This window comes from Leptotrichia sp. (assembly GCF_057270615.1).
Genome location: NZ_DBHIXN010000011.1, coordinates 1 through 52,191, shown reverse-complemented (window position 1 = coordinate 52,191; position 52,191 = coordinate 1). Strand labels below are relative to the sequence as shown.

The window sequence follows — 52,191 nt, the reverse complement described above, 5'->3', positions numbered from 1 at the left end:
CCCTTGAACTGCCTCATAAACTTTATTTACAGTTCCTGTTCCAAAGATAATTTGAAACTGTCCTGAATTAAACATTGTTCCTTTTACTTTTTCAATGTTGTCGACTTTATCTTTGTCAATTTTATCCTTGTCAACAACCATAATTCTAAGTCTTGTTGCACAGTGAGCAAATGAACTTATGTTTTCTTTTCCTCCAATAGCTTCTACTACTTCTCTAGCTATTTCCTCATAACTTTTCGCCATATACATCTCCTTTACTATAATTTTTTAATAGTAAAATTATACCTTGCTTTTTAACAAAGTCAATACTACTTTATAGTAAAAAGATGAGAAAACAAAAAATTTTTTAACTTCTAGTTCATTTCAAATTCAATATAAACAGTTTTTGAAATATTTAGTTTTTTTGGAGAAATTACAATGTTTCTTCTTGATGACTCATCTAAAAGTTCTTTGTCTGACTTTTTTAAATCTTCTTCATCATAATCGGCACTCATATTATAACTATAGTTATAATCCCTGTAAGGATGAATTACTCCATTTGATTTATCAGTTATTGTAACTGGGTTTTTTAAGTTTAAGTCTGTTTTTCCCAAAATAATTTGTGCTTTCTTCAAGGCTTCCTTGTAGGCATTTTCATAAAGTTCATTTTCCAATTGCTGTTTATTGTCAATATCATATTCAATGCTTCCGTTTGTTCCAATACCAAGAGCATTTGCCACACTTATTATATTCCCAAGGTTTTTCAGATCTCTTGTTTCAACTTCAATGTCGTGTGAAACTACTTGAATATCTTTTCTCTTATCTGTCCGTTTTTCAAGGCTGATTTCCTTGTTGTCATAACCTGAGATTTTTACTGTATTTGCAGGAATTCCAGCTTTTCCTAATTTTTGCTGAATATCGTTAAATTTTGCCATTGCATTTTGATATGCCTGCTTATTTGTTGCATTTTGTGATTCAATGGTAAAAATGTATGTACCGTTTTTGCTTCTATTTAGAGAATAAATTTTTTCATTTGCAAGTACATTCATAAAGTTTTTCAATGTATCAAGCGAGATTCTATCAACTTCTACGGAAAGTTTAGTCTGATATTCTTTTTTCCCCTTATTTTCAATTACAGTATCCCAATTATAAGATTCATAAGTGGAATATCCTGTTGAATTAATCTTGCTGTACTTTGTCCCAGTCTGAGCAAGCAATCTTTTGTATCTTTCCAAAATTTGCGAATTTTCAGCACTCGCCTTATCCAAACTTTCATTTTCTGTCCGAATCGTAAGAACAATTTTTGCTGAATTTGGTGCAATTTCTTTTTTTGAAACACCTCTAACCTGTATTCTTTTTCCAGTAATTTCACTATCTGAAAATGATAATACTGAAAAAACTATCATAAGTAATGCTATTATTCTTTTCATTTTAAAATTCCTTTCTCAATTTCAATTTTTACAAAAATTAAAATATTATATTTACTGGCTTTATAATTATTCACATATAAAACTGTACATTTTTATTTTTACTTTAAATTATTTCATCTCATACATAACCGATATATTCTGCGTCAATTTTAACGGTTTTGGAGTATAATCAACCCTAGATTTACCAGCTCTCATTGCCATAGGTGCAGGCATTGCCACTTCCTTAGCCTCAAGTCTATCAAGTCCTAGTGTTGGTCCATCATAAGCCACACTCCAGTCCTGATCAATCCTGTCAATCATCTTTTGCTGAAATTCCACATCTTCACTCACAATAATAGGTTCTCCCAGTTTCATCTTGCTCGAACGTAAGATGCTTTCTGCTTTCTGTTTTGTCTGATTATAAGCATCTTTATACATTTCTGACTCAATTCTGTCTTTATCTGACAAGTCAAAATTAATTGAGCCGTTTATGTTTATTCCGTTGTCATCAGCAATTGAAATTATTGTATTAAGTTCCTTTATATTTTTTGTTGTAAGCACAAATTCATCCGTAACATAGTAAACATCTTTTTTTGTGCCTTTATTTTCTGTATAATTTTCCTTTATTTCATAATCACTCAAAATAATATCACTTTCAGGGATCCCGGCTGAAACTAGCTTTCTTCTAGAAGTATTAAGTTTGTTAAACACTTTATTTAAAGCCTGGTCAACTGTTGTTCCATTTTCATTTATATTAAATGCAAACGTATTTTCATCAAAATTTTTCTGAATACTTTGTAAATTATCTCCATCTTCCAAGTCAATTAATGCTGAAATCTTGTTAAAATCTGTATTTTTCACAAGCATCTCCATTTTCACATCATAAGAAGTTAGCCTTTTATCAGTCTTTTTGACAGTTTTTTTGGGAACAGTTTTCACATCCAGAATATCTTCATCATCTTGATATTCGCTTCCTTTTCTATTATAAAACGCTTTTGTCTCCAAATTCTCAAGCGATATTTTTTTTGCTCTCAATTCACTTTTAAATTTTTCTATCTTATTATTAACCTCATTTGTTGCCTGATTCAGATTATTCCCTTTTACCTCAACTTTAAAATTAATTTTCGCCAAATCTGGCATAACTTCTCTTTCCGCATTCCCTGTAACACTAATTTTTCTCACAATATTCTCATTAGCTCCAAATGAAAATACACTTATAAAAGAAAATAGTGCAATCGCTAATTTTTTCATTTTTCCTCCATAAATCTATTTATTATCTAAATTAAGTATATCATAAATACTTTAAAAGTAAATGAGAAATTCTGTTTTTATTTCAAAATCTTTTTCTTTCCTTAATCAAGAATATCATTTCCATACATCTGTACTTTAGCTTATTTGCGACATTTTTATGTATTAGCAAAAAAGCACTTATGTTCACTTTTATAAAAATCTATATAAAAAAATATACATTAAAATTTTTATTCTATCTTATAAAAAATAATATATATCATTTTTTTAATATTTATGGTATTATATAAAATAAAGAATTATAAAAATAACGAGGTGAAAAATGTCCAAAAAATATAAATTTAGTTATATCAAATTTTTTAAAACAGTTATTGTTGCGATTTGTCTAGTTACGTTACTAATATTTGGAAAAGAAGTTTTTGAACGTCATTTCTTTAACACTAGACTTACTGTTATTCCTGATGTTACAGGACTTGATAAGAAGGATGCAATAAAATATTTGAAAGAAGCGGGATTGAAGGTCAAAGTTATCAATTCCAAAACAGAAAAAGTTCCGCTAGATACTGTTCATAACCAGGATCCACGTCCTGGAAAAGAAGTAAAAGTAAACAGAGTCGTAAGAATCTGGGTAAATAATGGAGAAGATGTAAAAGTACCTAATATTATTGGTTTGGAACTGCTTGAGGCAAGATCTCGGCTGAAAGGATTAAACATTCAAATTGAAACAATTGATTATTATCCATCTAACCAAAAATATAACACTATTTTGGGGGTTTATCCAAAACCAGGTACAAAACTTGAAATTAACCAAAAAATTTCAATACTTGTTTCTTCACAGCAAATGATAGATCCATCCGTTATGCCAAATATAACAGGGCTTGATTTAAATGATGCAAAAGAAATGTTAAAGCAAATTGGAATTGAAATTGGTTCTGTATCCCAAACAAATGATCCAACATTGCCAATAAATACAATTATCTCTACAAACCCTGTAGCTGGAACAAAAATACAGCGTGGACAAAAAATATCTGTTGTAATAAACAATGGAGCAAGCATAAAAAAACGAGCAAGATCAAATGAAGAAATCATCAATCGTTCCCAACAAAACATAAATCAAAAAGAAATCGAAAAAACTATTGATGATACAATAAATCAAATAGATAATAATAATAATAATAATAATGCTCAAAAAAATTCTCAGCAAGATAATAAACAGCAAAATAGCAATCCATCTACTCCTCCATCTAATAATTCAAATAATAATGGAAATTCTAATGGATCAAATGGCGGTGGCGAAGACGATGAAAACTAAAAATATAAAAATTAGATTCATTATTCAACTATAAAAACAAAAAAACAGAAAGGAGATGGGAGTTGTTTTAAATTTTTATTAAACTTGCTTGATAGATATAGAACTTCAAGTGTTATTTAGCAAGGGGTCTTACGCCCCTTGTTACTATATAATTATTCTTTATAAATTATAAATTTTAGACTATTAAGCAGATTTATTTTAAAATTTCTCCCAAATATTTTTATAAAAGGAAAAGTTATCAGAAAAATAAAGGGATTTTATTATGTTTTAGATGAAAATTCCAAAAATTTAAATGAAGAAAATATTTATGAATGTAAGCTACGTGGAACATTAAAAGTGAAAAATAGCAAAATGAACTGTATTATTGGTGACTGTGTAGAATTTGACAAAAACGAAAAAGTTATTGAAAAAATTGATAAAAGAAAAAACTTTTTATATCGTCCACTTATTGCAAACATTGATTTTATTGGTATTTTATTTGCAATAAAAAGTCCAGACTTTGATTTTACAAATTTTCAGAAAATGCTTTTAAATGCAAATTCTCAAAATATTCCGGTTATACTAATCTTATCTAAAATTGACTTAATTTTACAAGAAGAACTGGAAAAATTTTTAAATAATTTTAAAAAAGTCTTTAAAAATACAATTTCTATTTTTCCAATTTCTACCAAAACAAATACTGGACTTTCAGAATTAAAGCAATATATAAATGAAAAATCTGTTGTAATTTCAGGACCATCTGGATCTGGAAAATCAACACTTATTAACACTTTAGTTGGAAAAGAAATATTAACTACAAATGATGTCAGCAAGAAAACTAGAAAAGGACGGCATACAACAATAGAAAGCCGATTTTTTATGCCATCTCCTCATTCTTATATAATAGACACACCTGGATTTTCAACGTTAGATTTTCCGAAACTTGAAAATGAAAAGGAACTGGAAAAATTATTTCCAGAATTTCTGCAATTTATCCCAAACTGTAAATTTCGTAACTGCATTCATGTAAACGAACCAAATTGTGCAATAAAAGAAAATGTAAAAAATGAAAATATTTCAAAGGAACGGTACGATTTTTACTTATATTCGCTAGAAAATATAAAATTTTTAAAATATAATTAAATAATTTTTATTTAAACAAAATATTACTAAAAGAAAAGAGTTGATTTTTTATGAATAAAAAAATTATAATATCACCCTCTCTACTTGCTGCAGATTTTAGCAAATTAAAAGAAGAAATCGAAGAAGTAGAGAAATTTGGAGCAGAATATTTGCATTTGGATGTTATGGATGGAAATTTTGTACCAAATATTAGCTATGGAGCTCCTGTTATTTCATCTTTAAGAAAACATAGCAACCTTGTATTTGATGTTCATTTAATGGTAACTGAACCTGACTACTTAATAAAGGACTTTGCACAGTTTTCAGATATTATAACGGTTCATGCAGAAGCTGTAAAACACTTAAACAGAACAATCCAGTTAATAAAATCTTTTGGAAAAAAAGTAGGAGTTGCACTAAACCCTTCAACTTCACTAGATACTATAAAATATGATTTAAAAAATATTGACATGGTTCTAATTATGACTGTAAATCCTGGTTTCGGCGGACAAAAATTTATTCCAGAAATGATTCAGAAAATAAAGGACTTGAGAGAAATTGACAAAAATATTGATATTGAAGTTGACGGGGGAATAAATAACGAAACTGCAAAACTTGCAAAAGAAGCTGGAGCAAATATTTTAGTTGCAGGTTCGTATATTTTCAGCGGAAATTATAAAGAAAAAATTGAATCTTTAAAATAAAAAATAAACAAAAAAATTAAGAAAGGGGAAAATCAAAATGTATGAGAAAATTGAAGCTCTATTAGACAATTTTTATAAAACATATTATAAAATTGAAGAAATCAACTTAAATCAAGTTATTAAATGCTTGACAACATCAGAACTGCACATTATTGAAGCAATCGGAGGAGATGAAATCACAATGAATGAACTTTCTGATAAATTAGGCATCACAATGGGAACAGCTTCTGTTGCAGTAAACAAACTAACTGAAAAACAATTTTTAGAACGTTCCCGGTCGAAAACCGATAGACGTAAAGTTTTTGTAAAATTAACTCAAAAAGGTGAAGTTGCTTTAAATTATCACGGTAATTTTCATTCAACTATTTTAGAAAAAATAACAGATGATATTCCTAAAGATAAACTAGATACATTTATTAAAGTTTTTGAATCAATTATGAAAAATCTTGATAAAGTAAAAAAAGATATTCAACCTGAGTCAATATTAAATTTTGAAAAGGGTGACCTAGTTCAAGTATCATCAATCAAAGGAAGTACAGCTATCAGAAAATACCTAAATGAAAAAGGTGTCGTAATAAAATCTTTAATAAAAATATTAAATATTGACAAATATTTAATAACTATGATTGTTGATGGCGATGAAAAAATACTAAATATTGAAGATGCTGAAAATATCATGGTTAGAAAAAATGCCCTTTAAAAAACTATAAAAATAAAAAGGAGGAAGAAAATATGCTCTATTTAGACGGAATTGGAATTTCATTTCTTGTAAAAGAAATAAAGGAAAAGATATTACGATACAAATTGACAAAGATTTTTCAATATGACAGAGTGTCATTTTCACTCTTTTTTGGAAAAAATAACCTGCTTTTTCAAGTGAAGGATAATTCAACGATTTTTTATTTAAAAGATGAAAAAGATCCAAATACTGATTTTCAGTCAAAATTTTTGCTTTCATTAAAAAAACATTTGCAAAATTCGATTTTAATTAACATTCGGCAAGAAGGTTTTGACAGAATTGTATATTTTGACTTTGAAAAATTAAATCAATTTGGAGATGTTGAAAAATATACACTTATTATTGAAATCATGGGAAAAGCAAGCAATATTTTCTTAACTAGCAAAGATAAGATTTTGTCTGCACTTTATTTTACTTCGATTGATGTTGGAAATCGTATTATTATGACTGGGGCAAAGTATACGCTTCCTTTTGAGGAAAAAAAGATTTCACCAATTTATTTGGAAGAAGAAAATTTTCCATTTGAAACAGAGATTTTTTTGGAAAAAATTGAAGGTGTAGGGCGTGCTTTTGCACTACAATGTTCACAAAATTATGATATTTTCAAAAAATATTTATCTAGTTACATGCCTGTAATGTATGAAATACTAAATCGTGGAAAAATTCAAAAAGTATTAACCTATAATGAATTTTCTGAATTTAGTCAAAAAGAAAATAATAATTCAGAAAATGGCAAAAATAAAAGAAAATATTTTAAAACTTTAAATGAAGCTTTAAATGCTTACTTTAAAACAACAATTACCTCTAATGTTATTAGCGAAAAAAAGAAAAACTTATTAAAATATGTTGATTCTCAAATAAAGAAATTTAAAAAAATATCAAAAAATATAAAAGTTGACTTGAAAAAAAATGAAAATTTTGAAAATTATAAAAATATTGGAGATATTTTAGCTGCAAATATGCACCAAATAAAATATGGAATGAAAAAAATTACAGTTTTTGATTTTTATAATAATCAGGAAATTACAGTAAATCTCAACCCACTTTTGTCTCCAAATGATAATTTAAATTTTTATTATAACAAGTACAACAAAGGAAAACGTACTATTTCAGCCTTAAATCTAAGATTCTGTGATATTCAGAATGAAATAAAATATTTTGAAGAAATAAAAATGTTTATTGAAAAAGAAAATGATTTCATTGGAATTGAAGAAATTGAAAATGAACTGAATTTATCAGATAATGGTAACAAAATAAAAAATAAGATTAAATTGAATAAAACAAAAAAACGTGAATTATTGTCATTTGACTACAAAGGTTTTCAAATCTTTGTTGGAAGAAATAATAAGGAAAATGAGGAAATATCCTTTTCTAAAGGGCAGCCAAATGACATCTGGATGCACGTAAAGGATATTCCTGGAAGCCATGTTCTTATTTTACGAAATAATCAAGAACTTCCTGAAGATGTTCTAATTCATGCTGCAAATCTTGCTTGCGAATACTCTAAAGCAAAAAAAGGTGATAAAGTTACAGTTGATTACTGTGAAAGAAAATTTGTCAAAAAAATAAAAAATAGTAAACCTGGAAATGTGATTTATAACAATTTCCATTCGTTATTAGTTAGTGTTTCAGAAAATTTTTTTTAAAAATGATCTTCAAAATTAGATTATTATGTATCTTTCCTTTAAATCAAAAAAATGTTTTCGCTACTTATTGACAAATGCAAAAAACTGTTGTAAAATTAAAGTAATGATATTTAAGGAGGACTAATAATGGCAAGTAAAACAGTTACTATGACAAATCCTACAGGATTACATACAAGACCAGGTGGAGTATTTGTTGCTAAAGCAAAAGAATTTGAAAGTAAAGTTGAAGTTGAAAATGATGGAAAAAAAGTAAACGGAAAATCTTTATTAAAATTATTATCAATTGGAATTAAAAATGGTTCAGAAGTTACAGTTTACGCTGAAGGACCTGATGCTGATCAAGCAGTTGAAGTATTAGGAGAATTATTAGCAACTATTAGAGATTAGTAAATTTCATTTAAATTACGCCAAGAAATCTATGTTTTTAAAAATTTCTTTTTTTAAACATTTGACGAATGGCGTTTTTTTATTTAGAAAAATAATAAAAAATAAGGAAATAGCTGAAATTTTACACTATTCCCTTTTACAGTAAAACTTATTTAAAACAGAACTCAAAAACTATAATTATTTTATTCAAACCCTAAATTTATTAGGATTTTTTATTTATTTAACTTATCATATCTTTTTGCCAACTGCAATGCTCTATCTTTTGTTATTGATAGTCTTTCACTAGCGGCAAGTTCTCCAGCCATTCTTGGTCCTTCTTCTGCCTTATATTTGTCGTATGCCTTCTGAACTTTAGTTTCTCTATCCTTTTTCCATTTTTGCTGTTCGGCTTTAAATTTTACTTTTTCCTTCACAGGTAACTTTTTCAAAATCAAATTATAAACATTGTTTAATTCCTTGTCCCATTCGCTATCCAAGTCAAGTGATGCATTAACCATTTCTGATCTCACACCTGTGTCCCATCCAGCTTCAGCTTTCTCTTCTGCCACTTTCATTCTTTCTGTCAATTCATTTTCATATTTCCCTGCAAATGTTGGTATTGCAACGAATACCATAATTAAAAATAATATTTTTTTCATTTTCGTTCCCTCTGCTTTTTATTTTTTCTTCTTTGTCTATTTTTTTACTTCTTCTTAAATGCACCAATTTTACCATTCAGGATAAATAACTCTCATATCTTCAGGATCTATAAATACTGCCTTTTTCAATTCCACATCATATCCAACACAGATAGTTTCATCACAAATAGAATTTTTTTTCACTGTTGCTTTTTCAACAGATACTTCACCGTCAAGTTCCTCAGAAGAACGTACGATTTCATACTCCCCATTTCCTGCTTTTCTTATTTCTAACTCTGTATCTTCCGAAACTATACTTCTATTTAGCAGTTTTTCCTCATGTAATTTCCCATCCGTATTAAACTTTAAATCAAGTCCTGCTGCTCCATAACTTATTACTCCTATTAGCAGTATTGCCATTAATAACATTTTTTTCATATAAATCTTCCTCCTTGTTTATTTTAATACTAAATCCTATTTGAATAACGAATATATTATAAATCTTTTTAGTGGATTAAATCTAATATTCACTTTCAAATAATTAAAATAAATATTCGCTTTTTAAATGAGGAATAGTATTATTAATATTATACCTTATAATTTTTTAAAAAAATATAATTATAATAAAGTTATTATTTTTCTAACTATTCTTATTTCATTTGAAATTTCTTCTATTATTTTATCTAATTTTATAGAGCAGTATAAATTGAAATGATTGATTTGTTTTGAATTTTTTTGACAAGGGGAATTATCCCCCCTTGTTAATAATAAAATTAATTTTAAATTTATAAATTTAAACTGCTAAATTGATTTAACGCTATTTTTTGAATAAAAATCTGCGTTACTTAACTAAAAGACAAGAAGTGTTTTTTCCATTTTGTGTAAGTACCATACGATTTCCCTTTATATGAATCTCATTATTTTCATCACTATATCTTTCTCCGCTTGCAGATACAACTCTATCTAATAGCCATTTTTTATATGTCTTCATATCCAAAAGCTGAACCATATTACTTGTAATGTAATTTACTGTATATATTTTTTCATTGCAGTTAAATTTTTTAGAAACAATTTCTCTACGTCTGTCATTTATCACAGGATTTTTTCTTTTAACAGCTGCATTTAAAGTAAATCCTGTTATCAATATCCCAAATAATATTATAATTAATTTTTTTTCTATTTTCATAAAAATTCCTGCTTTCCATCTTTATAGTAAAACTGATTTAAAACTGAACTCAAAAGTTACGACCATCTACTCAAACCCTAAATTTGTATGATTTTTTAATTTTGAATGGGTTCGAGTTTCTAAATAAAGTTCTAAATTATTAAGCATTGTGAACTCTAACTCCATATTTGAAATATTTTCTCCAGTATGGACTCTTTAATGATGACATCACAACTCCTTTTGAAGAAGAAGCATTAATAAATAATGTGTTACCAACATAAACAGCTGTGTGACTTGTTCTGTTTTCTGGCTTGAAATAAACTATATCTCCTGATTGTAAATTTTTAGCCGAAACTCTTCTTCCTTGTTTTATTTGTTGTGTTGAAACTCTTGGAAGTTCCTTATTAAATACTTCACGGTAAACTCTACGTGTCAATGCTGAACAGTCTATACCTCTTCTAGAATCTCCTCCTAATGCATATCTTGTTCCACGCCACTTACTATAAGAAGCTAAAAGCTTTCTTTCTACTGCAGCTCTTTTTCGTTCCTGAGCTGATCCTGAAGCCAATGCTTTTCTATGTCTTTGTCTTAATTCTGCCATTTTTGTTTCAACTAAAGTACTTTTATTATTTGAAGAAACTCTGTAAATACCACTATTATTGCTTTGAGATGTTTTATCACTTACAGGTTTACGAGAAGTTTTTGCCTTGATAGTTTTTTTTCCTTTTGAGGTTTTTGCCTGAAGATTTGCTCCTATAAAAGTTGATAATACACATATTGCAGTCAAAAATTTATTTTTTTTCATATATTTTTTTATTCCTTTCAAAATTAGTTTTTATAATATTTTTATTATGTTGTACTAAACTCTATTTAAAAAATAGAAATTAAATTTTATAAAATTATATCTTTTTTTGATTTTGAATATATTTTTTATTAAGTAAATTATATCATAAAAATTTTATTTTTTCATTATTTTTTGATAAAAAAGGCAATTCATCTAACACCGGTAGAAAGTCTATGACTTTTTGCTATCTTTTGTTAAAAAAAGTATACTAAATAAATTTAATACTAGATATGTTCGATAACCTAAGTTTTTTTATCTATACAAGGGGTCAAGACCCCTTGCTTCAAGATATTTATTTTATTAAATTCTAAGTTTGTATAGTTATCGAACAGGTCTAATAATGAATTATGACCGCTTAACTTTTAAAAGTTTTATTTATTAACTTTTTCAAATGTCAAAGTCTTTCCTTTATCTGTTGTCAAAACTAAAGTCTTTTGATTAGATAGTTTAATCTTTTTAGAATTTCTTAAAAGTTCCAAAAATTCACTTTCAATTTTCATAAGATTTTCAGGTCCTGCCATTCTTGTTGAACCAAGAGAAGCAAATTTAATATCATCATTAGTTATTTCATAATTTCCAAAATAGTCATTTACTCCCGAATTACCATTTATTCTATTTTCATCAAAAGAAAGTGTAATATTATTCTCATTTTTTGAAATCAATTTGCTAATATCTTTTCCATCCATATTCAAAAGTTTCCAGCTTGTATCTTGCAACTGCTTATTCAATGTCAAGACTTTAAAAGTCCAGATTTCCTTTTTATTCTTGCTCAAAGTTAAAGTGCTGGCATTATAGCTGATTTTTGGAGAAGATTGTAAAATATCAAAGAAATTTTGTTCAATGCTCATTAATTCTTCTGGACCTGCCATCAAAGTTGTAGCTACACCAGCTGATAAAGTAGAATTATTTTTTATCATATAATCTCCAGAATAATTATTTATCCCTGAAAATCCATTAATTTTATTTTCTGAAAAATTAATTGTAATCTTAGTCCCCTTAGGAATTATAATATTCTTTCCTTTTCGACTAACTTGTATCAATTCCCATGATGTTCCATTTAAATTATATGCATTTTGCTTTTTTGAATATGCACTTAAAACAAAACAATTTAACAGAAAAACTGTAAAAATCCCAATTAATATAAACATTTTTTTCATTTTAAATACCTCTTTTCTATTTTTTGTCTTTCTTTACTAGATAATATCACATATTTGGTGAACTACTCCCGCTTTTAGAAGCGGGAGCTTCTTGGGAAGTACCTGCTTCTGTTAGCCAAGTATATTTACCAAGCTCTTCGGACAGTCCCTGCCCTGTTTTTTTATTTCCTAATATTTTAACATTTCTTTTCCAATGTTTTTTATATTCAGTGCCGCATTATAATCTCTATCAATCTCAATTCCACAGCACTCACATTTATAACTTCTTTCTGATAATTTCAGTTTCTCTTTAACATTTCCACATTTACTGCAAGTTTTCGATGACGGAAACCATTTATCTATCTTCAAAAATTGTTTCCCTAAAAACATCAACTTATACTCAAGCATCCTCAAAAACATTCCCCATCCATTATCTCCTACACTTTTACCAAAATTTAATGCCTGACTCATCCCTTTCATATTCAAATCCTCGACAATCACAGCATTATATTCTTCAGACAATTTTTTTGATAATTTATGTAGAAAATCTCTTCGACAATTTTTGATATACTCATGTAATTTCGATATTTTCACTTTTTGTTTATACCAATTTTTAGAAAATCTCACTTTTCTTGATAATGATTTCTGCAATTTTTTCAATTCTTCTTCCAACATCCTAAAATATTTTGGATAATCAGCCCTTTGGTTTTCAGAGCTGACAAATAATTCAGACATTGAAAAATCAAGTCCAATTACTTTATCATTACTAGCTACTTTTTGAATTTCTTTTTCAAATTCTGTCAAAACAGAAACATAGTAATTTCCATTACTGTTTGTCAATGTTACCGATTTTATTCTGTAATCCTTCGGTATTTCTCTATGATACTTTAATTTTATTCTTTTCAATTTTGGCAAAACCAAATATTTATTTTCCTCAATTCGTATCGAATTATTCACACAATTTGTCGTATAACTTTTAACACTAGTCTTTTTAGATTTGAACCTTGGAAATTTTGCCCTCTTCTGAAAGAAATTCGTAAACGATCGTTTTACATTCAATTGAGCATTTGAAAGTGCCAAACTGTCTACTTCTTTCAAAAATTGATTTTCACTTTTCAAACTGGCAGGTGTAATTATTTTATTTTTTCCAGTTTCTTCATAAATTTTATTAGCAATATATAAAATCGTATTGTAAACAAAACGAACACATCCAAAAGTCTTATTTATCAATAATTCTTGCTCCTTATTTGGATAAATTCTGTATTTGAATGCTAAATTACATTTCATAAAATTACACCTCCTTTTGATTTTGAATATTATTTTTTCCTTTAGAAATTTTATCATTAATGATTTCTTTTTGATATTTTATACAAAAAGTGTATCATAGGTGTATACTTTTTTCAATTTTTTTTTACAAAAAAAGCAATTCATCTTCCACTTATAGAAAGCCTACGACTTCTTGCTATCTTTTTGTTAAAAGAAAATGAGAAAATAGAAACTTTTATGAGATTTTTATTATATGTCTTTACTTATAACAAATTTGATGATACAATTAAACAAAAAAATACAAGGAGATGGACTATGAAGCAATATGTGGTAGATACTTTTACAGATAGAGTTTTTTCAGGAAATCCTGCAGCAATTTGTATACTAGATAAATGGATTTCTGATGAACTTATGATTTCAATTGCTATTGAAAATAATCTTTCAGAAACAGCATTTGCTGTAAAAAAAAATAAAAAAAATTATGATAATACATATAAAACTTATTATGAATTACGATGGTTTACACCAGGCGGAGAAATCGATCTTTGTGGACATGCTACCCTTGCTTGTGCTTTTGTAATTATGAATTATTATGAAAAAAATTTAAAGTCTATTATTTTTGACACACTAAGTGGTGATTTGACAGTAACTAGAAAAAATGGTGATTTATATGAGCTTGATTTTCCAATATATGATTTAAAAAAAGTCAAAGTAACTGATGAAATGATAGAATTATTTGGAAAAAGTCCATCTGAAGCATATTTAGGCAGAGATTTATTGTGTGTGTTTGATGACGAAAATTTTATTTTAAATGCAAAATTAAATACTGAAAAAATTAAAAAATTAGATGGATTGCTACTACATATTACTGCTAAACATAATGAAAGTTTTTTTGACCAAAATATTAAAAATTCATCTGATAAAATAGACTGCATCTCCCGTTCATATGCTCCAAAATTAGGAATTTATGAAGATCCAGTGTGCGGATCAGGACATTGTCATATTGCACCCTACTGGATAAAAAAATTAAAAAAAGAAAATTTAACTGCCTATCAAGCCTCACAACGAGGTGGAACATTATATTGCAACTTAACGCTAAACCAACGAATAAAATTAAGTGGAAAAGCCGTATTATTTGCAATTTCAAATTTATTTTATTGAATCACTCCCACTTTTAAAAGCGGGAGCTTTTTTAGAAATCATTTCCATAATATCAATTAATATATGAAAAAATATATTCAAACCTATTAAAAGTCATATAAACCTAGAGTTTGAGTAAAATAATCGCAGCTTTTAAGTTCAGTTTTAAATAAGTTTTACTGTACATGTATTTTTATTTTTACCTACATAATTTCAAAAGATCATTCTTTGTTTTTTTATTTTATAGGCTCACAACCTATAAACTCTCCTTTTGCTGTATATGTACATAAATTTCCTGCTTTTTTCCCATCACCTTTTGGAATTTTAAAATAAGAACAGCTTGTAATTGATAAAATTGTTAAAACTAATGTTAAAAGTATTGTTATCTTTTTCATAGGAAAATCCTCCTCTAAAATAATTTTTAATTCGTTATTTAAATAGGTTTTAGTATTAGTATAAAATTTTAAAAATAAAATGTAAAAAAAGATGCTTTCCCGAAAGAAAACATCTCTTTAATTTTTATATATCAAATACGATAGATTTAACTCTTGTCATGCTTTCTATACTGTATTTTATCCCTTGGACTCCTGCTCCTGAACCTTTGATTCCTAAGAATGGGAAGCTGTCAGGCCCTCTTTGAGTCTTATTATTTATATGTACTGTTCCTACTTCAAGTTTTTCAGCAATTTCAAATGCTAATGGGAAATTTTTTGTAAATACTGCTGATTGAAGTCCGTATTCTGATTTATTTGCAATTTCTACTGCTTCATCTACAGATTTTACTCTGATAATTGGCAATACTGGTCCAAATGGTTCTTCCCAGGCGATTCTCATATCAGTTGTTACATTGTCAAAAACTACTGGCCAGATTAGATTTTTTTCTCTTTTTACTGTTGTTAATGCTTTTGCACCTTTTTCTTGTGCATCTTTTATTAATCCTTCGATAAAGTCTGCTGATGGAGTATCAATTACTGTTGTAATGTCAGCATTGTCAAAAGGATCTCCAACAGTTAATTTTTCAACTTTTTCTTTTATCAAGTTTGCTAATTTGTCTGCAACTGAATCCATTACAAGTACTCTTTTAATGGCAGTACATCTTTGTCCAGAATAGCTAAATGCCCCTGCCACGATATTTTTAGCAGCATTTTCCAAGTCTGCATCTTCTAACACGATTCCTGCATCTTTTCCACCTAATTCAAGCATAATTGGACGCATTCCAGCAAGTTTTCCAATCTTTTTCCCAATTGGTGTACTTCCTGTAAAGTTTATAAAATTCACTTCTTTATGTTCAATTAAATAATCTCCAATTTCAGAACCTTTTCCAGTTACAGAGTTAAATACTCCTGCTGGAATTCCAGCTTCTGCAAATACTTGCGTCAATAATAATCCACTAATTGATCCTTGTGTAGGCGGTTTGAAAATTACTACGTTTCCTCCAATTAAAGCTGGTGCAATTTTAGATGCTGATAAGTTTACTGGATAATTAAACGGTGCAATTGCAAGTACAACTCCAACCGGCTCTCTTTTTACAGCTCCATATTTTCTCTTGCTTCCTGCTTCAAATCCACCACCATTTACAAATTCTCCAGTGATTCTAAGACCTTCTTCTGCAGCATATCTAATTAAATCAGCAGTTCTTACAACTTCTGAAATAGCGGCTTTAATTCCTTTAGCCACTTCTTTTGCCAAATTTTCTCCAATTTTATCTTTATCTCTTTCAAGAATATCTGCAGCTTTATTCAAATATTCAGCTCTTTCTACAGCTGATAACGCCCTCCAAGCAGGTAAAGCTTTTCTTGCAGATTCCATAGCATAATCAACATCTTCTCTTGACATAGCTGGTACAGTTCCAAGTTCTTCCCCATTTACAGGTGAATAAATAGTTATTGTATTTTTAGAGTCTTTCCATTCTCCATTCACTAAATTTTGATAATTCATCAAAATACCTCCTTGTTTTACATGTCCTTTATTTTGTTATACACTTTATTTTATCATATATTTCACATAATTAATATAGTTTTTTTCATATATTTTCTATTTTATTAATTATTACATCTAATTTTATAGTTTTTAAAACATAAATTTATAAACTAAACTCAAAAAAATATGACTATTTTACTCAAATCCTAAGTTTATGTAATTTTAATAGTTCAATTTTAAATGAATTTAAATATATTATTAAAAATCCTTTTTAAATATCCTTTTAATTTCAAGCTTTTTCCGTTCCAGCCTTTCTTGCAGCTCATTTATCCATACCAGTGGATCTTTAGGATTTACAAGTCTTTTTATATTATCCCGTTTTTTTTCTTTGTCAAACCAGATAAGTTTTGTAATCGCTCCTGCCCCGATTCCAATAATCGTCTTATTCTCCTCAATCATTTCAATATTATAAATCGACTCACATCCTTTTAATGAATATCCAAGATTTTCTCCCCATTGAAAGCTGTTTTTCTGGCGATACATATAATACGGAAAAAGCTCTTTATTTTTAGTAATATTTTCAATTTTTTTATAAATTTTCCCATAATCTAACACATCTTTATGAGTATAATTTTCCTTATTAAGACGGCTTGCATTTTTTAATGCCAAATTATGAATTGTCAAATTTTCCATATTATATTTTGAAATTTCATCCATCGTATGCAAAATATCATCTGTATTTTCACGTGGCAGTCCCAAAATCAAGTCCATATTTATTTCTAGTCCAAGAGTTTTAGCAATTTTGTAAACGTTGTCGAACTGCTCTCTATTATGATAGCGATTTACAAGTTTTAGTGTCTTTTCATTAAAAGATTGCGGATTTATACTGATTTTATTTACCCCGTAACTTTTAATAATTGACAATTTCTCCTCATCCATCGTATCAATTCTTCCAGCTTCAAATGTAAATTCCTTTAAATAATCTAAGTTATAATTTTCCTTTACTGTTTTTAAAAGTTTGTCAATTTCTTTTGCCGTTAAAATCGAAGGTGTTCCTCCACCAATATAAATTGTGTTAATTTTTAAATCCAGTTCCTGTGTTAATTGGCCAATTTCACGGATTTCATGATAAATTGAGCCTATATATTCATCATATCTTTCGGCATATTTTCCACGTAGCAAGTAGGCTGGAAATGAGCAGTATGAACATTTTGTAGGACAAAAGGCAATTCCAATATAAATTCCGATTGTTTCCTTGTCTAAATATGATTCTTGACATTTTACAATGTCTAATAAAAGTTTTCGCTTTTCATCACTTACAAAATATATTTTTTCCAATATTTCATCAATTTCATTATAATCCAGCCCCATTTTTAAAAACCGTCCCACAATCTTTGTAGGACGAACACCTATCAAAATTCCCCATTTATACTTATCCTTTTTGTCAAATAATTCCATTAATGAAGCTTTTGCCATAACTTGTGCCTGATCAAAATATTCATCATTTATCTTCTTATGTGAAAATATTACCTTTTTTAAGATTTTTCCATTTTTTTTGTCAATTAATGCTGTATTTACAATGATTATTTCAACATTTTTACCTTTATTATTTTCCAAACTTTTTAGTTTTCCACAATTTTCTAAAAAGTTTTCCACATTTTTATCCTTTTCAAAATTTACATTAATTTGTACATCATTTTCACTATTTTCAGAAATAATATCATAATTTTCTGGTAAAAGTACACGCACAAATTCTTCAAGTTTATTCTGATTAATCTCAATATTTGCTTTTATCATCTATTTTATAGCTCCTACAAAATAAAGTGCCAATACAATTATTCCAAGAATAATCCGATAATATCCAAATACTTTAAAATCATGCTTTTTAATATAATTCATAAAAATTTTAATAACAGCATAGGCAAATATAAACGAAAGCACAAAACCTAATGCAATTAAAAACCATTCATATCCACTCAATGCTGTCCCCAGTTTTACCAGCTTCAAAAGTGTCGCACCAAGCATTGTCGGAATCGCAAGGAAAAATGAAAATTCTGTTGCAAGAACTCTATTCAAACCAAGCAAAACTCCTCCAATAATAGTGGCTGCAGATCTCGAAGTACCTGGAATCATCGCAAGACATTGAAATAGCCCTACTCCAACTGCAGTTTTTATAGGCATTTGAGTAATTGAAGTAATTTTACCTTCTTTTTTTTCACCAGATTCCAGCCAAATAAGTATAATCCCATAAATAATTAGTGTTACTGCTACAACCAATGAATTAAACAGCACTTTATCGATAACATCATCAAACAATAAACCCAAAATAATTGCAGGAAGTACTGCAATTACTATTTTTATCCACATTTGAACAATATTCATTCGCTGACTTTTACTAAGCCCTTTTGCAAATGGAAAAATTCTTTTCCAGTAATATACAACTACTGATAAAATTGCCCCCAACTGTATAATTATCTTAAATGCATTTGCAAATTCCTCATTTTTTGATAATTGTAAAAATTGATCTACAAGTATCATATGACCTGTACTGCTGACAGGTATAAACTCTGTAAGTCCTTCTACTAGACTTAAAACAAATACTTTAATAATGTCTATAAACATAATAATTTCCTTTCCTAATATTATTTATACTAAATCCCATTTGAAAAATAAAAGATTTTATCTATTTCTTTCAAGAAATCAAGATCCCATTAAAAAGAATTTTCAACAAATCTATTATTCTAATGGAAAATAATATTATATTTCAAAAAATTTCTCAATTACTGTTTTTAATCCATGTTCCACATTTGAAGTTGAAATAAACTTAGAAATATTTTTAATTTCGGGAATTGCATTTTCCACAGCTACAGGCATTCCCGCAAATTCAAGCAGCGGCTTATCATTTGCACTATCTCCAACTGCTATCATTTCTTCAGGCTTTATATTTTCAATTTCTCCTAATTTTTTCAATGTCTTTCCTTTATCCACATTTTTATTGGCAATTTCTAAAAATATTGGTTTTGAAATGGCAATAAAATAATCGTTTCCGTGAACTTTATTCATATATTCTTGTGCCTTTAACACTTCTTTGGGATTTCCAACAATCATACATTTTGTTGTCATATTAATTCCTATTTTTTCCAAATCTTTAAGTGAATCAAATTTCTGGAACTTCATTTTGCATTGATCCGCTTCATACAACACTTCTTCTGATGCTTCACTCCCATAAACTGTGTCACCAGCATATAAAATCATCGGAATATTTATTTTCTTTGAAGCATTGTAAACGTTTTCAATATCCTTTTTTCCAAGCCCTTCATGAAAAATCACTTCATTTGTCTTTATATCAATTAACTCCCCGCCATTAAATGCTAAAACATAGCCTTCATACTTATCCATCTGAAGTTCTTTTGCATACTCAAGCATCGCATAACTAGGTCTACCGCTTGCAAGTACAAATTTAACACCTTTCTCCCTTTGCACTTTTATAATTGCCTCAACATTCTCCTTTGTTATTTTATGCTTTTCATCTAACAACGTTCCATCCATATCAGTCGCAATTAACTTATAATTCATAAAATCCTCCCACTCTCTTTATTTATAATAATTTTACTAACTCATTCAAATCTTCTTCCGTTGTTGCCCAGCTTGTCGCCAGTCTTATCACTGTGTGATTTTCATCATATTTTTCCCAAAATGAAAAACTTACGTTTTTTTCCAGTTCTTCCATTTTTGTATTTTCAATTATGATAAACTGCTGATTTGCAGGTGATTCAAGATAAAATCTGTAATTTTTTTCGTGAAGAATATTTTTTAATTTTTCAGCTAAATCTATTGCATGTTTTCCAATCCTGTCTTTTTTTATTTTCTTAATATTCCAACATCTTTTATATTCAATGCCACATTGTAATCTCTATCAATTTCAATTCTACGGCACTCATATTTATAACTTCTTTCTGATGATTTTAATTATTTTTTTATATTTACATATTTAATGCAAGTTTTCGACGATGAAAACCACCTGTTTATTTTCAAAAATTTATTTTTACTTTTCAAACTAGCAGGTGTAATTATTTTGTTTTTTCCAATCTCTTCATAAATTTTATTCATAGTGTACAAACTTGTTTATCAATAATTCCTGATCTTTATTTGGATAAAATCTGTACTTGAATGCTAAATTATATTTCATAAAATTACACCTCCTTTTGATTTTAAATATTATTTTCAACTATTCCTTTAGAAATTTTATCATTAATGACTTTTTTTCAATATTTATACAAAAATTGTATCATAGATATATCCTTTTTTCAATTTTTTTACAAAAAAAAGCAATTCATCTCCCTCTTATAAAAAACCTACGATTTCTTGCTATCTTTTTGTTAAATAAATAAAAAAGTCTAACTCAATAAATCCCCTTTATTAAATATCTATTATATTAAAATTTTTTTCTAAGCAAAAAAAAAAAAAAAATAAGGCTTCTGATATATAATATAAGCAAAACAATTTAAAGAACTAAAGGAGACAACTATGAAAAAATTATTTTTAATATCAATGCTATGTTTAACATTCACAATTCCAACCAAAGCAGATTTCTGGAAAAAATTAAAGAACGCTGTAATAGGAACAGATGCGACATCTTCATCAAATAGTTCTGGAAAAACTGGAGGAACTAGGGGGTATTTAGTAAAAGATGATTGGGAAAATAAAATTGTAAATCCTTTTGATAAAAATGATTATAAAAATGAAGATGATATATATGGTGCAGAAAGAAATTCTATATACACTTATAGAGATTTACAAGGAGTATCAGAAAAAGTAAATTATGTAGAATGTAGAATGAAACCAGGAGGATTCTTACATGAAATTGGACGTGAAACTTTTTATGGATATGTTAAATTTCCAGTATACTGGATTCAGAGTTCCAATATTTTAGGATGCTTTGAAAGAGATAAATCAGGAAAGGAACAAGAAATTGTAAGTGATATTTATTTTGATCACAATTTAGCAATGTATATTTGGGATAATCAATTAACAGTACAAACACTAGCTATGAAAAATGGAAAAGTTGCTAAAACTCAATTTCCTTACTACGATTCTCGACATCCTTATTTCGATTCACAAAATCCTGGAACTGAAATTTTTATTAATGGGCAAAAAGTTAATATTAAATAGGTATTTAAATCTTTTGTTATTTTAAAGTGATGGAAACTGGGAGAAATCTCAGTTTTCTTGCTTAAAATTATTTAATCAAGAAAGATAAAAAAATTGATTTTATAAAAATGGAGGAAATATGAAAAAAATTATAACTTTATTTATCATTTTAGCTATGTTTACTATATCATGTGGAAAAAAGGTAAAAGTAGATGAATCAAAATGTCTTACGCCAGAAGGATTAAATGAAATGTTAAAAGAATACTATAGTCATGCAGGTGGTCCTTATGGAAATACTGATTCCTTTGATGAAAATTATGAAAGATTTCTTCAAATACATGCTACTATCGGTTGTGAAATTAATAAAGGAAATGTAAAAGAAAAATTTGAAGGTTTTGAAGAATCTAGAAGAGCATCAGGAAAACAAAATTTAGTATCAACTGATAAAGCAACATATCCACTTGATATATTAAAAACTTATAAACTTAATCTTAAATATAAAACATTTGAAGAACAAAGAAAACATATAGATGAATATGCACAAATGCAAAAAGAATTAGAAAACTTAAATCCAAATAAATTAGAACAAGAAACAGTTAAAACATATAATGAAATTTCAAAACTTATTTCTAAAGAAAATCTAAAAAATTCTGATGTCTCATTAGTGGGTCCAAATGTAAATGTAGCACATATTTTACAAGGGGATTATGAATGGAATTACTAAAAAAAATAAATTAAAGAAAGGAAAGAAGAAATATGAGCCATTTTATAACAGTTATTAATGATTCTTCATTAATAATGAAATTTATATTTTTAGCAGCAATATTGCTGCATATATTTATTATATTTAAAGCAGCAAGACAAAAAGCTGACGAAGGGATAACAAAAGGAAGAATATGGATTACATACGCTGTAATTTACTGGTTAGTAGGATTTATTGGAGGTACAGTTATAAGTCTTTTGATAATACTTATTTTACAAGGCATTTTTGCCATTTTAAACTTTTTAAATTATGCTCATATAGAAGAATCAACTATTTTTATGATTGGATATTCTTTACATGCAGTAGCTAATGCAATTATTTTTACAGTATTAAATAAACGATATCTAACTTCGGAAAAAAATGTAGGTAGAGAAGAAGCTACAGATACAAAACAATATATACTTTTGCTTTTAAAACTAATTGGAATTGGAGTTTTAGCATTTTTTGGATTATTATTTGCTATACCATTAATTTTATTTGCCGTAACAGTTTATGTACTATTTAAATTACTAGGTATCACAAGTTTCGTAGCTGGAATGGCATCAAATAGAATTCAAGAAGTTCAAGATGATATTGATATGGCTGCTTATAAAAGACAACAATACGGAGTTCATAATAAAAACGAAAGAATTATTTCTGATTTAGAAGCACAACAAATTAAAGAAAGAATGGATAATAGAAATAAAAAATTTTAATATTAAGTCTTTTAAACAGAGGGTATACTTTATTAAATTAAAAGAAAATAATTTAAAAAAATAATAAAAAAAAGGAAGTGAAAATAATGAAAAAATTATTATTAGTCGGATTGTTATTAGGAAGTTTTGCGTTCGGACAAACAATCGTAACAAAAAAAGGAAGCTATTGCACAGGAATTACATCTGTTGGTGGAGATCATGGTTCTGGAGCGGGAGAATTTTTTAGATTTTATAAAGTTTGTAATATTAATGGCAAAGAATATAATGATGTGGCTCTTGGATATACTTGGGGAAGAAGTGATAATGTAGAACCATATAAATTTTTCAATAAAAAGTTAAAAGCTAATCATAAAACATACTTTAAAGCAGGTACGAAATTAAATTTTGAAAAAAATTATGATGTAGAAATGCGTGGAACAGGTTATTCAAAATCATCTGATCTTGGATTTGAAAATGTTGGATTTTTTGAAAGAACTGTAAAAAACTATTTTGGTTTTGAAGCCGCAGATTATAAAAAATTGCCATTTACTGATGAAATAAAATAATTTTGATAAAATTTTGAAAAGAAAATTTGGGATTGTAGAATAAAAATTATAAATATGAACAGTCCACAAACTACTAAAGAAAGGAAATTTTAAAATATGAGAAAAGTATCACTCACAATTCTTATTTTAGCATTTATGATATCTTGTTCAAACCAAAATAAGGATAATAATACAAATGACCATGAAAATCAATCTGTTACTTATACAAAACCACAAAATCCACAAGGAGCTACAGTCGCATTAAATTCAACTGACTTTAAAGTTGACAATGATTTTATTTATTATAAAGGGGCAATTTTTACAGGAAAAATTACATTTGATCTTCCGCAAAAAAGTGGATATTTCTTTGTAAGCAACGGAAAATTGCAAGGAGAAACTGAAATAGATTATAAATTGACTGGAACCAAAAAAGTGCAAGTTTATGAACAAGGAAAGCTTATGCAGCTCACTCAGACTGAAAATAATGTAACAACTGTGGTAGATTATTCTGATGATCCTGCTTCTATTGATAATAGAAAAATTGTAAAAGTAGCTACAAAATATGATAAAAACTCATATTCAATGGATTTTTCAAATTCAGATGGAGAAATTCAAAAAAATGGAAAAACTTTGAAAAATTTAGAAATAGGTGAAGATAATTATCAAAAATATGTAAGCGGAGTATTTGAAGAAAATGGTGGTGTTTATAAAATCTATTATAACTTTAACAATTCAACTGGAGAAGTTTCTGAAACACAGTACAAACTTGATTCTAAAAATGAAAAAAGTGAAATATTATCTGGTATTAGAAAATTAAATGAAATTAATATGGTTCTTGAAAATGGAATGACTTTATTCAACCGAGTAATGTCATCTACTGGGGAAAGTGCCGCTCCTGCTGCTCCAACTCCAGTCCCAGGACAACCTGCCACTCCAGCTGCTCCAAATGCAGCAGCTACTGCTAATCCAAATCCACCAGCACAACCTAATCAAGATGAAGATTTAGCAACATTAGATAGAGTTTATGATGAAGTAATGCATAAAAATAATGAAAATATATTAAAAACTTTTTCAAAACAAAAATTAGGATATATACGAAATACTTTATTTGCTAAAAAAGGATATATATTTACAAAAAATCTTGAATATGCTAATTATTTTTCTAAAAAAAGCTGGTATCAAGGAAGATATAATACAGATGATATTTTAAATCCAGAAGAACAAAAATTTGTTATTATAATAAAAAAATATGAAAAATAATAAATTATTTTATTTATATAAAAATAGGAGGGAAAATGGATAATAATAAAAATATAGAAAATAAAACAAATAATCAAAATACCAATAACTTGATAGAAATCGGAGAAATAAAATTATTATTTTGGTTAAGTGCTGTAATATTCGTAACATTAGCAATTATTCTTATAAAAGTAATCGGAATATTAGGACAGCTTATGAGCGGATTTGGTGGAATGATCGGAGGAGCTGTTAACGGGTTCAACTCCATGAAGTTATTGCTTTTTCTTTCAGTAATTTTTGGGATTGCAAGTATAATAAATATTGTTGTAATATTCAATATTCGTTCTAAAGCATTAAATTCAAATAATTTAGAAAAAATGAATCTTCCAAATTATGTAAATCCTTTTAGACTGGCAATATCAGGGATTATAATTCTTGCTATATCTCTTTTGTCTATGATGGGATTAATACCAGAATTCCTTGCAAAATTAGTTGCAATTTTAGGGTTAATCGCTTTAATCGCTTGTATTGTATTTTCTGTGCTTACACTACTAAAAAATTATCCTATTGTTTTTTCACAAAATAATAGCGGTAATGTTGATAATAACACAGTTCAAAATCCAAATCCAGAAAATAATCAAAGTCAGCTAGTTAATAGTTCAAATACAAGCAATAATTCTGGAAATATTTCACAATCAGGATTTTTAGACAACATTTTGCAAAAAGATAATGAAAGCAATAAACTTTTTTTGAAAATAATATTTTGGTTGTCTTCAGCGGGCCTTGCAATGCTTCTTTATGGTGGAATAAAGGCTTTAAATTTATATTTTAATGCAAAAAAAACTATTTCAGAAGCTAATTCAGGTTCTTTGGACAATTTGTTTAGCAGTGGAATAAATACTGCAGGAGAAGGAATGGGATTCATTTCAACAGCAAAAATGTTACAAAGTATTTTAAATTTAATAATAATTGCTGTGATTGCAGTTACCGTTTTAATTTATTTAAAAGCAAAAAAAGAAAATAAAATTGAAAAATTAAAAAATCTAAATTATTATTTTATTTATGCATTTGGAATATTTGGACTTATGGAAATGTATGCAGTAAATGGCATTATAAAAGTATTTACTTCCTTATCAGGAATGTTTGGAGCAGCAACAGGTTCAGCACCAAATTTTGATTTTGTAAAACTTTCTTTAATATTAACTTTAATAGCTTCATTAGGTTTGGTAATAACCAATTACTTTATTATTTTTAAAGGAAAAAATGTAGAAATTAAAGACATAAAATCAGAACTAAATAATGGAATGGAAAAAATTAACGCAATAAATCCTGAAAAGAAGAAAAAATATACTATTATTGGAATTGCTGTAATAGGGATTATTGCATTGTATTACATTTTCACAAATTTCATATTTTTACAAAATTTTGATTTTAGTAAATACTATACAGTTAGAATTGATGGAGCTTCTGGAAATGCAACGATAAAAGATTATCAAAATCCTAATTTCCCACTAGAAACTGCAAATGATAATGCAGAAAAACCAAATAACGAAGAAGAATTTGCAAAAGAAGCAGGAATTACATTTAATTTTTCAAAAACAGAAGGAATACAAAATGGAGATACAATAGATGTTGAAGTTTCTTACAATAAAGATGTAGCCAAAAAATTAAAAATCCGTCCTCAAAACAGTAAATTTAAAATAAAAGTTAATGGACTTCTTGAATATGCAAAAAATGCTAATCAAGCAAAAGATCTGAAAAATTACATTACAAAACTTGCACAACGAAAAATAGAATTACAAAAAGATGAAGATTCTTCTAATAATTCTAATTTAGCAGGAATTTACTATAAGCAGGATGAAAATGGAAATTTATCAGTTAAATATTTTATTCAAAAAGTATTTACTGGATTTTTGGGAAATACTGAATCTTTTGAGCCAGTAGAAATTGGACAAATAGTTTTAGATAAAAATAATAATATTACTTCTTCCGAAGAAATAGAACCTAACTCTTTTTCTTCAGAAAAATATAATAATGCAGGAGAAGTTCAGGCTGCAATGAGTTCACAAGGATATACCTTATTAAATTAGCACATAAAAAATACTTTAAAACACCCTAAAACGAAAAATCTTTTGTACTATGCTCACCCCTATTTAAAATTGAACTGTTAAAAATTGTATAAGCTTGAAGTTTATACTAAACCCTATTTGAATATAGTGTTAAACTGGGATTTCTCCCAGTTTTTTTATTTTCAATTTCCAAAAAAATTTTTCAAAATAAAAAACCATCCCAAGAAGTCCAAAAACTTCTCAAGACAGTTTTTTTAAAACAAATATTCTATTTCTATCCTCCTAGATAAGCCTTCTTAATTTCAGGATTTGTAAGCAGTTCCTTACCTGTTCCTTCTAATATAATTTTTCCAGTTTCCAGAACGTATCCTCTATCTGCGATTGAAAGTGCCATATTGGCATTTTGTTCTACTAACAGCACGGTTACATTTTCTTCCTTATTAATTTTTTCAATAATATCAAAGATTTCTTGTACTAATAATGGTGCTAATCCCATTGATGGCTCATCCAATAATAGTAACGACGGATTTGACATCAAAGCTCTTGCCATTGCTAGCATTTGCTGTTCTCCTCCACTCATTGTTCCTGCCAGCTGTTTTTTACGTTCAGCAAGTCTTGGAAATAGTGAGAACATATGTTCCATATCTTTTTTTATTTGATCTATATCATTTCTTGTGAATGCTCCCATTTCCAAGTTTTCTAATACAGTCAGCTCTGTAAAGATTCTACGTCCTTCTGGCACATGTGCCATTCCACGGCTGACTAGCTTATATGCATCAATATTTGTTGTATTTTCTCCATTTAGAGAAATTTCTCCTGATTTTATTGGTACAAGCCCTGAAATAGCATGAAGTGTGGATGTCTTGCCAGCTCCATTTGCACCAATTAAGGAAACAATTTCACCTTTTTTTATTTGAAATGAAATGTTTTTTATAGCATGAATTCCGCCATAGTAGACATTTAAGTCATTTACATTTAAAATATTCACATTTCCTCCTTTTTGCTAATTTTATTAATTTTATAACTTCAATTTTATTCTCCCAAATAAGCTGTGATAACTTCCTTATTATTTTGTATTTCATCTGGAAGTCCTGAAGCAATAATTCTTCCAAAATTTAGCACATATAATCTTTCACAAATTCCCATTACTAGATCCATATCATGTTCAATTAACAAAATCGAAATCTTAAATTTGTTTCTTATAAATCCAATCGTATTCATTAATTCCTTCGTTTCATTTGGATTCATTCCAGCTGCTGGCTCATCTAACAGCAATAATTTAGGATTTGTTGCCAAAGCCCTTGCTATTTCCAATTTTCTTTGTTGCCCATAAGACAAGTTTCCAGCTGTAATATTTGCCATTTCAGCCATGTCAAAAATATCTAGTAAATCAAGTGCCTTGTCTGTTACCTCTTTTTCTTCCTTCCAAAATCTAGGAAGTCTAAAAATTGCTTCAAAAGTATTATAGTTCATACTGCTGTTAAATGCCAATTTTACATTATCCAATACAGTCAATTCCTTAAATAATCTTATATTTTGAAATGTTCTAGCAACTCCCAAAGCAACTATTTGTGGAGTAGTTTTTTTGTTTATACTAATTTGATTTATAGAAATATCTCCATCTGTAGGCTTATAAACACCTGTAAGCAAATTAAATATTGTTGTTTTTCCAGCTCCGTTTGGACCAATCAATCCAATCAGTTCACCTTCCTTTATTTCAATATTTACATCATCAACTGCTCTTAGCCCTCCAAAAGATATTCCCAAACCTGTCGTTTTTAATAATGACATATTTATATCTCCTATTTTACTTCTTTTTTTATTTTTTTAAAAATATTTAATTTTCATCTTCTTTATTTTTACCATTTTTGTGATCTCTGATTCGCTTAATTCTTCTTTTTGTGCCTGCAAATGTAAATTCCTTCGTACCAAAAATTCCTTTTGGACGGAAAATCATTAACGAAATCAATATAATTGCATAAACTAAATATCTAAATTGTGAAACATCTCTTAACTTTTCGTTCAACAATGTCAAAATTGCTGCAGCAATAATTGCTCCTGTAATACTTCCAAGCCCTCCAAGCACTACCATAACAAGAATTTCTATTGAAAATAAAAATCCAAACTTATCAGGCGTCAAAATTCCTACATTATGTGCAAATAGTGAACCTCCAACTCCAGCAAAAAATGCTGAAAGTGCAAAGCCATAAAGTTTTACACGATTTAATTTAATTCCAATATTTTCAGCCGCAATTTCATCTTCTCTAATTGACAAAATTTCTTTTCCTTTTCGTGAAGTCATAGCCATTGCAATTATAATAACTGAAATAACTACAATGAAATATGTATTTGAAAAACTCAAAAGTGTCGGAATATTGCTAAGTCCAGTCGCTCCACCCAAAAAATCCAGATTTTGAATAATATATTTTACAATTTCTCCAAAAGCAAGCGTAATAATTGCAAGATAATCTCCTCTTAGCCTAAGTGTACTTCCACCAACCAAGAATCCAAACACAGCTGCAATTAACCCACCAAATAATGATACCAAAATTAATTGTAAAAATGGCGGTAAATTGTAGTGTACTAATATTTTTGAAATAAATGCCGCTGAATATCCTCCAATTGCAATAAATCCAGCTTGTCCCAAGTTAAGCTGTCCCATAAGTCCAACTGTTATATTTAAACTTACTGAAAATAATACATATATTAGGATATTTATATAGACTCCCTTTGTATAACTGAAAGGGTCATTTGGATTAAAAGTAAAACTTAGAACAAAATAAAATACAATTATCAAAAGAAATGTAGCAACATAATTTTTTACGTTTAATTTGTTAAAATAATTTAAGTCATTCCATTTGTAATTTTTTGTTTCTTTATCTTTTTTAGACTGTTCATTGTTATTCTTTTCTAAACTAACTAAATTTTCTGTCTTCATATCTTTGGTATTTTTTTCCATTTTTTTAATTTCCTCCCTTCTAAGTTATACTTTTTCCTTCATATTTTTACCAAATAATCCATTTGGTCTGAAAATCAATATTAATATAAGCACTCCAAATACAATTGGATTTGCCCAAGTTGTAAGTGATGAACCTTTTACATATGCTTCAAGCAATCCCAAAACATATCCACCAACCATGGCTCCAGGAATACTTCCAATTCCTCCAAATACAGCCGCAATAAATGCCTTCAGCCCTGGTAACATTCCCATATACGGTTCAATTTGCGGATAAACAATCGCATACAATGCTCCACCTAACGCACCAAGTCCAGAACCAATCGCAAATGTTATGGCAATAGTCTTATTTACATTAATTCCCATAAGTTGTGCCGCTCCTGTATCTTGCGAAACCGCTCTTGTAGCTTTTCCCAATTTTGTCTTTTTAATAAATAAATTTAGAGCTACCATACATATTATTGTAATCACAATTACAAATATTGTAAGTGTACTGATTTGTAAAAATCCTAGCTTCATTTTGTTATCATTTGATAAGAATGCTGGAATATATTTTGGATCAATAACTTTTGGATTTGCACCAAATATTATAAGTGCCAAACTTTCTAACAAAAAGCTCATTCCAATCGCTGTTATTAATGCTGAAATCTTAGGTGCATTTCTAATCGGTCGATACGCAAAAAAGTCGATTACAACTCCCAATATCGCACATAAAATGATTGATAAAATAATAGCCAATATTAGTGGCATTCCATTTGACACAGCGATAAGCGTAATATAAGCTCCTATCATAAGTATATCACCGTGTGCAAAATTTATAAGTTTAACGATTCCGTAAACCATTGTATATCCCAAAGCGATCAGGGCGTAAATACTTCCAGTTTGCAGTCCGTTAATAGTTTGTTCAATAAAACTCTTTAACATAATTTTAAACTCCTATACTTTCTACTTATACAGTTTATTTTTATTTTTATTTTATATTTCTTTTTATCTTAATACTTAGGCAACCTAAAAACTATAGTAAAACTGATTTAAAACTAAACTCAAAAGTTATGACTATTTTGCTCAAACCTTAATTTATATGATTTTTAATAGTTCAATTTTATAAAAATTTTTATATAGTCTTAAAGTTGCTTACGTATATTATCTCATTTGTTTTAACTAAATTTCACAAAACCAAAAATACATATCTAAAAAATAAAAACTCTTTTAGATAAAAAAAGTTCTAGATTTTGTTAAAAGAATGAAAAAATCCTTAACAACCGAACTTTATAATAATTATTATTTTTTATATGTTATATTAGATATATTCAATAATCTAATTTTTTTATTTCGGCAAGGGGAGCTAACCCCTTGCTTTAAAATATTTGTTTTATTAAATTTTGTATACTTCTAATTCATGGATAATTCTATTATTTTAGAATTTTTCTTTTAATTTAAGTTTTCCACCTTTTACTTGAATGAATGTAACTTTCTTTTCAGGGTTTCTTTCTGAATCATATTTTAATGAACCTGTAACAAGGTTTGTTCCAGTAAAGTTTTTAATTGCATTTTTAATTTCATCTTTTGAAGAAAGATCTTTTACATTTTTCAATGCAGTTTCTAAAATTGTTCCAGTATCATATCCTAAAGCTGCAAAAATAATTGGATCAGCTTTATATTCGTTTCTATATGATGCAATGAATTTTTGAACATGTTGATCAGGATCATCTGGTGCAAATTGACTTGCAAAAATTGCTCCTTCTGCAACTTTTCCAAAGTTAGTTTGGATTCCATCCCATCCATCTCCACCCATAAATTGAGCGTTTATTCCAAGTTCTTTTGATTGTGTCAAAATTAATCCAATAGTATTATAGTAATCAGGTACAAAAATTACTTCAGGATTATATCCTTTCACTTTTGTAAGTAATGCTCTAAAGTCTTTATCATCAGCAGTGTATTGTTCTTCTTTAACTTGGATTCCTTCTTTTTTAGCTTGTGTTTTAAATGCATTTGCAAGTCCAACAGAATAATCACTACCTGTATTTGTTAATACTGTAACATTTTTATAACCTTTTGATTTTGCATATTTTGCAACAACAACACCTTGATAAGGATCTGTAAATGTTGTTCTAAATACAAAATCTTTATCTTTTGTAATATCAAATGCAGTTCCAGTTGCTGTAATCATAGGAATTTTTGCTTCTTGTGCAAGTGGTGCAATTGCAAGAGATGGTCCAGATGTAACTTCTCCCATAAAAATATCAATTTTATCTTGTGAAACCATTTTTTTAAATGCATTAATTGCTTCTTGTGCATCTCCCTTACTATCTGCAACAACAAGTTCTATTTTTTTACCGTTAATTCCACCAGCGGCATTTATTTCTTTTACTTTTAATTTAAATCCATTAATTGCACTTGTTCCATATTGTGCCACATTTCCAGTTAATGCTCCAATAACACCAATTTTTATAACATTTTTATCTTTCCCAGTTTTAGCTCCACAGCTAAGTACAAATAATGCCAATAATGAAATTAAACATAATATCTTTTTCATAATTGTTCTCCTTTACAAAATTTATTTTTATACTTAAAAATAATTTACTTAGAATTTTTGTTTTCCAATTCTTATTTTTTAAATTTTTTTACTTTTAGAATTTTTCTTTTAATGTAAGTTTTCCACCTTTTACTTCTATAAATGTAACTGCTTTTTCAGGGTTTCTATTAGCATCAAATTTTAATTTACCAGTTACTAAATCAATACCACTTACATTATTCATGGCTTGTCTTATAGATGTTCCCGACATATCTTTTGTAGATTTTAGAGCTGTTTCTACAATTTCTACGGTATCATAACCAAGTGCCGCAAACATTATTGGATCTTTTTTAAATTTAGCTTGATAAGCCTTCATAAATTTTTGAACATTTTCAGATTTATCGTCTGGAGAAAATTGACTTGCAAAAATTGCTCCTTCTGCAACTTTTCCAAAGTTAGTTTGGATTCCATCCCATCCATCTCCACCAAAATACTGTGCATTAATTCCCAAATCTTTAGCTTGAGAAATAATAAGTCCAATAGTATTGTAATAATCAGGTATAAAAATAGCTTGCGGATTTTGTCCTTTTACTTTTGTCAAAATTGCTTTAAAGTCCTTATCATCATTTGTATATTTTTCTTCAGTAATAGTTATTCCATCTTTTGCAGCTTGTGCTTTAAATGCATTTGCAATTCCTACAGAATAATCATTTGAAGAATTTGTCAATATTGCAACTGATTTTACACCTTTTGATTTTGCATATTTTGCAGTAGCAGTTCCCTGATAAGGATCTGTAAATGTTGTTCTGAATACAAAATCTTTTCCTTTTGTAACATCAAGACTTGTAGCTGTTGCTGAAATTAAAGGTACTTTTGCTTCTTGTGCAAGTCCTGAAATAGCTTGTGATGTAGCTGACATAACTTCTCCAATTACAACATTTACTTTATCTTGCGAAACCATTTTCTTAAAAGCATTTACTGCTTCTTGAACATCTCCCTTACTATCTGAAATTATAAGTTCAATTTTTTTCCCATTAATTCCACCTGCGTTGTTAATTGCATCAACTTTCAGTTCAACACCTTCTTTTACTGCAATTCCATACTGTGCATAATTCCCAGTAAGAGGTGCAATAACTCCAATTTTTATGACATTGCTATCAGCAGCCTTTTTTCCACATCCAACAATAAATGCCGTGACTAACAGCATCATTAGCAATACTTTTTTCATACTGTCATCTTCCTTTCTACTTTAATGTTTACATATTTATGTTTAATATTATACCACAAAAGGATAAAGAATTGAAATGATTTTTAAAAATTTATACAAAAAAACTACTACTTTCGTAGTAGTAAAAAATATTTTTTTTATTATTCAAATATATCAAACTGTTATTAATTTCCTAAATTGAAATCATAACCTACACCAAGAGATACTCTTCTGTAGTTTGCATTATATTTAGAACTAATACCTAGAGGTCCTTCATATTTGTATTTACCTTGGTTTTCTTTATACATAAGTTCTACGTTTACGTTGTTGAAGTTAATTCCTCCACCTACTCCGTAATATAATCCATTTTGAGCTTTGAATCTTCCTAAAGAACCATAGTCATGATTTCCATTGTTGAATGAGAATCCTAAATCACCTTTAACATAAGGTTTTACAACTGTTTGTGTATCAAAAGTATATTTTGCTGTTGTATAAACTGGGAAAGAGTCAAAGTTCTTTTCATTTTGTCCTTTTATTTTATCTTTCAAATCTTTATGGAATTGGAAAGCTGTACCTCCACCAACTTCTAATCCAGGAACTACTTCATTTCTATATTCAACTCCGATTTCTCCTGAACTGTTTTTAACTTTTTGATCTTTATAATTTTTTCCGTAATGGTACTTTCCACCAAAATCTATTCCACCTTTAGCTTCAATTTTTCCAGTATCTGCAAATGAAGCTGCTCCTAAAACTAAAAACAAACCAATTAATGTTTTCTTCATAATTAATCACCTTTCTCTTTTTAAAGTTTTCTTCAATTTGTAATTCATATTCTGCTTATAAATGCAAAATACTCGCTACTAATTTTAGTTAAAACTTTTTTTAAAATTATAGCATTTATAATTTATCATTTTCACAAGTTCGCTAACTTAAATGATAACTTATTATACATTATAGCCCTTATAAACAAGTTTATATATATTTATTTTTTTCTTTGAAAAACAAAAAAACAACCAAACTTTTAAAATATAAGATAAAAGTATGATTGCTTTTTGATATTGAGATTTATTTATTTTGATTTCTAAGTTCTTCAGGTTTTTGTGATAATCCTGTTGAAGGTCCTGTTTCTGGTAATTCTGCTGGAGCTTGTTCTTCATTTTGTCCAAGATTTCCTAAATTTAATAATGTTGTATTAAGTTTTCCAAGTAACACATCAATATTTTCAGGTGTTACTACTATTTTTTCTCCTTGTGAAGTTTTTTTAACTACAAACTTAGTTACATTTTTTGCTTTTGGCTTATCTTTTGCTTCAAGCTCTTGCTTAAACATTTCTTCAACTGAAAGTGGTTTGGAATTTTTACTAGTAAAAACTTCCTGAGACATTTTTTTGAAAACTTGCGAAAATACTTTTTGCAAATCTAGATTTGTTACTTCTACAGTTACAATAGTAGTATCGTTATCTTGTTTTTCAGTTTTAATTATTTTATATTCAAGATTTTTTAACAATGTCTTAAAAAGTAGTTCCTGAATTTTATTAGCATAAGTTATTTCCAGATTTCCTTCAATATCATCATCAATAGCATATTTTGCTGCTTCTTTTGGTTTACCCGCCTTTATGTTGTTAATAAATTTTGAAACTGTGTAATTAGGCCCTGATCCACAGCTAACTAAACTTAAAAGCATAAGCATTCCTAATAATAATTTTTTCATCTATAACTCCCTTCTTTCTCTATTTATAGTACATTTCGATCTTTATTATTTATTCTACATCATTTAAATTAATAAGTCAAGGGAGTTTTAAAATTTTGATAAATAGTAGCAATTTATTTGATCACTATTTTTTATTTCCCCTAATTTTCCAATTTTTTTTCTAATTTTCTAACTCGTTTTACGAGTTCAGGAACTTTACCCATTGCCATTTTTACCCTCAAATCTTCAATATGTTCACGTAATGGGTACCCCGACATCTGTTTTCCATCTGGAACATTATTTGTAACACCTGATTTTGCTGCAATCACAACATTATTTCCAATTTTTAAATGCCCAGCTACTCCCACTTGTCCTGCAAGCGTTGAATTATCTCCCACTTCTACACTTCCAGAAATTCCAACTTGTGCAATAATAAAACAATTAGAACCAATTATATCATTATGAGCAATATGAACTAAATTATCAATTTTTGTACCTTTTTTTATAATCGTATCTCCAATTGCCCCTCTATCAACACAAGTATTTGCTCCAATTTCAACTTCATCTTCCAGGATAACATTTCCAATCTGCTCTATTTTTACATTGTTACCTTTTACCTTTATATAGCCAAATCCGTCAGAACCGATAACTGCTCCTGGTTGAAAAATACATTTTTTCCCAATTTTAGAAAACTCTCTAATAGTAACATTTGAATAGATAATTGTTCCATCTCCAATTTCAGTTCCTTCCAAAATTGAAACATTTGGATAAATTACAACATTTTTACCGATTTTTACATTATGTCCAATATAAGTATTAATTTTTGAAACATTTGCTGTTTCATCTATTACAGCCGAATCTTCTATTGCTTTTTCAAACGGTTTTGTTTTTGGCTTAAAATAATTTAATAAAATTGGCATCAATTCTCTCGGATTTTTTTCAACAACAATATACGTTCTATCTTTTGGTAAACTTTCCAACGGTGGAACAATTATTGCACCAGCATTACATTTATCAATACTTTTCAACATTTTTTCATCTGCCGCAAAAGTTAATTCATCTTTTGTCGCATAAAAAAATGGCGATAATCTTTTGAAATGCAAATTTTCATTTCCATTTATTTTTCCGCCAATTAATTTTGCAATTTCTTTTATATCATACATTTTGAACATCTCCTTATTTACTTTTTTATATCCACTTGCAAAAGTATAAGAATTAAGCACAATATTTTTTAATGCTTGACTTTCTTATTTTTCACCACTTTCTGGCAAAGTAGTTTAACTAATTATAAATACTGCCTTTAATTCACTTGCTTTTACAATCACCTATATTTTTTTATCTGCTTCCATTTAAACAGCAAATTTTTACTAAAAAATCAAAATTCCTTACTTTGCTTTTGAGTTTAGCATTAAATCATTTTTACTATAGTCTAATGCTTATCTTTTGTTTCAAAATAAATTTTATGGTTATAAAATTATAGGGATGAAATCAATCATCCCATATAATTTATAGTACTAAACTTAAAATTGTGAATACTTTGCTCAAGTTCTAGTTTTATTTAATTTTTATCAATTTTGTTTTAAGAAACATGAGCATGCTTTCAAATTTTTTATTTTGATTTATCCAAAAAAATTAGAATGATTGTCCAAAACTAAAGTAGAACTTACCTTTATCTTTTTTCTCACCCTTTTTCTCAGGATCCATAGGCCAACCATAATCAAATCTTAACGGTCCAATTGGCGTATCCAATCTTACTCCAACTCCATAACCTTTTTTAAGGTCTTTAAAGTCATGAGATGATTTTCTGTCTGGTTTATATATTTTTTTACCAGTAATTGGATCTCTCGATTCTTTTTGCCAAGCATTACCAATATCAAAGAATGCTACTAATTGTAATGTATCATTAATTTTTGTTCTATTTTCAACAGTTGCATGGAACTTATCATATCCATCAAATGCACCATAATCATATCCACGAACTGATTCTGCTCCACCAATGCTGAATTTTAATGCTTCTGGAGTTCCGCTTCCTGTTGATCCCCAAGCCACTCTATATGCCATTATATTTTTGTCGCCAAAGAATGTTTTATGATAAGCTCTTAAATCTGTTTCAAACTGATCATAACTTCTAGGATCATTTATAAGTTCTCCTCTTTCATAAGAAAGTGTAGCATAAATTCCTCTTGTAGGGCTGTACTGATTATTTCTTGTATCGTAAATTAACGATGGTCCTATTGCAAATAAATTATATTTGTCATTTACTGTTTTATTTCCAAGTAATTCTCTATAATGATCAAATCTTGCTGCCAATCTTACATAAAGATCACTATTAAGACCCTTACCGATTGTCCAACGAGTTCCGATTTTTTTAACTTTTTCTACTTCATCTGGATCTGCATTATCGTCTACTGACTGATTCCAATAAAATGTTCCTCCAGCTTGAACACGTTCGGTTCCTCTTAGCCATGGATCAAACCAGCTAACTTCAAATGTCTTGTCTCCTTTATTTGAAGCAGATAATGTAGCTGAAGCATCTTGCCCTCTTCCTAAAAAGTTTGAATCTGATAATTTAAGTTCTCCTACTAATCCAACAGAAGTTCCGTAAGAAATACTTCCATTAATTGTAGTAGTTGGACGTTCTTCCACAAGCAGTTTTACAACTCTTGCATTTGGATCGTCTTCTTTTCCTTCAAGAACTGGCTCTATTGAAGTAAACATTCCTGTTCTATAAAGTTCATCTACCGTATCCTTTATATTTTTAGTTTGAAAAATTTGTCCAGGTTTTATTTTTTGAACTCTTTCAAATATATAAGGTTTTGTTCTTAAAATAGAACGTTTTGCTGATAATCTTTCGTTATCTTTTCTAGTAGAAGCTTTTTCAAATTCTACTGAATCAACAACTCCTTCTGACAATCCTACTTTCACATCTCCTTCATTTGAAACATTTATTGATTCAATTCTTGCAACAGAATATCCATCTTTGTTGTATAATTTTATTACTCCATTTTCATCAGGATTCAATAAGTTACCATTTAAAATTTCTCCTCTTTTAACACCTAAAGCTTTTTCTAATTCTGCATCTTTATAAAGTGTATTACCTTCAAAAGTTATATTTTTGATAACTGGATTTTCTTTTACTTCATAAACTATTGAAACTGTATTATCAGCTTTTCTGTCAATTTTTGGCTCAACTGTTGAGAAATAACCAGCATCAAATATTTTTTGTCCTCCATCAACCGCTTTTTGCGGTATGAAAATATCTCCTGGCTTAATCGGCAAGCTCTTTAAGTATTTTTCCTTATCTTGACTGCGAGCTTGCAGCCCTTCAATATCAACACTTGTTACAGTATATTCTGTTTCCTTTTTCATTTCTTCCTGCATTTGTTTTTTTTGGATAAGTGCTGCGGCATTTTCAACTTCTGAAACTTCAACCGTTATATTTACAGTATTTCCTCGAATTTTCGGATAAACATTTGCATCTGCCACATATCCTGTTCTTTTTAATTCAAGATAAATATCACTAAGATCTTTATTAGTGTATGTATCTCCTGATTTTACAGTTATTTTTGACAACAGGAAGTCTGGAGATAATTCCTTTAAGTTTGAAAATTCAATTGAACCAACTTTTAAATCATCTCTTGTTTCTCTGTCAGCTTCAAAGATATTCTCTTTTCTTCCTTTTCCTTTTACTGCTCGACGTGCAGCATTTTTTCTATCTCTTTTAGCTCTCTTATCTCCTAATTCATTACCCATTTCCACTTCTTCAGCGTCATATTTGCTCTTTATATCTGAAATTTTATCGTTACTTTCTAACTCTTCCTTGGTAGATATTCTACCTGCATTATCTGCCAATTCCATTCCAGCTACTGTACTTTTTTCTTCAGCTTGCGACAAATTATTTACAGACATAAATAATGTTACAGTAATAATAAAAGCATAAATTTTATTTTTTACTTTTTGTTTCGACATTTTTCCTCCTATTTTTTTAATGTATCCAATTTTTTCTTCCTAAATATCTTTTTTAAAATATCTCCGAATGTATCGGCTCTTGTTGAAAAATCGACTCCAAAATAATAATTTATTCTTGAACTGTTATTTACATTCATACGAGAACTAGGTTTTTTTAAACTTTCTCCTCCAACTCTTAAATCCAGCCCATTTGAAACACTGTAACTCAACCATCCATTATATCCAATCGGATTTTTTTCATCATTTTTTGAAGTCTGGTACGGAAATTTAACTGCGGCATTCCAAAATAGTTTATCCTTATATAAATTGTCCTGCAATGTAAGTGTTGTTGCAGCACTATATTCTCCTGTCTTATTAGAACGATCAACATTTGTAGAAACATCAAATTTAGATATTCCTAATGCATCTTTGATCTTACTAGTTACCGATGAAAGAAATAGTTCATTTAATGCAGTATTAGCCAAAGATCCTGCTACTACTAATCCATCAGCTGAATTATCTCCACTTCCATTATGCTTACCACCATTATTTCCAACTACAGTGTTGAATGCAAGTAATGATATTATTTCTTCCTTTGTTTTTCCAGAAGAAGATGTGAATCTAATTTCAGGATTGCTTACATTTCCATTTACACTTATCTCTATTCTGTCACCATTTACTATCGTACTAGCATCTAAAATCACAAATGGATCTGATACAGAAGTCGTTACATTATTAATTGACGGAACAAATCTTATTTGTGCTCCTTCAATTTTAAAGTCATTCCCGTTTACAGAAAACGATCCTTTTGTAATACTGTATTCTCCATCTATTCCAACTTGACCATCAGCATAAGTAACTTCAGACGAACCCTTTACTGTACCCTTTATATTTCTTACGATACTTACATTTGGAATATTAATTTTTACATTGTTTCCAGCTTGTACACCTAGATTGACTGTATATTGTTTCATTATTTTATCAACCACTTCTTCTACAATTCCTTCCACAATTGTTTTATCTTGTGTTTTCTTAATTTTCTGCGTTGAATCTTCTGTACTAGAACTTACATTTTTCGATGAGTTAAAATTTGGAATTTCCCGTATTTGAGCATTATTTACAACAAGATCTCCAAATAATCGGTTTTCTGTAAACACAGCATTTCCACTAAGTGCAAAATCTATTCCTGTTCCATAATGAATCCCAACATTATCAAGATTTGCATTTAATTCAAATTTTCCAAGTTCCAATCGCTTTGTTTTCATAAAATCCTCAGGAATTGTTGGAACATCTAGATCTCCTGTTACTTTAAAAATTCCTCCGTTATATCCTCCATCCAGACGATTTACTATAAGCTTATTATTTTTTAAATCAATATTAGCATTTACATTATCTACGAGCGTTAATTTATCTTTTGTCTTATAATTAAAATTATTAAGTAAAACATGTCCTGTCGTAGCTTCATTTGAAAAAATTGCGTCTATATTTGCAATTCCGCTTGCTTGCTCTATATTTTTATCAATTCCTAGAAAATCCAAGTTAAAGTCTTTTGCCAACATAGAAACATTATATTTTATCGGCTTAAATTGAACATATCCATTTACAAGAAGTGGATTGTTTTCGTATTCCAGATAAAACTGTCCAATATTTAAAGATTTCTCATTAGCCTGCAAGTCAATATCCACATTTTTTACTGGAAATCCACTAAGTTTAATTGAATCCGCCTTAATTTTAAGTCCAGATATGAATTTTTCAAAGCTTCCACGATACATAAATCCCAAGTCTATATCTCCGCTATAGCCCTTATCCTTCAAATCCTGTATTGAATCAAGCGAAAACTTTTGTTTTTCTAGCTGATAATCAATGTTTACATTTGCCAAATCAAATTTAGTTTGTGTTTCAAATAAAGTTTCTTGATTATCTCCAATAAATCTTAATTTTTGCAAATCAAATGTTCCATATTTAAATAATTTATTTATATTCCCATTTGAATATTTTATATCAGCAACAATATGTGGTATTTTATAAGTCTTAAAACTCATATTCCCTAAAGCTACTTGTCCTTCCAGATTAAAATTATTTAGATTTCCTTTAAGCTTAAGATTTGATTTTGTTCCGAATGTCAGATCTTTCATCTCCAGAAGTTTTGGAATATCAGGCTCATTTAGACTAAGCCCAATATCCGAAATTCCTGTATTTAAGTTATAGGTTCCTTGCAATCTATTATCACGTAAAGTTACATCATCAAATCTCATAATTCCATCTTTTATGCTAATTGATGCATTTGTATCACCTATATAAGTTGATTTTATTGATGTGGGAGCAGATGGTATTGTTATACTTCCAGAGAGTTTATCTACTGTTCCCGTTAAATTTGCATTTAAGTTTTTAACTTTCAAATTTACTTTTGATGGAGAAGTGTCATAAAGCATATAATCTCTTAATCCTGCATTTATATCCATTTTACCAGTTTTAAGATTATATTTACCGCTTGCATCTAAATTTTCATTTTTAGCACTTAAAATATTAACAACATTGTCTTTTATTTTAAGATTAGCTGTTACATCCTTTAAACGCTGATAACCAAACCACAATTCATCCATCTTTGTATTAGCTGTCATATCTAAATTCAATAAATTATTAACTTTACCTCTGGCATGTAATTTTTCATATTCTCCTATATATTCTCCATAAGGACTGTAAAATTCATAATTTCCAGAAAGTTTATCTGGTGTTCCTGACAAATTAGCATTCAATGTCCCAATTTTTACATTTACTTTCGATGGTAAGTCATTACTAGATAACATATAATTTTTCAATCTTGTATTTATATCCATTTTACCGGTTTTAATATCATATCTACCGCTTGCATCTAAATTTTCATTTCTAATACTTGCAATATTTACAACATTGTTTTTTATTTCAAGATTACTTGTTACATTTCTTAGACGTTGATTTTCAAGCTGTAATTCACTTGCCTTTGCATTAACTGTCATATCCAAATTTGATAAGTCATTAATCTTACCGTTGGCATGTAACTTTTTATATTTTACTATATATTCTCCGTAAGGACTATAAAGTTCATAAGTACCATAAAACTTATCTTTTATGCCATTAATCCTGGCTACAGCACTTGCAGGCAGCTTTGCTTTATCCAGCCCATTGAAGTTATATCCATTAGCCCTTAGCAATTTTGCAGCATCAACATTTTTTAAATTGAGGGAGTATGAATGTTTCATATCAGAAGTTGTCACTCCGCTTATATTCACGACTCCCCCACCTTTTATTCCTGCTGATCCACTTATTTTGTAATTTCCGTTACGAATTTTTATATTAACGTTTATAGTTTTTACAAAAGGGACTGAAAGATCTTTTACCTTTGCCTTAATTCTTCCAGAACGAAGTACCTTTTTACTATTAAGTTTCATAATCAGATTATTGACGTTAGGACTAATTTTATAGGATTTTCCACCATAATTTACAGTAAAGTATCCATTGCTTCTTGCATTGACCACAACTGTCTGTGTTTTTGGATTTACTGTATAATTTCCCCTTAAAACATTAGATCTTACTGTACCTGTTATAATATTTTTAGGAGAAATTTTTGCACTTCCTGTAATCCTTTTAATATCAAAATCAGACCCAAGATTATTTAATACATAATCTCCTGATCCAGTTTTCTTTTTCAAGTCATATACAAATTTTCCAACCTTAACATCTTCATTTATTTTAAATCCTGAAAATTCTTGATTAAATATAAATGATGTATCACTTAAAGTTAACTTTTCATTTGTAATTTTCATATTAGTCTTTACATTTTGAAAATCAGAATTTGAAATTCTTATATTGTCTGAAGAAAACTTACCATCAAGCGTTCCCTTTTTACTCTTTGTATCGACATTTAATTCAAGATTTCCTGAAATTGCACCTTCAGCTTCAATTTTTGCATCTTTAATTATTTTGTAACGTGCAACTTGATCAAATGGAAGTTTATCTGCAACTAATTTCAAATTCATTTTTTGAGTCTGTATGAAATATGCCATTGTCAAAGTTACTGGACTTTCACTCAATTTAGTATTTGCATTAACTGTAATTTTGTCTTTTTTCATATCAACTACAGCATTAACGCCTTCAATATCACCGTCAAAATCAACATAAGACAATTTTCCGTTTTTAATTTTCAAACTTCCTAAAACTTGCATTGCTTTTTTGATTTTATCGTGTTTTAATTTTAGCACACCTGTAAGTATTCCGCCTTTTACTTTTATCATATCAAGCGGTACATATTGTCCCAGTTCTTCAGTTATTCCAACATTTTCAAAACCAAAATTCAGTCGAAATTCTTTTCTTCTTTCATCGCTGTTTTTTATTTTATCAAACATTGAATATATCGATTGCTTAGACTTCATAAGACTTTTTAATTCGATCTTTAACACTTCTGTTTTTCCATCTTCGCTTTTATTTCCAAAACCTTTTGCAACAAGTGAAAAACCACGAGATTTTGCTGTTTCCAATTTCCCATTCACTTTTTTCAACGTTTTTCTTATCTTTTTAGCATACGTTACATCTGTATAATTTAAAATTGTATTGTGAATATGAAGTTTTCCAATTCTACTTGTCGGGTCAAATGTTTTCGGTTTTTTAGGATCTTTTTTTATTACGTGAAAAATATTAAAATCATTATCTTTTCTACGCTCTAAATTTACAATTCCATTATACACATCAATCCTGTTAAGCCTTGTTGGCATAAGAAGACTTATTCCAGCTGTAGTCTTTTTAGCATCAATAACCACATTTCCTGAAAGATCTTTAACTTTTAAGTTGTCAATTTGAATTTTACTAAATCCGATTAACTTGACATCTCTAAATTCAACATTCATTCCGCTGCTCTTCAAAATCAAAGTCAGTACGCCTCTAAAGTTTTTTGTTGAAATATAAAACTTTAATACAAATAACGACATTAGAAGAAAAATAAATACAATCAAAGATCTCTTTATGTATTTCATCTCACGTTTTTTACCTCCTCTTCTATTTTTTTTTTGAAAAGGATAATTATTTTCATTGTCCTAATTTCCATTCTACTTTCTTTTTTTATTTTATGTACAAATTTTATGTTCAAAAGAAGGTACCTTTTTTATTTTATCATAAATTTTCATAAAAATCTATTATTATATATGTTTTTTTCACTTAGAAAAAATTAAACTTAATAATTTAACCTATTTTTTAAATTAAAAAAAAATTTTGTAATAAGAACAAATTTATTGACTTTTTATATAACACATGTTATATTATTTATAATTAAAATTTTAAAGAAAAAATATATTAATTTAAAAGATAATTGTAAAAATAAAAGCTATAAAAATTAAATAACAATATTTGAATTATAATTGAAAAATATAATTTATATTTTATTTGTTTTTTTATTAAAAAAAATCTTAAAATACTGTATTAATTAGATTTTACAGACTTTTATAACTGAAAAAAATCAACTAAATTTAAGGAGAAAAATTATGAAATTAAAAATAGCCATTATATCAATTTTAGCTACAATTTTCGCAAATGCGGCAAGTATTGACTATCTATCAAATAATTCAGCCTCATACTTTCAAAATCCATCACAAACAGGACAAATTTCTGTAGAAGGTGTATTTTATAATCCAGCAGGAACAGCATTTTTAGATGACGGAACTTATATCAATGCAAATTTACAAAATTCAATGATTGATGAATCAATGACATTAAAAGGAAAAAAATTAAAATCCCATAGATATGCAGGAGCACCGTCATTCAATCTTTTATATAAAAAAAATAATTACTCACTTTTTGGAAATCTAAGCGTTATTGCAGGTGGAGCTACTCTTCGCTATAATGATGGAGTTGCTGGAATTGAGCTAGCTGGACAAACTTTTAATAACATTACAGGTGGAAAACTTGGAGCAAAAGTTGTAAAAAACCGTTTCACAGGACAAAATCGTTATTATCAGCTAATGCTTGGAAGCGCTTATAAATTTAACGATACTTTCTCAATGTCAGGTGGTCTTAAATATGTTTATGCCCATAGAAAATTAGATGGAGAGGCACAATATGACTACAATCCACTCGTAGGAACAGCAATTGGACTTAAAAAAAATTATTTATCAATGAACTCAAAACGTAATGCTGAAGGTATCGGTGGAATCATTGGATTTGACTACAAACCTACTGATACTTTAAATTTTGCAGTAAAATATGAAACACCTGTAAAATTAAAATTTAAGTCAAAAGCTCAGGAAAATAATAAAATGCTTGTTGCAGGACGACCTTTAGGAATTTCATTCTTCTATCCAGAATACGCAGATGGAGTTAATTTAAGACGTGACTTGCCAGGAGTTTTGGCATTAGGAGTTTCAAAAGATGTAAACAAATGGACTTTTTCTGGCGGATATACGCATTATTTCAATAAATCTGCAAAAATAGACAGATTCAAGTATAATGATGGATATGAAGTAAACTTTGGGGCAGATTACAGAATTAATGACAAATTTACTTGGCACGCTGGATTCAACTACGCAGATACTGGAGCAAAAAAAGAATCATTCTCTGATGTGGAATATGCAATAAATTCCCAAATTTATGCAACTGGACTTACCTACAAGCCAACAGAATCTTCAGAATGGAAATTTGGACTAGCACACGTAAACTTTAATTCTTCCAACGGAAAACGTGAAAAAACTTCCCTTCCAGGAATTACTATTGATAAATCAAAAGTAAAATATGATAAAAACGTAAATGTGTTCACAGTTGGATACACACATAAATTTTAGAATTTAAACTTCTCTAATTTTTATGATAATAATCGCAAAAATCATAATCTATTATAAAATAAAAATTAGTCATTAGACTTGTTCAATTTAGAATTTAACAAAATAAATATTCTAAAGCAAGGGATCTTGATCTTTTGTTAAGTAAAAAAAATTAAGTTATTGAACAGATCTTTTTGGCTATTTTTTATTTTTACTTTAAATTATTTTCACAAATTCAGATAAATTATAAACTACTAAATCTCATTTAAAAAACAAAAATTATATTTTAGACTACTTGCTATTTTGAACTTTTTCCAAAAATTCATAATTAATTTACTATTTAAATGTGAATAAAAAAGAAAAAGTAAAAAAATAAATAGAAAAAACTTCTAATTTATGTTACACTTTAAAAGTAAAAAATTTTAATAAAAAAGAGGGAAAAACATGGAAAAAAGAACTGAAAAATTATCAAGAATCTTAAATGAACTGAATATTGACGGATTATTTATTACAGATTTGTATAATATTCGATATTTTACTGGATTTACAGGGACTACTGGAGTTGCTCTTGCGACAAAAAATGGAAATTTTTTCTTTTCAGATTTTAGATATAAAGCACAAGCCACTAAGCAAGTTACTGAAATGGGATTTGAATTTGTGGAAGTTTCTCGTGGTTCGCTTCAAACAGTTGGAGAATATATAAAGAAATTTGGACTAAAAAATGTCGGATTTGAAGATATTAATGTTTCATTTTCGCTTTATCAAACAATTAAAGATATTTTTAAAGTGGAATTAGTTCCTGTTGGAAATAAACTTGTGATGGAAAGAATGGTAAAATCTGACGAAGAAATTGCCCTTATTAAAAAAGCTGTAGAAATTAGTGACGTGGCATTTTCAGAAGCCTTAAAAATAATAAAAGAAGGTGTTTCTGAAAAGGAAGTCTCTTCATACATGGAATATATTCAAAGAAAATTAGGAGCTGATGACCGTTCATTTACAACAATTTTTGCCAGCGGTTATCGTTCAGCTATGCCACATGGAGTAGCTTCTGATAAAAAAATTCAAAAAGAAGAATTTATTACAATGGATTTTGGAGCATATTATGAAGGATATGTCTCAGATATAACAAGAACTGTTTATTATGGAAATAATATTACAGATAGACACAAGGAAATTTACAATACTGTTCTAGAAGCTCAATTACTGGGAATAGAAACAATAAAAGAAGGTGTAATGTCAGATGAAGTTGATAAAGTTGTCAGAAATTTCTTTAATGAAAAAGGATATGGCAAATATTTTGGACATGGATTAGGACATGGAATTGGTGCTGAAATTCACGAATTGCCTTACTTATCTTCTGCTTCTCAAATTGAATTAAAGGAAAATATGGTCGTTACTTCTGAACCTGGACTTTATTTTGATGGATGGGGCGGAGTCAGAATTGAAGATGATGTCGTAGTTAAAAAAGATGGAAGAGAAGTATTAAATAAGAGTAACAAAGAATTAATTATCCTATCTTAAAATATTTTTAAATTTTTTAAATCAAATCTTAAAAACAATATTTTTTTGAACCAAGGGGTCTTAACCCCTTGGTAAATAATATATAATTTAAATTATAATACTAAAACTAATTAATACTTCTTATCAAATAATTTTTAATAGTTCAATTTTAAATAAGTTCAATATAATTCAATATTTATAACAAATCTTTATATCACAATCTTTTTTCCAAAATAAAAATTGACATAAATACTAATATAAATCCAATTAATTCAATAACAGAAAACCTTAATCCAAAAATAATTACCGATAATATCGCTGCTAGAACAGGCTCAAAAGCTGTTAAAATTCCTGCAAGTGAAGAAGAAATACAGTTTAAACTTGCAATATAAATTAAATATGCAAGCGAAGTTCCTAAAATTACTACAATTATTACTTGAATAATAGATTTTAAATTTACGTCTCCTTGTATTTTCCAAATTGGGTGAACAATATTTGAAATTATGCTTCCTACAATCATTCCCCACCCAACTACAGTTATACTTCCATATTTTTTCAAAAGTTTTTTTGGATAAATTGAATAAAAAGCAATCATAATTGCAGAAACAAGTCCAAACAATAATGCCTCTGGTGAAACAGACAAACTTGAAATTCTTCCTTTAGTTGCTATAAATGCAACACCTAAAACTGTCATAATAAGTAAAATCAATGTCGAAACAGCTGGAATTTTTTTATTCTTTATAGATTCATAAATAAATATAAAAAATGGTGCTGTAAACTGCAAAATCGTTGCAAATGAAACATTGCTAATCTCAATTGTTTTAAAATACGTATATTGAACTAAATACATTCCTGCAGCTCCAAATAAAATTATTCCAATAAAATCTCTTCTATTTTTTAACGGTCTTAAAACAGATTTTTTTTCAATCAAAATGACTACTACAAAAAGTAATATTCCAGAAATTAATGTTCTTGTAGACACTAACCAATTTGATGAAAAATTATATTTTTTAAATAAAATTTCCCCAGATATTCCTGATATAGCCCATAAGCTAGAAGCCAGACTTGCTAGTAACATTCCTTGCATTTTCATTTTCTTTTTCATAGTAATTTCCTTCCAAAAAAAATTTTTTATACTAAAAAAAATGCCTTTCCAAATAATTTGTAAAAGCATCTTTTTTATATCAAATCCTGTTTACTATCTTAAAGATTTAATTAATTCAAAGTTGTTAATAACTTGTTGTTCTTTAGCAATTTCTTTTTCTAATTGACTTTTTAAATTTTTATATTCAGCAGCTTTAGCTTTGAATTCTTTTCCAAAAATACTTGTATCTTCGTTTGCTTCAATTTCAGCAAGTCTTTCGTCAATTTTAGCTTGCATTGCTGTATAGTTTTCTAATCTTTGAGATGCTGCATTTGCTTGAGCTTCTTGTTCTCTGTATTTTGCATCTTCCATTTGTTGTAATTTGTTTAATTGATTTTCTAAGTTGTTTAAACTGTTTTCAATTGATCCACCTGATTGTTTAACTACTTTTGCAGGTGCTGCAAATGAAACACTGCTTAATACTAATACTCCTAATAATACTGCTAATTTCTTTTTCATCTTCTATCTACGAGAATTAAACATAAATTATTTTAATTTATACCTTATATCTCGTATCTCCTTTCACTTTTTATTTTTATTAATTACCTTCTTTTAAAGATTGAATAGCTGCAAAATTTTCAACTGTTGTATTTAAAGATTTAATTTCTGCATCCAATGCTTTAACTACAGCTTTGTATTGTTTTGCTAAATCAGCATATTGAGCTTTAAATGCTTTTGAATCTGCTGCTGATTCAATTTTTGCAATTCTTTCTTCAATTTGAGATTTTTGAGCTTCTTTTTCAGCTAATTTAGCTGTTGCAGCATCAGCATTTGCTTTTAATTTGTTGTACTCTTGGTTTTCCATATTTACCAATCTTTCGTATTCTGCTTCTAATTGAGTAAATCTACCAGTTACAGTTTGAGCTGCTACTGTTTTTGTAGTTTTAACTTTTGTAGTTTTTGTAATTTTTGTAGAAGTAGCTGAAAATGATAAAGCACTCAAAAGTACAAATAAAATTCCAACTTTTTTCATTTTTTTGCCTCCTAATTATTTATCAGTTTTAATTATCTTTTATATTATATATCATTTAGCAATAATTGTCAATTTTTTCTGTAAATTAAATTGTATAAAAAAAATTATATTTAAAAGGGAACTTCTTGGAAAGTATGTATTATTATAAAATTACACATATTTACCAAGCTCTTCGGTATGTCCCTACCCTGAAAATTTATAACAACATTATTTTTATAATTTTATATTAATCTATTATTTAATGTTAATGTTATAGAATGCTTTTTTACCTTCGTAAACAGCTTCATCTGCTAAATCGTCTTCAATTCTTAATAATTGGTTATATTTAGCCATTCTATCTGTTCTTGAAGCAGATCCTGTTTTAATTTGTCCTGCATTTGTAGCAACTGCGATATCAGCAATTGTATCATCTTCAGTTTCTCCTGATCTGTGAGATACTACTGCAGTATATCCTGCTTTTTTAGCCATTTCGATAGCATCTAATGTTTCTGTTAAAGTACCAATTTGGTTTACTTTAATCAAAATTGAGTTAGCAACTCCTTTTTCAATTCCGTCTGCTAATCTCTTAGTGTTAGTAACGAATAAATCGTCTCCTACTAATTGAACATCTTTTCCTAAAACATCAGTTAATTTTTTGAATCCAGCCCAATCATCTTCAGCTAATCCATCTTCAATTGATACAATTGGATATTTAGAAGTTAAATGTTTGTACCATTCGATCATTTCATCAGAACTTCTTACAACTCCACCTTCTCTTTTGAATGTATAAGTGTAAGATCCGTCAGCGTTTTGAGTAGCAAATTCAGATGAAGCGGCATCCATTGCGAATGTAACGTCTTCTCCTAATTTGTATCCAGCAGCTTCAACAGCTTGAGAAATTACATCTAAAGCTCCTTCAGTACCGTTAATGTTAGATGGTGCGTATCCACCTTCGTTTCCTACGTTAGTAGAATCTCCATTTGCTTTTAAGATTTTTCCTAAGTGGTGGAAAATTTCAGATCCCATTCTTAAAGCTTCTTTGTAAGTTTTAGCTCCTACTGGTTGTACCATGAATTCTTGAACGTCAACAGCTGAATCAGCATGTGATCCACCATTTAAGATGTTCATCATTGGTACTGGTAATTCTTTAGCGTTTACTCCACCTAAATATCTGTATAAAGGTATACCTAATTGATTAGCTGCTGCTTTAGCTACTGCTAATGAAACTCCTAAGATTGCGTTAGCTCCTAATTTACCTTTGTTAGGTGTTCCGTCTAACTCGATCATAGCTTTATCAATAGCTACTTGGTCTAAAGCGTCAAATCCGATTAAGTGTTCAGCGATAACTTTGTTTACGTTTTCTACTGCTTGTAATACACCTTGTCCTAAATATCTAGATTTGTCACCATCTCTTAATTCAACTGCTTCGTGCACTCCAGTTGATGCTCCAGATGGTACAGAAGCTCTTCCCATTGCTCCACCTTCTAAGTAAACTTCAACTTCTACAGTTGGATTTCCTCTTGAATCAAGTATCTCTCTTGCATAGATATCTTCAATTCTAGTCATTTTTAATTACCTCCATAAATTTATTTAATTATATATTTCTTATGTTAATTATACCACAATGTTCATTTATTTCAAAACAAAATTTCTATTTTTTGAAAAAAATTAATATAATTTAGTGAACTGCTCCTTCTTTTAAAAGCATAAACTTCTTGATAAGTATCTACAATTTAGCAAGCTTTTCGATATATTCCTGCTCTATTTTTTATTTCTCTAATATTATCTTTCCTGATTTTCTTATATTCAGTACCGCATTATAACCTTTATAAATCTTAATTACACAACATTTATAGTAAAAATGATTTAAAACTAAACTCAAAAATTGCAACTATTTACTCAAACTCTAAATTTATACGATTTTTAATAGTTTAATTTTGAGTAGATTTAAGTATGTATTTATATTTTTTTACAAAAAAAGCAATTCATCTCCCACTTATAAAAAGCTTGTGACTTCTTGCTATCTTTTGTTAAAATTTTATTTACCTATCATATATTTCTGAACCTCCCACGACTAAAGTCGCAGGGTTCTAAAATCTTTAAAAATATTCAAAAATTTTCTAAGAAGTTTGATAGCTTTACACTACCCTTATTCTTTTAGGTGTGTTCAGTTCACCTCTATTGTATAGGACGCTTAAATCCACAACTTTTTTTACCTCATAAGTATATTGAATTTCAAAGTACCTAGAATGTTGTTTGGGTATTATTCTAATCTCTTTTATCTTCTTGTCTTTTAATACTGGTGGCAGCTTAATTTTAACTTCCTGATGAGTTTTCTTAAACGAATTTGAATAAGGAACTATCAGCATATCATCTTTTAATCTAACAAAACCTATAACAAGAGTAGTAAAACTATCTTTAGCAAGATATTTAGGTAATTTTAT

General features: G+C 28.3%; 46 protein-coding genes and 1 pseudogene. 15 read left to right on the top strand and 32 right to left on the bottom strand.

Annotated elements, in window-relative coordinates; genetic code table 11:
* The 3 genes from ACO409_RS03735 to ACO409_RS03725 form a co-directional block, all read right to left on the bottom strand.
* The coding region (locus ACO409_RS03735) for a PTS transporter subunit EIIB (protein WP_485554954.1) at positions 1 to 243 on the bottom strand (243 nt) is incomplete at its 3' end.
* Positions 244 to 353: 110 nt separating this feature from the next.
* Positions 354 to 1,409 (bottom strand): SIMPL domain-containing protein, encoded by a 1,056-nt coding sequence (locus ACO409_RS03730; RefSeq protein ID WP_485554952.1) that lies wholly within the window; start codon positions 1,407 to 1,409, stop codon positions 354 to 356.
* A 108-nt stretch (positions 1,410 to 1,517) separates the two neighbouring features.
* Positions 1,518 to 2,639: an SIMPL domain-containing protein gene (locus ACO409_RS03725; protein ID WP_485554950.1), complete on the bottom strand. Its 1,122-nt coding sequence runs from the start codon at positions 2,637 to 2,639 to the stop codon at positions 1,518 to 1,520.
* Positions 2,640 to 2,958: 319 nt separating this feature from the next.
* Here ACO409_RS03725 and ACO409_RS03720 point away from each other — a divergent pair, with 319 nt between their 5' ends.
* From ACO409_RS03720 to ACO409_RS03695, 6 genes are all read left to right on the top strand, one after another.
* A complete protein-coding gene (locus ACO409_RS03720) occupies positions 2,959 to 3,948 on the top strand; it encodes a PASTA domain-containing protein (RefSeq protein ID WP_485554948.1) in 990 nt (329 codons plus the stop codon).
* A 165-nt stretch (positions 3,949 to 4,113) separates the two neighbouring features.
* Positions 4,114 to 5,070, top strand: a complete 957-nt coding sequence (gene rsgA, locus ACO409_RS03715; protein ID WP_485554958.1) for a ribosome small subunit-dependent GTPase A — start codon at positions 4,114 to 4,116, stop codon at positions 5,068 to 5,070.
* Between the two features lie 50 nt (positions 5,071 to 5,120).
* Entirely contained in the window at positions 5,121 to 5,753 is a 633-nt protein-coding gene (rpe, locus tag ACO409_RS03710) for a ribulose-phosphate 3-epimerase (RefSeq protein WP_485554946.1), read from the top strand.
* A gap of 37 nt (positions 5,754 to 5,790) precedes the next feature.
* Positions 5,791 to 6,453 (top strand): MarR family transcriptional regulator, encoded by a 663-nt coding sequence (locus ACO409_RS03705; RefSeq protein ID WP_485554944.1) that lies wholly within the window; start codon positions 5,791 to 5,793, stop codon positions 6,451 to 6,453.
* Positions 6,454 to 6,485: 32 nt separating this feature from the next.
* The gene (locus ACO409_RS03700) at positions 6,486 to 8,138 is read left to right on the top strand and encodes an Rqc2 family fibronectin-binding protein (RefSeq protein WP_485554942.1); all 1,653 of its coding nucleotides are present in this window, start codon (positions 6,486 to 6,488) and stop codon (positions 8,136 to 8,138) included.
* A 126-nt stretch (positions 8,139 to 8,264) separates the two neighbouring features.
* The gene (locus ACO409_RS03695) at positions 8,265 to 8,525 is read left to right on the top strand and encodes an HPr family phosphocarrier protein (RefSeq protein WP_485554940.1); all 261 of its coding nucleotides are present in this window, start codon (positions 8,265 to 8,267) and stop codon (positions 8,523 to 8,525) included.
* A 212-nt stretch (positions 8,526 to 8,737) separates the two neighbouring features.
* Here the strand turns inward: ACO409_RS03695 and ACO409_RS03690 are convergent, their stop codons facing one another.
* The 6 genes from ACO409_RS03690 to ACO409_RS03665 all read right to left on the bottom strand — a co-directional run bounded on the left by ACO409_RS03690 (position 8,738) and on the right by ACO409_RS03665 (position 13,574).
* The gene (locus ACO409_RS03690; RefSeq protein ID WP_485554938.1) at positions 8,738 to 9,163 is read right to left on the bottom strand and encodes a lysozyme inhibitor LprI family protein; all 426 of its coding nucleotides are present in this window, start codon (positions 9,161 to 9,163) and stop codon (positions 8,738 to 8,740) included.
* 69 nt (positions 9,164 to 9,232) lie between these two features.
* Positions 9,233 to 9,580 (bottom strand): hypothetical protein, encoded by a 348-nt coding sequence (locus ACO409_RS03685; RefSeq protein ID WP_485554936.1) that lies wholly within the window; start codon positions 9,578 to 9,580, stop codon positions 9,233 to 9,235.
* A 403-nt stretch (positions 9,581 to 9,983) separates the two neighbouring features.
* Positions 9,984 to 10,328: an MliC family protein gene (locus tag ACO409_RS03680; protein ID WP_485554934.1), complete on the bottom strand. Its 345-nt coding sequence runs from the start codon at positions 10,326 to 10,328 to the stop codon at positions 9,984 to 9,986.
* Positions 10,329 to 10,467: 139 nt separating this feature from the next.
* Complete coding sequence (locus ACO409_RS03675; protein ID WP_485554932.1) at positions 10,468 to 11,112, bottom strand: C40 family peptidase; 645 nt, start codon at positions 11,110 to 11,112, stop codon at positions 10,468 to 10,470.
* 410 nt (positions 11,113 to 11,522) lie between these two features.
* Entirely contained in the window at positions 11,523 to 12,308 is a 786-nt protein-coding gene (locus ACO409_RS03670) for an META domain-containing protein (RefSeq protein WP_485554930.1), read from the bottom strand.
* Between the two features lie 168 nt (positions 12,309 to 12,476).
* Positions 12,477 to 13,574 (bottom strand): RNA-guided endonuclease TnpB family protein, encoded by a 1,098-nt coding sequence (locus ACO409_RS03665; RefSeq protein WP_485554928.1) that lies wholly within the window; start codon positions 13,572 to 13,574, stop codon positions 12,477 to 12,479.
* 294 nt (positions 13,575 to 13,868) lie between these two features.
* On the opposite strand from ACO409_RS03665, the gene ACO409_RS03660 reads away from it, so the two are divergent.
* Positions 13,869 to 14,714: a PhzF family phenazine biosynthesis protein gene (locus ACO409_RS03660; RefSeq protein WP_485554926.1), complete on the top strand. Its 846-nt coding sequence runs from the start codon at positions 13,869 to 13,871 to the stop codon at positions 14,712 to 14,714.
* A gap of 215 nt (positions 14,715 to 14,929) precedes the next feature.
* Here the strand turns inward: ACO409_RS03660 and ACO409_RS03655 are convergent, their stop codons facing one another.
* The 7 genes from ACO409_RS03655 to ACO409_RS03625 form a co-directional block, all read right to left on the bottom strand.
* The gene (locus tag ACO409_RS03655; protein WP_485554924.1) at positions 14,930 to 15,088 is read right to left on the bottom strand and encodes a hypothetical protein; all 159 of its coding nucleotides are present in this window, start codon (positions 15,086 to 15,088) and stop codon (positions 14,930 to 14,932) included.
* Positions 15,089 to 15,212: 124 nt separating this feature from the next.
* The gene (locus ACO409_RS03650; protein ID WP_485554922.1) at positions 15,213 to 16,631 is read right to left on the bottom strand and encodes an NADP-dependent glyceraldehyde-3-phosphate dehydrogenase; all 1,419 of its coding nucleotides are present in this window, start codon (positions 16,629 to 16,631) and stop codon (positions 15,213 to 15,215) included.
* A gap of 240 nt (positions 16,632 to 16,871) precedes the next feature.
* The gene (locus ACO409_RS03645; RefSeq protein ID WP_485554920.1) at positions 16,872 to 18,410 is read right to left on the bottom strand and encodes a coproporphyrinogen III oxidase; all 1,539 of its coding nucleotides are present in this window, start codon (positions 18,408 to 18,410) and stop codon (positions 16,872 to 16,874) included.
* Complete coding sequence (locus ACO409_RS03640; RefSeq protein WP_485554918.1) at positions 18,411 to 19,235, bottom strand: undecaprenyl-diphosphate phosphatase; 825 nt, start codon at positions 19,233 to 19,235, stop codon at positions 18,411 to 18,413. It lies immediately after the preceding gene.
* Positions 19,236 to 19,370: 135 nt separating this feature from the next.
* Positions 19,371 to 20,189: a Cof-type HAD-IIB family hydrolase gene (locus ACO409_RS03635; RefSeq protein ID WP_485554916.1), complete on the bottom strand. Its 819-nt coding sequence runs from the start codon at positions 20,187 to 20,189 to the stop codon at positions 19,371 to 19,373.
* A 22-nt stretch (positions 20,190 to 20,211) separates the two neighbouring features.
* Positions 20,212 to 20,343: a hypothetical protein gene (locus ACO409_RS03630; RefSeq protein WP_485554914.1), complete on the bottom strand. Its 132-nt coding sequence runs from the start codon at positions 20,341 to 20,343 to the stop codon at positions 20,212 to 20,214.
* A gap of 372 nt (positions 20,344 to 20,715) precedes the next feature.
* The gene (locus tag ACO409_RS03625; protein ID WP_485554956.1) at positions 20,716 to 20,802 is read right to left on the bottom strand and encodes a helix-turn-helix domain-containing protein; all 87 of its coding nucleotides are present in this window, start codon (positions 20,800 to 20,802) and stop codon (positions 20,716 to 20,718) included.
* Positions 20,803 to 21,140: 338 nt separating this feature from the next.
* On the opposite strand from ACO409_RS03625, the gene ACO409_RS03620 reads away from it, so the two are divergent.
* The 6 genes from ACO409_RS03620 (at position 21,141) to ACO409_RS03595 (ending at position 27,075) form a co-directional block, all read left to right on the top strand.
* Positions 21,141 to 21,785: a hypothetical protein gene (locus tag ACO409_RS03620; protein ID WP_485554912.1), complete on the top strand. Its 645-nt coding sequence runs from the start codon at positions 21,141 to 21,143 to the stop codon at positions 21,783 to 21,785.
* A 118-nt stretch (positions 21,786 to 21,903) separates the two neighbouring features.
* Positions 21,904 to 22,488, top strand: a complete 585-nt coding sequence (locus ACO409_RS03615) for a hypothetical protein (RefSeq protein WP_485554910.1) — start codon at positions 21,904 to 21,906, stop codon at positions 22,486 to 22,488.
* A gap of 32 nt (positions 22,489 to 22,520) precedes the next feature.
* Complete coding sequence (locus ACO409_RS03610) at positions 22,521 to 23,222, top strand: hypothetical protein (RefSeq protein WP_485554908.1); 702 nt, start codon at positions 22,521 to 22,523, stop codon at positions 23,220 to 23,222.
* Positions 23,223 to 23,308: 86 nt separating this feature from the next.
* Positions 23,309 to 23,767, top strand: coding sequence for a hypothetical protein (locus ACO409_RS03605; protein WP_485554906.1), 459 nt, complete (start codon positions 23,309 to 23,311; stop codon positions 23,765 to 23,767).
* 96 nt (positions 23,768 to 23,863) lie between these two features.
* Positions 23,864 to 25,006 (top strand): YARHG domain-containing protein, encoded by a 1,143-nt coding sequence (locus ACO409_RS03600; RefSeq protein ID WP_485554904.1) that lies wholly within the window; start codon positions 23,864 to 23,866, stop codon positions 25,004 to 25,006.
* A 35-nt stretch (positions 25,007 to 25,041) separates the two neighbouring features.
* Positions 25,042 to 27,075 carry a hypothetical protein gene (locus ACO409_RS03595; protein WP_485554902.1) on the top strand — a complete coding sequence of 678 codons (2,034 nt, stop codon included), beginning with the start codon at positions 25,042 to 25,044 and terminating at the stop codon, positions 27,073 to 27,075.
* Between the two features lie 253 nt (positions 27,076 to 27,328).
* On the opposite strand, the gene ACO409_RS03590 is transcribed toward ACO409_RS03595, so the two are convergent.
* The 11 genes from ACO409_RS03590 to ACO409_RS03540 form a co-directional block, all read right to left on the bottom strand.
* A complete protein-coding gene (locus tag ACO409_RS03590; protein WP_485554900.1) occupies positions 27,329 to 28,042 on the bottom strand; it encodes an ABC transporter ATP-binding protein in 714 nt (237 codons plus the stop codon).
* Between the two features lie 44 nt (positions 28,043 to 28,086).
* Positions 28,087 to 28,845 (bottom strand): ABC transporter ATP-binding protein, encoded by a 759-nt coding sequence (locus tag ACO409_RS03585; RefSeq protein ID WP_485554898.1) that lies wholly within the window; start codon positions 28,843 to 28,845, stop codon positions 28,087 to 28,089.
* Positions 28,846 to 28,891: 46 nt separating this feature from the next.
* On the bottom strand, positions 28,892 to 30,013 hold the full coding sequence (locus ACO409_RS03580; protein WP_485554896.1) for a branched-chain amino acid ABC transporter permease: 1,122 nt from the start codon (positions 30,011 to 30,013) through the stop codon (positions 28,892 to 28,894).
* A 24-nt stretch (positions 30,014 to 30,037) separates the two neighbouring features.
* Positions 30,038 to 30,934: a branched-chain amino acid ABC transporter permease gene (locus ACO409_RS03575; protein WP_485554894.1), complete on the bottom strand. Its 897-nt coding sequence runs from the start codon at positions 30,932 to 30,934 to the stop codon at positions 30,038 to 30,040.
* Between the two features lie 493 nt (positions 30,935 to 31,427).
* Positions 31,428 to 32,546: an ABC transporter substrate-binding protein gene (locus tag ACO409_RS03570; protein WP_485554892.1), complete on the bottom strand. Its 1,119-nt coding sequence runs from the start codon at positions 32,544 to 32,546 to the stop codon at positions 31,428 to 31,430.
* A gap of 94 nt (positions 32,547 to 32,640) precedes the next feature.
* Positions 32,641 to 33,753, bottom strand: a complete 1,113-nt coding sequence (locus ACO409_RS03565; RefSeq protein WP_485554891.1) for an ABC transporter substrate-binding protein — start codon at positions 33,751 to 33,753, stop codon at positions 32,641 to 32,643.
* A 164-nt stretch (positions 33,754 to 33,917) separates the two neighbouring features.
* Positions 33,918 to 34,514, bottom strand: a complete 597-nt coding sequence (locus ACO409_RS03560; protein ID WP_485554890.1) for an outer membrane beta-barrel protein — start codon at positions 34,512 to 34,514, stop codon at positions 33,918 to 33,920.
* Positions 34,515 to 34,797: 283 nt separating this feature from the next.
* The gene (locus tag ACO409_RS03555; protein ID WP_485554888.1) at positions 34,798 to 35,442 is read right to left on the bottom strand and encodes a DUF4878 domain-containing protein; all 645 of its coding nucleotides are present in this window, start codon (positions 35,440 to 35,442) and stop codon (positions 34,798 to 34,800) included.
* A gap of 140 nt (positions 35,443 to 35,582) precedes the next feature.
* Positions 35,583 to 36,584 (bottom strand): UDP-3-O-(3-hydroxymyristoyl)glucosamine N-acyltransferase, encoded by a 1,002-nt coding sequence (lpxD, locus tag ACO409_RS03550; protein WP_485554886.1) that lies wholly within the window; start codon positions 36,582 to 36,584, stop codon positions 35,583 to 35,585.
* 469 nt (positions 36,585 to 37,053) lie between these two features.
* On the bottom strand, positions 37,054 to 39,390 hold the full coding sequence (locus ACO409_RS03545; protein ID WP_485554884.1) for a BamA/OMP85 family outer membrane protein: 2,337 nt from the start codon (positions 39,388 to 39,390) through the stop codon (positions 37,054 to 37,056).
* An 8-nt stretch (positions 39,391 to 39,398) separates the two neighbouring features.
* A complete protein-coding gene (locus ACO409_RS03540; protein WP_485554882.1) occupies positions 39,399 to 44,375 on the bottom strand; it encodes a translocation/assembly module TamB domain-containing protein in 4,977 nt (1,658 codons plus the stop codon).
* A gap of 504 nt (positions 44,376 to 44,879) precedes the next feature.
* Here ACO409_RS03540 and ACO409_RS03535 point away from each other — a divergent pair.
* A complete protein-coding gene (locus tag ACO409_RS03535; protein WP_485554880.1) occupies positions 44,880 to 46,172 on the top strand; it encodes an OmpP1/FadL family transporter in 1,293 nt (430 codons plus the stop codon).
* Between the two features lie 423 nt (positions 46,173 to 46,595).
* Positions 46,596 to 47,672, top strand: coding sequence for a M24 family metallopeptidase (locus ACO409_RS03530; RefSeq protein WP_147004349.1), 1,077 nt, complete (start codon positions 46,596 to 46,598; stop codon positions 47,670 to 47,672).
* Positions 47,673 to 47,865: 193 nt separating this feature from the next.
* Here ACO409_RS03530 and ACO409_RS03525 read toward each other — a convergent pair whose 3' ends face one another.
* From ACO409_RS03525 to ACO409_RS03505, 5 genes and pseudogenes are all read right to left on the bottom strand, one after another.
* Entirely contained in the window at positions 47,866 to 48,756 is an 891-nt protein-coding gene (locus ACO409_RS03525; RefSeq protein ID WP_485554878.1) for a DMT family transporter, read from the bottom strand.
* Between the two features lie 93 nt (positions 48,757 to 48,849).
* Positions 48,850 to 49,254, bottom strand: a complete 405-nt coding sequence (locus ACO409_RS03520) for an adhesion protein FadA (protein WP_485554876.1) — start codon at positions 49,252 to 49,254, stop codon at positions 48,850 to 48,852.
* Positions 49,255 to 49,333: 79 nt separating this feature from the next.
* Complete coding sequence (locus ACO409_RS03515; protein WP_485554875.1) at positions 49,334 to 49,768, bottom strand: adhesion protein FadA; 435 nt, start codon at positions 49,766 to 49,768, stop codon at positions 49,334 to 49,336.
* 234 nt (positions 49,769 to 50,002) lie between these two features.
* Positions 50,003 to 51,313, bottom strand: coding sequence for a phosphopyruvate hydratase (eno, locus tag ACO409_RS03510; RefSeq protein WP_485554873.1), 1,311 nt, complete (start codon positions 51,311 to 51,313; stop codon positions 50,003 to 50,005).
* 638 nt (positions 51,314 to 51,951) lie between these two features.
* Positions 51,952 to 52,191: pseudogene (locus ACO409_RS03505) on the bottom strand (RNA-guided endonuclease TnpB family protein); the annotation flags it as partial.

Excerpts from the sequence above, each read along its gene's own strand:
- ACO409_RS03610 (WP_485554908.1), top strand. The coding sequence starts at position 22,521 with ATGAGCCATTTTATAACAGTTATTAATGATTCTTCATTAATAATGAAA.
- ACO409_RS03595 (WP_485554902.1), top strand. The coding sequence starts at position 25,042 with ATGGATAATAATAAAAATATAGAAAATAAAACAAATAATCAAAATACC.
- ACO409_RS03690 (WP_485554938.1), bottom strand. The coding sequence starts at position 9,163 with ATGAAAAAAATATTATTTTTAATTATGGTATTCGTTGCAATACCAACA.
- eno (WP_485554873.1), bottom strand. The coding sequence starts at position 51,313 with ATGACTAGAATTGAAGATATCTATGCAAGAGAGATACTTGATTCAAGA.
- ACO409_RS03605 (WP_485554906.1), top strand. The coding sequence starts at position 23,309 with ATGAAAAAATTATTATTAGTCGGATTGTTATTAGGAAGTTTTGCGTTC.
- ACO409_RS03620 (WP_485554912.1), top strand. The coding sequence starts at position 21,141 with ATGAAAAAATTATTTTTAATATCAATGCTATGTTTAACATTCACAATT.
- ACO409_RS03640 (WP_485554918.1), bottom strand. The coding sequence starts at position 19,235 with ATGTTTATAGACATTATTAAAGTATTTGTTTTAAGTCTAGTAGAAGGA.
- ACO409_RS03525 (WP_485554878.1), bottom strand. The coding sequence starts at position 48,756 with ATGAAAAAGAAAATGAAAATGCAAGGAATGTTACTAGCAAGTCTGGCT.
- ACO409_RS03575 (WP_485554894.1), bottom strand. The coding sequence starts at position 30,934 with ATGTTAAAGAGTTTTATTGAACAAACTATTAACGGACTGCAAACTGGA.
- ACO409_RS03540 (WP_485554882.1), bottom strand. The coding sequence starts at position 44,375 with ATGAAATACATAAAGAGATCTTTGATTGTATTTATTTTTCTTCTAATG.
- ACO409_RS03535 (WP_485554880.1), top strand. The coding sequence starts at position 44,880 with ATGAAATTAAAAATAGCCATTATATCAATTTTAGCTACAATTTTCGCA.
- ACO409_RS03665 (WP_485554928.1), bottom strand. The coding sequence starts at position 13,574 with ATGAAATGTAATTTAGCATTCAAATACAGAATTTATCCAAATAAGGAG.
- ACO409_RS03705 (WP_485554944.1), top strand. The coding sequence starts at position 5,791 with ATGTATGAGAAAATTGAAGCTCTATTAGACAATTTTTATAAAACATAT.
- ACO409_RS03630 (WP_485554914.1), bottom strand. The coding sequence starts at position 20,343 with ATGGAAGAACTGGAAAAAAACGTAAGTTTTTCATTTTGGGAAAAATAT.
- ACO409_RS03725 (WP_485554950.1), bottom strand. The coding sequence starts at position 2,639 with ATGAAAAAATTAGCGATTGCACTATTTTCTTTTATAAGTGTATTTTCA.
- lpxD (WP_485554886.1), bottom strand. The coding sequence starts at position 36,584 with ATGTATGATATAAAAGAAATTGCAAAATTAATTGGCGGAAAAATAAAT.
- ACO409_RS03565 (WP_485554891.1), bottom strand. The coding sequence starts at position 33,753 with ATGAAAAAAGTATTGCTAATGATGCTGTTAGTCACGGCATTTATTGTT.
- ACO409_RS03560 (WP_485554890.1), bottom strand. The coding sequence starts at position 34,514 with ATGAAGAAAACATTAATTGGTTTGTTTTTAGTTTTAGGAGCAGCTTCA.
- ACO409_RS03655 (WP_485554924.1), bottom strand. The coding sequence starts at position 15,088 with ATGAAAAAGATAACAATACTTTTAACATTAGTTTTAACAATTTTATCA.
- ACO409_RS03670 (WP_485554930.1), bottom strand. The coding sequence starts at position 12,308 with ATGAAAAAAATGTTTATATTAATTGGGATTTTTACAGTTTTTCTGTTA.
- ACO409_RS03580 (WP_485554896.1), bottom strand. The coding sequence starts at position 30,013 with ATGGAAAAAAATACCAAAGATATGAAGACAGAAAATTTAGTTAGTTTA.
- ACO409_RS03700 (WP_485554942.1), top strand. The coding sequence starts at position 6,486 with ATGCTCTATTTAGACGGAATTGGAATTTCATTTCTTGTAAAAGAAATA.
- ACO409_RS03645 (WP_485554920.1), bottom strand. The coding sequence starts at position 18,410 with ATGATAAAAGCAAATATTGAGATTAATCAGAATAAACTTGAAGAATTT.
- ACO409_RS03570 (WP_485554892.1), bottom strand. The coding sequence starts at position 32,546 with ATGAAAAAGATATTATGTTTAATTTCATTATTGGCATTATTTGTACTT.
- ACO409_RS03675 (WP_485554932.1), bottom strand. The coding sequence starts at position 11,112 with ATGAAAAAAAATAAATTTTTGACTGCAATATGTGTATTATCAACTTTT.
- ACO409_RS03685 (WP_485554936.1), bottom strand. The coding sequence starts at position 9,580 with ATGAAAAAAATGTTATTAATGGCAATACTGCTAATAGGAGTAATAAGT.
- ACO409_RS03650 (WP_485554922.1), bottom strand. The coding sequence starts at position 16,631 with ATGAATTATCAAAATTTAGTGAATGGAGAATGGAAAGACTCTAAAAAT.
- ACO409_RS03520 (WP_485554876.1), bottom strand. The coding sequence starts at position 49,254 with ATGAAAAAGAAATTAGCAGTATTATTAGGAGTATTAGTATTAAGCAGT.
- ACO409_RS03555 (WP_485554888.1), bottom strand. The coding sequence starts at position 35,442 with ATGAAAAAATTATTATTAGGAATGCTTATGCTTTTAAGTTTAGTTAGC.
- rpe (WP_485554946.1), top strand. The coding sequence starts at position 5,121 with ATGAATAAAAAAATTATAATATCACCCTCTCTACTTGCTGCAGATTTT.
- ACO409_RS03680 (WP_485554934.1), bottom strand. The coding sequence starts at position 10,328 with ATGAAAATAGAAAAAAAATTAATTATAATATTATTTGGGATATTGATA.
- ACO409_RS03585 (WP_485554898.1), bottom strand. The coding sequence starts at position 28,845 with ATGTCATTATTAAAAACGACAGGTTTGGGAATATCTTTTGGAGGGCTA.
- ACO409_RS03720 (WP_485554948.1), top strand. The coding sequence starts at position 2,959 with ATGTCCAAAAAATATAAATTTAGTTATATCAAATTTTTTAAAACAGTT.
- ACO409_RS03545 (WP_485554884.1), bottom strand. The coding sequence starts at position 39,390 with ATGTCGAAACAAAAAGTAAAAAATAAAATTTATGCTTTTATTATTACT.
- ACO409_RS03635 (WP_485554916.1), bottom strand. The coding sequence starts at position 20,189 with ATGAATTATAAGTTAATTGCGACTGATATGGATGGAACGTTGTTAGAT.
- ACO409_RS03615 (WP_485554910.1), top strand. The coding sequence starts at position 21,904 with ATGAAAAAAATTATAACTTTATTTATCATTTTAGCTATGTTTACTATA.
- ACO409_RS03625 (WP_485554956.1), bottom strand. The coding sequence starts at position 20,802 with ATGAAATATAATTTAGCATTCAAGTACAGATTTTATCCAAATAAAGAT.
- ACO409_RS03600 (WP_485554904.1), top strand. The coding sequence starts at position 23,864 with ATGAGAAAAGTATCACTCACAATTCTTATTTTAGCATTTATGATATCT.
- ACO409_RS03515 (WP_485554875.1), bottom strand. The coding sequence starts at position 49,768 with ATGAAAAAAGTTGGAATTTTATTTGTACTTTTGAGTGCTTTATCATTT.
- ACO409_RS03530 (WP_147004349.1), top strand. The coding sequence starts at position 46,596 with ATGGAAAAAAGAACTGAAAAATTATCAAGAATCTTAAATGAACTGAAT.
- ACO409_RS03695 (WP_485554940.1), top strand. The coding sequence starts at position 8,265 with ATGGCAAGTAAAACAGTTACTATGACAAATCCTACAGGATTACATACA.
- ACO409_RS03730 (WP_485554952.1), bottom strand. The coding sequence starts at position 1,409 with ATGAAAAGAATAATAGCATTACTTATGATAGTTTTTTCAGTATTATCA.
- ACO409_RS03660 (WP_485554926.1), top strand. The coding sequence starts at position 13,869 with ATGAAGCAATATGTGGTAGATACTTTTACAGATAGAGTTTTTTCAGGA.